Genomic DNA, 57,227 nt, shown 5'->3' on the forward strand with positions numbered 1-57,227 from the left:
CCTACGACCTGCCCATCGTGGGCTACGACAACAACACGGTGAACACCCTGCGCCTGTGGGACGCGGAGGCCGTACAGAGCTTCGACCTGGGCTCCTTCGACCGGGGGGACTACCAGAAAGCGGTGGAACAGCAGAACCTGGCGAAGACCATCGTGGAGGTGCTCTACCCCAACGACAACCACCACCAGGGGAAGGAGCTTAGGCTGAAGCAGCAGTACTTCTTCATCTCCGCCACGGTGCAGCAGGTGGTGGGAAAATTCAAGCGGAAATACGGGGACGTTTCCCGGCTCCACGAGAAGGTGGCCTTCCACATCAACGACACCCACCCGTCCCTGACCATCCCGGAACTGATGCGGGTGCTCCTGGACGAGGAGGGGATGGCCTGGGGGGAGGCCTGGGCCATCGTGACCCGGACCTGCGGCTACACCAACCACACCATCATGTCGGAGGCCCTGGAGAAGTGGCCCATCGACCTGTTCAGCCGGCTGCTCCCCAGGATCTACCAGATCATCGTGGAAATCAACCGCCGGTTCTGCGCGGACATCGCGGACCGGTTCGGCTGCGGGGACGAAAGGATCCACCGGATGGCCATCCTGGCGGACGGCCAGGTGAAGATGGCCTGGCTCTGCATCGCAGGAAGCCATTCGGTGAACGGGGTGGCCAGGCTCCATACGGACATCCTGGTCAACGAGGAGCTGAAGGACTTCCATGCGCTGTACCCCAAGAAGTTCAACAACAAGACCAACGGCATCACCCAGCGGCGCTTCCTGCTCCACGCAAATCCCCTGCTGGCGGACTGGGTCACCCGGAAGGTGGGGGGCGGCTGGATCACGGACCTCCCCCAAATCAAGGGGATCGCACCCCTGGCGGACGACCCGGGGGCACAGAAGGAATTCATGGAAATCAAGCAGGAAAACAAGGTGCGCCTGGCCCGGTACATCAAGGAGCACAACGGGATCGACGTGGACCCCCGGTCCATCTTCGACGTCCAGGTGAAACGCCTCCACGAGTACAAGCGCCAGCTGATGGACGTGCTCCATGTGATGCACCTCTACAACGAGCTCAAGGAGAATCCGGACCTGGACAGGGTCCCCAGGACCTTCATCTTCGGAGCAAAGGCGGCTCCCGGATACCGGAGGGCCAAGCTGGTCATCAAGCTGATCAACAACGTGGCCCAGGTGGTCAACAACGACCCGGACATCGGGGGCAAGCTGAAGGTGGTCTTCATCGAGAACTACCGGGTCTCCAACGCGGAGATCATCTTCGCCGCGGCGGACGTGAGCGAGCAGATTTCCACGGCCAGCAAGGAGGCTTCCGGAACGGGCAACATGAAGTTCATGCTGAACGGGGCCGTCACCATCGGCACCCTGGATGGTGCCAACATCGAAATTGCAGAGGAGGTGGGCAGCGAGAACTGCTTCATCTTCGGCATGACGGCGCCGGAAGTCCTCCGGCTCCAGAGGGAGAGGAGCTACAACCCCTGGGACATCCACAACAGCAACCCGGCCGTCCGGAAGGTGGCCACACAGCTCATCGACGGGACCTTCGCCCCCGGGAATCCGGAGCTGTTCAGGGAGATCTACGATTCCCTCCTGAACGGCGGCGGAGAGCCGGCGGACCAGTATTTCATCCTGCAGGACTTCGACGCCTATGCCCAGGCCCACAGGGAAGTGGACCTGGCCTACAGGGACCGGGCGAGGTGGGCCAGGATGGCCATGCTGAACACGGCTTCGGCGGGCAAGTTCTCCTCGGACAGGACCATCGAGGAGTACGCCCGGGAGATCTGGAGGCTGGAAAAGGTCCCTGTGGAGATGGAATAGCACAGGAACAGGAAAAAAAGACCAGGGTGCAGTTCGAACCGAACTGCACCCTGGTCTTTTGAATTTCACTCGTACTTCACCCAAACCGAACCTTGCTCCGCCGACTTCACGCAGTTGGCGATCCAACGGACGCCTTCCAATCCCCCGTCGATGGAAGGATAGACCAGGTCCTTGAGCAGCTCCTCGTCGCCCCGGTTCTTGGCGTCCATGGCGATGGCGAACTTCAGGTAGATGTTCGCCCAGGATTCGGACAGTCCCTCCACATGCAGCGCCCCCAAACGTTCGTCGTCCTTGGCGATGCCGTCCAGATAATCCGTTCCCCGGTACAGGATCTGCCCCGGTTGTCCCTGGACCTCATGGCGCAGTTCCGTGGGGTACGCGTCCCACCATTCAAGGCTTGCCTTGGTTCCCACGATGCGGATCCTCTGGCCGGTCATGCAGCCGGCGTTGACAGCCGAAACCCACATGGTGCCGACGGCCCCGTTTTCATAATGCATCATGACATGGGCATTGTCCTCCAGCGGCGCCCTGGTTCCCACGAAGCTTTGGCGGTCGCAGAGAAGCTCCTTGATCCGCATGTCCGGAAGGATGAGGTTCGACATGTAATAGGTATGGGTGGACAGATCCCCAAGGACGAAGGAGGGGCCGGCGACGGCCGGGTCCACCCGCCACTTCTGGGACTCGTTCGTCTTGTCGCCGGTCGGGTCGCAGCCATAGCCGTGGGTGTACTGCAAGTTGACGATGGTGACGTCGCCGATGGCCCCGGCGGCGACCATGGCCCGCATCTGCAGCAGCATGGACTGGCCGGAAAATCCATAGGTCACACCCAGGATCCTGCCCTTTTCCTCGGCCAGGGCCTTGATCTCCTCGGCCTCCTCGACCTTGAAGAACAGGGGTTTTTCACAGATAACATGCAGGCCGGCGTTCAGGGCGGCCTTGGTGATTTCATAATGGGTCCCGTTGGGGGTGGCGATGGTGACGGCCTCGACGCCGTCCGGGCGTTTCGCCTCTTCGGCGAACAGGCTCTTGTAGTCGGGATAGCACCTCTCGGCCGCCACCCCGATGTTCACGCCGAAATCCCGTCCGCGCGCAAAATCCATGTCGAACGCGCCGGCGACCAACTGGAATGCGGTGTTGTCCCGCAGGGCGCCCGTCCGATGCTTGTAACCCACCTGGCTTGTGCGTCCGCCTCCGACCATCGCCCAGCGCAGGGGCCTTTCGATTCTTCTTTCACCGTTGATCATGATGGAATCCTCCTTTGGATGTTGAAAATTGTCCTTTGTTGATTTATGATAATGTCACGACTGTCTTTCTGTAGTCATCATATCAAATGCGGTACAGAATGTCATTGCCATCAAATGACCAGAAATCATCAAAAATTGACTTACACAATCAAAGGAAGGTGATCCGTACGTGCAAGTGAAAGACCCGGGGGTCCTCCCCGATTCCCGCATCTATTTCTACGAGCCCACCGCCTTCGCCCGCGAGAACTGCTGCATGGTCCCCACGGCAGGCAGGTATCATTGCGACGAGGCCTACGCGCTGTCCCGGAGCGGCCTGGAAACCTTTCTGCTGCTCCTGGTGGACGAGGGTGAGCTTTCGGTCGGCTACCAGAACCGGGAACAGCTGGTGCGTGCCGACACCCTGGTCCTGATCGACGGCCGCAGGTTCCATGGATACCGCTCCATGGGCAAGGTGCGGTTCCGGTGGCTGCACTTCGACGGCGGCAACAGCCAGGCCTACCATGCCTTCCTGACCGAACGGTTCGGCCATGTCTATCCCGGATGCAGCCTGGTGGATGTGGACCGGTATGTGGAACAGGTGCTGTTCCAGATGGAGGGCCCGTCCCCCAACGAGCATCTGATTTCCGCGGCCATGCATGGAGTCTTGTCCGCCCTGACCAGTTTCCATGAGACGACCAAGAGTCCCACGGAGGTCGCCTGCAAGCAAGCCGCTTTTCACCTGGAGACCCATTACCGGGAGCAGGTCGACCTGAAAGGGTTGGCATCGGTGGTCTCCCTCAACCACCAGTACCTGCTCCGGCAGTTCAAAAGGCATTTCGGCACCACGCCCCACGATTACCTCAACCGCCTGCGGGTCAAGGCGGCCAAGCAGCTGCTGCTGCACACCTCCGACAGCGTGGAGTCCATCGCCTTCCAGTGCGGTTTCAGCAGCGCCTCCCATTTCATCCGGGTCTTCGGAACCATGACCTCCACCACGCCCCACCAGTTCCGCAAGATCAAATACTGACGGCGACGCCTGGGGAGGTGGTTCCAAAGGAAAAAGGAAAGGCCATGCGGTCGCATGGCCTTTCCTTGATTGCTTTCCTCCTGCAGGCGCCCGGCGCCCCTCACCAGGTCCAGTCGTCCCCCAGCCGGTGGAGGGTCCCCTGGAGGCTGGCCCCCCGCTGGCGCATCCGTTCATTGACGCCGGCCAGGGTGATGAGCAGGATGCCTGCTGTCAGCAGGTAGGTCCACCAGGCCAGGGACAGCCAGAAGGCCCGGGTGAGGTAGAGGGAGAGCCCCAGAAGGACGACCACGGCCAGGAGGAACCAGCGCTTCCGCTTCCGGTAGAAGGCGTAGAGCAGGAGCAGGAAGGCGCTGACCCCCACGATCAGTGCATCCGTGGGATGCAGGTAGGCAAAGGAGTCCCTGGCCAGCACCCCGTAGCTGTAGACGGCGGCGGCATAGGCCAGGAGGGAGGTGGTCCTTTCGGCGCCCTTCCAGAGGACCATCCGGTACAGGGCGGCCAGCAGGAGCAGGGGAAGCAGGTCCAGCTCGGTCCGCAGCAGCTCGGGGAAGACCAGGAAGGGCTGGTTCCACCAGGCACCCGCAAGGCTTGCGGCCACCAGGGAGAGGACCAGGTCGTCCGCCCTCCGGTGGGAAAGGCGACCCCGGAACCCGGCGAAATACAGGGCCAGGAAGAGCCAGCCCAGGAAGAGCCAACCCTTGCCCTCCAGGGTGAAGGTCAGGAGGGGGGAGAGCAACGAGGCCAAGGCGAACACGTCCGTGCGTCGGACCTTCCGGCCCTCGGCCATCCGGACCTCCCGGAAAGCGGGAAAGAGCAACCGTCCGGCGCCCGCCAGGAGGCCGTAGAGCAGGACCAGGAGGGTGAAGGCCTCTGCGGGCCTGTACATGCCCAGGTGCTCCAGGAACTTGAAGGCCAGGGGATAGAAGAGCAGCAGGGGCAGGAGGCTCCAGTTCCCGTGCCGGCTCCGGTGGAGGGAGGCGCAGCCCAGGCCCGCCAGGGCCGAAGTGAAGACCACGTAGCCCGCGACCGGAGGGGGGCCCTCCAGGTATCCAAGGACGGCCAGGAGGGCCAGCAGGTTCAGGGCCAGGATGTTCAGGTGGTCCAGGGGACGGTAGGAAAGGCGGAAACCCAGAACGAACAGGAGCATGGAGACGGTTCCGGTCCCCAGGAGCCGGTAGGACCAATGGACCTGGGGAAAAAGGTGTCCTGCGGTGAGGGCCAGGGAGAGGAGGAAAGCGCCTCCGGCCCCCAGGAACATGGCCTCCCGGGGGATGTGCAGGGATAGGCCTGTCCCCGGCTTCCCGTTCAGGAGCCACTGGACGGCCCAGTAGAGGCCGAAAAGCCAGAGGAAGCCGGGAGTGAAGGTATCTCCGTAGAAGGGGGTGTCCCCGGAGAAGGCCGGCAAGGCAAGCACCAGGTTCGCCAGGGCGAAGGGGGCCTCGTACCGCCTCCATGCCGGTTCCTTTAGGGACCGGGCCAGGCCCAGGATCCCCAGGGCCGCCACCAGGACGGCGAAGAGGAGGAGCAGGTGGGGCTCCAGGGAGGCCGGGACCAGCCTGCGAAGGGGGAGCAGGGGCAGGAACAGGACGAAGGGTAGGAGCGCCGCATAAGCCCGCTGCAGGTGCCGGTCCCCTTCCCTCCAGGAGAGGATCCCCAGGAAGAGGGTGAAGAGCAGGTTGGCGGCCAGGAGGTGCGTGTCCGCCATTTGGCCGGCCGGGGTGTTCCAGGTCCCCGCACCTCCCAGGAGAAGGAGGGAGAGGCCGGTCCCCAGGACGGTGTCGACCAGATGGAAGGTCCGCCCGAAGCGCTGGAAGGGGCCCAAGGGGAGCAGCAGGAGGAGGCTGTAGAGGACGAAGGCAAGCAGCACCGTCTCCGGCTGGGGGGTGGAGTGCCTGGCCAGGCTCAGGACCGCAAGGGAGGCGCATGCGCAGGCAAGCCAGGCCAGGAGCCGGACCGAAAAGCGCCGGGCGCCCCAGGCGGAGGCGGCCCCCAGCAGCAGGAAGCAGGCGGTCCCCAGGAGGAAACGGCCTTCCCCCTCCAGGGAGAGCCAGGGGCCGAAGAGCTGGAAATACCCTGCCGCCAGGATGGCGATGGGCAGGAAGAAGCTTCCCAGGGCGTGGAAGGCGATGGCTGTTGCCTTCAGTCCCAGCTTCTCCATGGCCACCAGGGAGGCGCCGAAGAAGACGAACACCAGCCCCAGGATGATGCCGGTCTTGCCCAGGCTGGACAGGCGGGTCCAGGTGGTCGTGGCGAAGATCAGGCCCGCAAGGACCACGAACAGGACCCCCAGGAGCAGAAGGATGTTGGCGTAGCTGACCGGCTGCCGAACCCTTGGGGCCGGCGCCTGAACCGGCGCGGCAGGTCCCGGCTGGAGAAGGTCCTGGTGCATCATCTCCTCCAGCTGCGTCGGACCGGCGGCTGCCGGTGGGGGGACGGCTGTCCCGGCGGCCCTCCACTCCTCGGCGTTCAGCCGGCCTTCGCCGTAGAGCCCCCAAAGGGTGCGGCGCAACCGGTCCGCCTCCGCCTCCAGCTCTCGGATGCGGCCGTTCAGTTTGGACAGGCGGACGATCAGGTAGATGGGCAGGAGCAGCCAGAGCAGGATGGGCAGGAGCATGGTAATCAGAAACAAGAACATGGGAATCACCTCCACCTCCATCTTAGCACCTTTTTCCCCGGTTTACATCCTTTTTTCCGGGGAGGGGCGTGGCCTGCCCCTTGCGGCGGCGCGGCCTAAGAAGCTATAATGGAGGGGAGGGCGAGTCCGACAGGAAGACGGGAGGCAAGGCATGAGACACAAGGGAATCATCACAACTTTGGTATGCGTACTGGTGGTCCTATCCGGGATTGCGGCGGCGGCGGGAATCTTTTCGGACGGGGGTCCGGGGACCTATCCCCACGAGACCATCCGGGGAGGGACGGTGGAAATCTACGGGAAGGGCGTCTACAGGCACATGCCTGCGGAAGTGGCGATCCAGGGGATCGCCCAGGATTGGGTGACCCTGCTGGTGGGGATCCCACTGCTGGTCCTGGGGTTGGGCTGGGCCTGGAAGGGCTCCCTGAAGGGCCGTCTGGTGCTGGCCGGGACCCTGGGCTACTTTCTGGTGACCTACCTTTTCTATCTGATGATGGCCATGTACAACGCGCTTTTCCTGGTGTATGTGGTCCTGCTGGGGGCCTCCTTTTTCGCCCTGGCCCTGGTCCTGCTTTCCTTCGACCTGGACCGGCTGGAGCTTGGGTTCGGGAGGAAGCCGCCGGTGGGGCTGGCGGGGGGCTTCCTGATCGTGAACAGCGTGAACATCGGCCTGCTGTGGCTGTCCGTGGTGGTGCCGCCCCTTCTGGACGGCAGCCTTTACCCGAAGGACCTGGGGCATTCCACCACCCTGGTGGTACAGGGGCTGGACCTGGCCCTGCTGCTTCCCCTGTCCTTCCTGGCGGGGGCGCTGCTGCTGGCCAGGAACCGGCTGGGCTTCCTGTTGGGGCCGGTATATCTGGTGTTCCTGTGCATCCTCATGGGGGCGCTGACGGCCAAGGTGGCGGCCATCGGCCTGGGGGGCGGGAACATCATCCCGGCGGTGTTCCTGATTCCGGGGACCCTGCTGGTGGGGGTGGCGGCCTGCGTCCGGCTGTTTGGAAGCCTGGAAGGATAGGGCCTTAGGGCACCAGACGCAGGAGGAGCTCCTCCTCCCGGGGCCCGAAGGGCCTGTCCCCGATGATGGTGTCCAGGAGGACCGCCAAGGTCCAGCGGGCCAAAGTGGGGGCATCCTCCGCCTGTCCGGGGGGGAGGATGTCCTTCAGGACCCGGGCCAGGGCGGCAGTGACGGCTTCCTTGATTTCGTCGAAGGCGCAGCCCTGGTCCCCCATCCGTTCCCGGAAGCCCAGGACCTCCCGGCCCAGGCCCTTCCGGTCCCACATGTCTTCCAGGAGGATCCGGGCGATGGACAGGATCCTCTTTCGGCCGTCTCCGTCCCGTTCAGCTTCCGTGCGGACCTTTTCGACGGTCCTGGCCCAGCTGGCCTTGAAGAGCTCCTGGAGCAGCAGGTCCCGGGAGGGGAAGTAGTTGTAGAGGGTGCCTACGGCCACCCCAAGGCGGGAGGCGATCCCCCGCATGGAGCAGGCCGCAAGGCCCTCCTCCCGGACCAGCGCCCCTGCCGTCTCCAATATTTCCTCCGGGCGGATGACTTTCCTACGCATGCCCCACCGCCTGTTCCATCGGCTTGTCCGTCCGGAATGGTCCGGGACGGCTGTCCATCTCCAGGGACAGCCTGTCCTTGGCCATATAAGGAAGGAAGAGGGAAAGGGTCAGGAGGAAGGTGAGGGTGTCCGCGATGGCCTGGGCCCCCAATATCCCGTCGGTCCCCAGGTGCAGGGGTGCCAGGAAGATGGCCGGGATGTAGAAGAGCCCCTGCCGGGCCACCGAGAGGAGGAGGGATTCCAGTCCCTTGCCCAAGGCCTGGTAGAAGATGCCGATGGTGTTGGTGACGGCCATGAGGACGATGGCGGCAGCCAGCATCCGCAGGCCCCGGACGCCATAGGCGGTCACCGCCTCCGAGGCCTTGAAGATGCCCAGGAACCATTCCCCGAAGAGGAACATCCCCAGACTGGAGATCCCGGCCACCCCGGCGCCGGCCAGCAGGGTGTAGCGCAGGGCCTCCAGGACCCGGGGCTTGTTGCCGGCGCCGAAATTGTAGCCCACCACCGGTTGGAAACCCTGGCCGATCCCCAGGATCACATACATGGGGAGCATCCCCGCCTTGGAGACGATGCCCACCGCCGCCAGCAGTTCGTTGCCGCCGTGGAGGACCGCGCCGTTGTTCAGGAAGCCGATGGAGACGCTGAAGAGCATCTGCCGGAGGAAGGTGGGGACGCCCACCTTCATGATTTCCCCGAAGAGCTCCCGGTTGGGGGCCCAATGCCGGAGGCCGATCCGGATGACGGAGCGGCCCTTCCGGTAATGGGACAACTGGATGAGGAAGGTCACCCCTTGGGAAAGGGTGGTGGCCAGGGCGGCGCCGCCGATGCCCCAGCCGAAGCCGAAGATGAACAAAGGGTCCAGGAACACGTTCAGGATGGAGCCGACCCCCATGCCCACCATGGCGAGCTTGGCGCTGCCTTCGGAGCGGAGCAGGTTGTTCAGGGTCATGTTGCCCATGGCGAAGGTGCTTCCCAGAAGGATATGGAAGCCGTAGGCCTTGGCCTCCTCCAGGACGGCGCCCCTAGCCCCGAAGAGTTCCAGGACACCCTCCATCCGCCAGAGGCAGAGGAGGGTGAAGAGGATGCCGAAGCCTACCGCGCTGAAGAGGGAGACCGAGGCGGCGGCGTCCGCCTTTTTCAGGTCGCTTTGGCCCAGGAGCCTGGAGAGGTAGCTTCCGCCTCCGATGCCGAAGGCCAGCCCGAAGGCGGAGGTGAGCATCATGAGGGGCATCACCACCTGGGTGGCGCTGGTGGCGTCCGTGCCCAGCCAGGCCACGAACATGGTGTCCACCACGTTGTAGATGGCCATGACGAGCATGCCCCCGATGGCGGGGAGGGACATCTGGTTGATCGCTTTGGATATGGGTGCGTCCTTGAGTAGGGAAAGGCGTTTGTCTGCCATGGTTGACCTCCTGGTTGCAAGTGGATGGTGCTGCGGGTGGATGTTGTCCGTCAATTATAGATGAACAGCGTTCATATTGTCAACGGGGGAAATGGGGGGCTTGGGGAAGAGGGCAATTTTTCCCAGGAAAAGGGCAATTTTGGAGGGTGGACAAGGGAGCGGAATTTCCTGTATAATGTATACAAAAAAGAAAGGCTGCGGGTTCCATGGCGTGGCTGGAAGGATGGAAAGCATGAAGGAGAGCATCAAAGATAGAAAGGGCAACCCCTGGGCCCGGATGGGCCTCTACCTGGCGGGGCTGACCCTGCTGGCCCTGGGGGTCGTGATGAACACGAAGACCAACCTGGGGGTGTCGGCCATCAATTCCGTGCCCTACGCCCTGTCCGTCCTGACAGGCAAGTCCCTGGGACTGACCACCATCTTCGTCTTCTCGGCCTATGTGGGGGTCCAGTTCCTGATCCGGAAGGAGGAAAAGGTCCCTTGGCTGCTGCTCCAGGTCCCCTTCACCCTTCTCTTCGGGCAAATCGTCAACCTGTTCAACGGACTGCTGCAGCTGGAGGCCCGGTCCCTGGGGGCGGGGCTGCTCCTGCTGGGGGTGGCCATCCCCGTTTCGGCTCTGGGGATCTACCTGACCATCCAGGCGGGGATCGTGCCCCTTTCCCCGGACAGCCTGACGGACATGCTGGCCAAGAGGCAGGGAAAGAGCTTCGGCTTCGTGAAGAACATCTTCGACATCCTGTCCATCCTGTTGGCGGTGGCCCTGTCCCTGGCCTTCGCCGGCGGGATCATCGGCATCGGCTGGGGCACCCTGGCTTCGGCGTTGCTGATCGGACGGGTGATCGTCCTCTTCGAGAAGGCCCTGCAGGGGCATGTGGCGAAGCTGCTCTACAGCTGAGCGGCGCCTTTTCCAGCCTGGGCATCAGGTTCCTGCAACAAAAAACAGACGGCACTGTGGTCCACAGTGCCGTCTGTTTTTTGTTGGGTTTCCTAGGGTGCCTATTCGTGCAACTGGTAGTCGAGCTTCATCAGGATGTCCTGGTCGTGGTCGCCGAAACCGCTGCCGAACAGGTTGATTCCGCCTTTGTGTTCTGCTTCCTCCTTGATGCCGATCCGCAGGGTGATCCCGGGCTGCTTCAGGTCAAGGGTGTCTATGGTCTGCTGGGACACCAGGACGTCGTCGATGAAGGTGCCTGCCTGGTTGATGCTGATGTTCAGCAGATGGCCGTATTGCGTGAAGAAGGTTTTGTTCCACAGGTAGGATTTCAGTTTGCCCTTCCTGTCACCGAAGTCGCCTGGGGAAGTCCAAGTGCCGACCTCCCTGTCGTTGATCCAAAAGGTGATGTCGGAAGGCCAGTCCATCTCGTAGTTCGGCGCCTCGGAGCAGATTTCCATGGAAAAGCCGATTCCGTGCAGCTCGATGTTCTGGAACCGGTAGGTGTTGTTGGGGAAGCGGTATTCGACATGGCCCGTGCGGAACCAAATGTGCCTGGCATCCGTATGCGCCGGTTCGAAAAAGGCGCTTGGAAGGTCCTCGGAGCCGATCGTTCCGGTGGAACCGATGAGGCCGCAGGTTGGTGTGGCGATGCAGTTGGAAAAATGCCCCACAGGCATGTTGACCTCGATGGTTTTCCTGGATGCGAACAAGGGATAGCGTGCATCCAGATTGATGAAGATGTCTGCGTAGTTCTTGGTGCATACCCGCTTGGTGCCTCTTGTGGCGGTATGGAGGTCCGTGATGATCAAGCCCGATTCCTCCAGGACCTTCACGTTTGCCGCTATGGTCGAGACGGAGGTGTTCAGGTTTTCCGCAATCTGGACAATGGACAGGTTCTTGTCGGAAATCTGCTGGAGGATCCTGATCCTCAATGGAGTTGAAAGGGCGTTGCAAAGCGCGGAAAGCTGGTCCACGTTTTCGAGGGTTAAATGCAGCATGGCATAGCTCCTTGTTGTTGGCCGATTGATTGAAGCATATTTATTGTTTTAGTATACACCAGATGGAATGAAAACGAAAGCCAGGAATTATGTTGCACAAACAATGAAATGAAACATAAAATATGCAACAAACTATTGACTTGCAGAGGAAAAAGTTGTATAATTTGGCTCATAAAGAGAGTTTGGTGCGCGCCCAAGTCTTCTTTGAAACCGTAATAATGTAATGAATGCCAGGAATTTTGCGGAAAAAGTTTCGAAAGGGGTGTTGCCGTGATGGAGTTGAAAATGGGCTGCAGGCGGCGAGATGGGAAACAGGTAAAGACAAAAACCAAGGTAAGGAGAAACGAGATGGCCAAGAGGAATTTAGCGGTATCGGGGATTGTGCTTTTATTGATGGTTTCGATTCTTTCCGTGGGTTGCGGCAAAACCCAAACGGACAACGGGTCTGGAAATGGAGGAACAGGGGGAGCTGCAACGGGAGAGTTGGTGTTTTGGGCGCCCTTCGGCGGCGGCGATTATGAATTCATGAAGCAGATCGTTGATGCGTACAATGCAACCGCTCCGGACTTCACCGTGGAGCTGGTGTCCAGGGAATGGGGGACCTACTACCAGGGTCTGAACAGCGCATTGATCGCTTCAAGCGGTCCGGATTTCTTCATCGCCCACCAATCCAAATTGGCGGAACTGATCCCTACGGAAAAGCTGCAGGATGTCAGGCAAATCGAATCGGATGTCGATTGGTCCACCTATATGGAAGCGCAGGTGGATGCCGTCACATTCGAGGGGGTCCAATATGCGGTGCCTCTGGATACGCATGCGATGGTCCTGTTCTACAACAAGGACATTCTGGAAAGAGCAGGCGTGTCGGAACAGGATTTGAGCGGCGTGAACGGTATTGAAGGCTGGAATGCCATCCTGGACAAGATTTCGAAGGTCGTGTCCGCCGATGAACACGTGTTGGACATCGCCAACTCCGGAGCCAATACGGTACAGCAATTCTGGGCCTGGTATGTGTTGAACGCACAGGCCGGCGGCAGCTATATCGAAGGCGACGAGGCGGTGCTGAACGGGGAAGCGGGCGTCCAAGCGATGGACATCATGAACGGCTGGGCCGCCGAAGGGTACCTTAAGAAAGGGATCGATGACGCCTCCAGCTACGACATCTTCAAATCCGGCAAGGCGGCATTGAATTTCACAGGGGTTTGGGCAACAGGAAATTATGAGACAAATCCGGACTTGAATTTCGGCGTCATGCCCATACCGGCCATTGCAGGGGAGCAGAAGACCTGGGGGGATTCGCACACGTTTGCGATACCGACCTATATCGACGGAAACCGGAAGGAAGCCGCCCTTGCCTTTGTGGATTGGGCCAACGAGAATGCCGTGACATGGGCCAAGGCGGGGCATGTTCCGGTGAAGAAGACGGTCCTTGCGTCCGAGGAATACCTGGCCATGCCTTACAGGTCCGACTACATGGAAGTCCTCAACCAGGTGGAATACTATCCTGTGACGGACATGCTGGGAGCGGCCAATGATTTGGCCATGATCAAGATCAACGAGTCGTTCTTGGGTAAATATGCTGCCAAGGAAGCTCTGGACAAGGCAAAAGAAGAGATCGACAATCTGCTCCGGTAGTTTTGGGAAATTGCTACGGTGACAGGACTCTTCGATTGCAGATGGGAGGCGGCTCGTTTGAGCGCAAAAAAAATAAAATCCAGTTATACCAGTTGGAAGACGGCGGGAATTTTCATGCTGCCGTTCATGTTGATGTATGGTTTGTTTACACTGTATCCATTGTTCAATGGGATTTTCATGAGCCTAAGGGGAGGCAGGCTTGGCCGGCCCCAGGAATTCGTGGGCTTGGCGAACTATGCGGCGCTGTTCAAGGACAGCTATTTCTATGAGGCATTCGGGAACACGTTCCTTTTCGTGTTCGTTTCGACCCCGATCATCGTCCTCTTGGGTTTGGTTTTCGCGCTGGTTTCCAATTCGAAACACAGGGGTGCAAAAGTCGTCAAGATTGCGGCGTTCCTTCCCTATATCCTTTCCATATCCGTAATCACCAGCATATGGGTTTACACGTTCAAGCCGTATATCGGATTCCTGAACAGCTATCTGATCAGATTGGGTGTGGTCGGGGATCAGGTGCTTTGGTTCGACCGTGCCCCCTTGGCCTGGGCCACCATCATCATCGCCACGACCTGGTGGACGGTGGGGTTCAACACCATCCTGTTCATCGCCGGACTGCAGGAGATACCGGATGAGCTGTATGAGGCATCCTCCATCGACGGCGCGACCAAATGGCAGCAGCTGAAATACATCACGCTGCCTTCCCTGAAGGGGGTGACGGTCATGATCGTACTGCTGCAGATCATCGCATCGTTCAAGATATTCGGGCAGCCTTTCCTGATGACAGGCGGGGGACCGGGGACGTCCACGCGCCCGCTGGTCCAATACATTTATGAAAAAGGGTTCAAGGATTGGAACGCAGGGTACGCGTCGGCGATGTCGTACATGCTGCTGCTGGTCATCATCGTAGTGGCGTTCGTCTACAACAAGGTGACGTCCAATGATGGAGGTGGAAAAGGTGCGTAAGATGAAGAACATCAAGCCTGGAACGGTTGTCATACCGGTATTGATCTGGATCATGATCGCCATCATGCTGATCCCCATGGTTTGGATGCTGCTGGTTTCCTTCAAGCCGTATGAATCCAACGTTACGGATTTCATGGTCATGCTCACAACGAAATTCACCATGGAAAATTTCCTGAAGATACTGGACACGTCCCGGATGGGGCGCTGGATCTTCAACAGCTTCCTCATCGCTGCGGTGCAGTCGCTGGTGGGCATCCTGTTGGCGTCGCTGGCGGCATTCGCGCTGTCGGTGATAGAGTTCAAGGGCAAAAAGGTCGTTTTCTTCATCATCCTCGCAGGGCTGATGGTCCCTGTGGAAGCGCTGATCATGCCGCTGTTTTCGCTGATCATCTCCTTGGATTGGATGAACACCTACGCCGGCCTCATCATGCCCGGATTGGCCATGCCCTTGGCGGTCATCATATTCAAACAGTTTTACGATGGGGTTCCGAGGGAATTGATCGAGGCGGCGAACATGGATGGAGCCCATATTTTCTGGGTGTGGAGAAAGATCTTCCTGCCCCTTTCCGGAAACACGACGGCGGCCCTTATGATCTTCCTTTTCATTCAATCCTGGAACAATTTCCTTTGGCCGATGCTTGTGGGAACGGACTCCTCCATGATGACGCTGACCGTAGCGCTGCCTGTTTTCCAGAGCACGTTTTCTACGGATGTCACCATGCCCATGACAGCAAATGTGATTGCCAGCGTTCCGGCATTGATCGTGTTCCTGGTGTTCCAGAAGCAGATCGTCAAGGGAATCGCCATGACGGGAATAAAATGATTGCTATGGAAGGGATTATCATATGAAAATCAATCGCGAGCGTTTAGAGCATCCGAATCCGCAGTTTGTGCGGAAGAAGTGGTGGGATTTGTGCGGAACATGGGATTTCGCATTCGACTTCGAGGAATGCGGGATCAAGGAGAGATGGTTTGACGGCAGGGAGTTTCCGGAGAAGATCCAAGTGCCATTCGTCTACCAAAGCAGCCTGTCGGGGGTTGCGGCGGAACAGGATTGTGAAGTGGTCTGGTACAAAAGGGAATTTGGAGCCGACAAGAAAGATGGAAAAAGGCTGCTGCTGCATTTTGAGGCCGTGGACTACTTGGCGACGGTCTGGATCAACGGAAATTTCGTGGGGAGACATGAGGGAGGCTTTGTGCCCTTCGTGCTGGACATCACAGAATTCGCGGCGACGGGTGAAAACACGGTCGTGGTGCGGGTGGAGGACAGGACCTCGTGCAGGCAGCCGTTGGGAAAACAATCCTGGAAAAGCGAAAACTTCCTGTGCTGGTACACAAGGACGACCGGCATCTGGAGGGACGTGTGGATGGAGGAAGTGCCGGAAACCTACATCGGTGAATTCTATGTGACACCCGACCTGGGCCATTCCTGCGTGGAGATCGAGGCCTACATCAGCGAAGCCGACAAGGAAGGCGAGCTGACGGTGGAGGTCCGCTTTGGGGAGGAGCTGGTCAACCGGGTGGTCCAAAAGGTGAAGGACGGCAAGTGCCGGATGGTCCTTGACGTGAGCTCGAACAACCCCGATTTCCGGGTTGAATGTTGGAGTCCGGAAACCCCCCATCTGTATGAACTGAAACTGAGGTACAAGGACCTTGAAAACGAAGACGAGGTGGAAAGCTATTTCGGCATGAGGAGGATCCATGCGGAAAATGGTGCAATCTATCTGAACAACAAGGAATTCTACCAGAAACTGGTTCTGAACCAAGGATACTATGGGGATGGATTGATGACGCCCCCTTCCGTGGACTGGCTGGTGGAGGATGTGGAGAAGATGAAAGCGTTCGGCTTCAATGGAGTCCGGATGCATCAAAAAATCGAAGACAACCGGTTCGCTTATCTATGCGACTGCTGCGGTCTTGTCATGTGGGCTGAAATGCCCAGCACCTACGCCTTCGACAGGCTGGCTGGGGAACGGGTCATGCATGAGGTCGGGAAACTGGTCAAGAAGCACTACAACAACCCCTCCGTCATCGTATGGACCCTGTTCAACGAATCCTGGGGTGTGAACGAAATCCTGGAGGACAAAAGGCAGCAGAATTTCGTGGATTCTCTCTTCCAGTTCGTGAAAAGCATGGACTCCACGAGGCTGGTCATCGGGAACGACGGATGGGAGCATGCCCGCACGGACATCCTCTCCATCCATGATTATTCCTATGATTCCCCCTACAACGAGCGGTATGGGAAGCTTGGGGGACATGCCAACGGCGTCCTGTCGAAGACAAGCCTGCGGAAAAATTATGCCGACGGATATGCCTACCAAGGGGAGCCGGTGATCATCAGCGAATGCGGAGGGATTGCGTTCGCTGGAGAGGTTGATGCCCTGGACAGCTGGGGGTATGGGGACCGTCCCAAGGATGCGGCGGAAGTCATCGCACGGTTCGAACGGGTCATCAAAGGAATCGCATCCTTCGAAAGCGTCTGCGGGTTCTGCTATACCCAATTGACGGATGTGGAGCAGGAAATAAACGGGCTGCTGGACCATGGGCACAACTACAAATTCGAGCCTGGAAAGATACGCGAAATCCTGGATTCCAGCAAGAAGGGCGGATTCAAATTCGCATGAGCCCTTGGGGATCCATCGGATGCGAGGAGAAGAGGAATGGGAATTGAACGGATGCCGTTTGGCAAGACAGCGGACGGGAAGGAAGTCAGCCGGTTCAAACTGACGAATGCGGCTGGAGCGTATGTCCAGATCATAAATTACGGAGGGATCATAACGGCCATCAACCTGCCGGACCGGGAAGGAAGGCTGGGGGATGTGGTCCTCGGATATGACAGTCTGGAGGAGTATGTCCAGGACAGAAACTATTTCGGCGCCATCATCGGCCGTACCGCCAACAGGACGGAAAACGCATGCTTCGAACTGGAAGGCGTGGAATACAAACTCGGAAAAAACGAGGGGAACAACCATCTTCACGGAGGTGTAGCCGGTTTCAACAAAGCGTTATGGGACGCCGAAATGGTCGGGTCAAAGGATGGGGAGAGCCTGCTGCTGTCCTACCTTGGCAAGGATGGAGAAGAGGGCTATCCCGGCAATCTCCAGGCAAGGGTGCGGTACACGTTCACGGACAAAAACGAGCTCGTGATGGAATACGGTGCCATAAGCGACAGGGACACGGTGGTCAACCTTACAAACCACTCCTACTTCAACCTTTCGGGACACCAATCGGGAAGTGTTTTGGGACACAAGCTCATGATCTGCGGCGACCGGTTCACCCCGATCGACAGCGCCCTCATCCCTTCCGGGGAAATCAGGAGCGTTGCAGGGACCCCCATGGACTTCATGGAATTGACGGCAATCGGCGCTAGGATCGGCTGGGACGACGGGCAGCTGCTCCATGCCGGGGGCTATGACCACAACTGGATATTGGGGAACGGCGGGAAGGTTCCAGAAAAAGCCGCGGAAGTCGTCGACGAGACCAGCGGACGGGTTCTGGAGGTGTTTACGACAAAACCTGGAATCCAGTTCTATTCCGGGAATTTTCTGGACAGCGTATTGGGGAAAGAGGGTGCCCTCTATGGAAAAAGAAGCGGCTTCTGTCTGGAAACCCAATATTTTCCGAATTCGATGAAGCACAAGCATTTCCCTTCGCCCGTACTGAAAGCGGGGGAGGAATACCGTTCCACCACAATCTACCGGTTCTCTGTGGTTGCATGAAAGCTGCAAGGAAGGTGCCAGGCACTGTGAACGGATGTTCACAGTGCCTGGCACCTTCCTTATGAACGGAACGCTTGTTCTGTCGTGTCCGTTGTGGTACAATGGAACGGAAGGTTGGGGATTTTTTTGACCGGACAGGAGGGGGAGGCAGTATGGGCGTCTGCACGAGGAAGTTTAGGACCAATCTGGGGAATGGCCTGAAAATGTTGCTGGAAGGTTCCGGGTCCTATGGCCTGGGTGCCAAAGAGGAGGCATACGTCGCCTTCCTGGAGGCCTATGCCTCCACCCGGGACAGCCTGGAGTATGTGGACGGCAAGGTCTACGCATCGCCGCCTCCCGGCCACATCCACCAGCGGGTGCTGATGCGGGTCATCCACAGGCTCTTGGACCGCTTCCGGGGAGAGGCATGCCAGGCATACGCAGCCCCCTACGACGTGTATTTCGAGGACCTTCCGGAGAAGGCCTGCGTCCGGCCCGACGCGTTCGTCATGTGCGACCCGTGGAACATCCGGGAAGGGAAGTACAGCGGCGTCCCCGCCCTGGTGGTGGAGGTAGCCACGACGGTGACCAGGACCAGGGACCTGCGGGTGAAGCTGGACCTGTACCGGAGGCAGGGGGTGGCGGAGTACCTGGTGGTGGATCCGGAAATGGAGACGGTGCACTACTGGCACTTCCGGGAGCGGGAGTTGGTGGGGCAGGCGCGGCTTGGGGCGGGGCAGACATTTTGTTCCCGGCGGTTCCCTGGGCTGGAGATTCCCCTGGAGGAACTGTTCCGATAGGGAAGGACGGTTGGGGAGACAAATTCCTGCGCCTTGTGGTATAATGGAGGTAGGGAAAAGACCAAGCCGCCCAGGAGGTGAAGGATATGGAAGCAGGAATCAGCATCGAGGAAATGATGGAAGACCTGACCGCATATTTTGAAGCTGCGGGCTACGAGGACTATTTCGAAAAGGAACTGCGGGACAAGTCCAAGGACGAAATCGTGGACCTGTACAGGAGGATCTTTCTGGAGGAAGAGCCGGACAGCGGCATCGAGCTGTAAAGGGAGGTGCCAGGCGCTGGGAACATCCGTTCCCGGCGCCTGGCACCTTTTGTTGCGCAAACACCAGACAAAAACTTGAAGGAGGTGGTAGCCATGATGAAATGCATCCTGGTGACCGGAGGGGCGGGGTTCATCGGGAGCCACTTCGTGGAATGGATGCTGGCGCGGGATTCCAAGGTCCGTGTGGTCAACCTGGACGCGCTGACCTACGCCGGCAGCCTGGGGAACCTGCAGGGCGTGCTGGGGCATCCCAGGCACATCTTCCTCAAGGGGGACATCCGGGACAAAGGGATGGTGGAAGAGGTCTTCAACCTCCACCAGGTGGACCAGGTGGTGAACCTGGCGGCCCAGTCCCATGTGGACAGGAGCATCCAGGACCCTTCGGAATTCGTGTCCACCAACGTGCTGGGAACCCAGGTCCTGCTGGATGCCGCCCTGAAGGCCTGGCGCCTGCCGGGGTCCGGGCCGGGGGACCGGAGCTTCCGGGAGGGGGTCCGGTTCCTCCAGGTCTCCACCGACGAGGTGTACGGGGCCATCCGGGAAGGCAGGTTCACAGAGGAGAGCCCCTTGGCCCCCAACAGCCCCTACGCGGCCTCCAAGGCCGGGGCGGACCTGCTGGTCCGGGCTTACAGCCAGACCTACGGGCTGCCGGTGAACGTCACCCGCTGCAGCAACAACTACGGCCCCCGGCAGCATCCGGAGAAGCTGATCCCCCGCATGGCGGAGCTGGCCCTGGCGGGCCGCCCCCTGCCGGTCTACGGGGACGGCCTCCAGGTCCGGGACTGGCTCCATGTCCGGGACCACTGCGCCGCCCTATCCCTGGTACTGGAGCGGGGAAATCCGGGGGAGGTCTACAACATCGGAGGGGACAACGAGCAGACCAACCTGGAGATCGTGGGAAGGATCCTCCGGATCCAGGGAAGGCCCAGGGACCTGGTCGTCCATGTGGAGGACAGGCTGGGGCACGACCGCCGCTACGCGGTGGACCACGGAAAGATCACAAGGGAGCTGGGGTGGAGGCCCACGGTGGAATTCACCCAGGGGTTGGAGGAAACGGTGCGGTAGAAGGTGCCAGACACTGTGAACGGATGTTCACAGTGCCTGGCACTTTTTTTCACCTCCCCTTGATACGGAGTTAACACGGGAATGGTAGAGTGGTGGTATCCCAAGGAAACAGAAGGAGGCTTCCCATGCGCATTGCAGTGATCACCGACACCTACCACCCGAATGTAAACGGGGTGGTGAAGACCCTGAAGAGGATGGAGGGGTATTTCGAAAGCCAGGGAATGGACTACAGGATCTTCCACCCGGGTCCCACAAGGGAGGAGACCGGCCGGTCCCAAGGGTTCTTCGCCTTCCGGTTGCCCCTGTATCCGGAAATCCAGTGCGCGGCGGTACCCTACCTGCTGTTCAGGAAGCTGGTGGACGGCTACCGGCCGGACGTGCTGCACATCGTCACGGAAGGGGTATTGGGGGGGCTGGCCCTGCGCTACGCCAGGGAGCGGAAGCTCCCCTACGTAGCCTCCTACACCACGGACTTCTCCAACTACCTGGAGTTCTACGGGCTCCAGATTTTCACGGAGCCGGTGAAGAAGCACCTGGAAGCCATCCACAAGGGCGCCTGGACCAACCTGGTCCCCTCCCGCCACTCCAGGTCCCAGCTGGAGGACATGGGCCTCACCAACCTGACCCTCTGGGGGAGGGGGATCGAGACGGACCTGTTCCGTCCGGAGCGAAGGGACCAAGCCTTCCGCAGGGAGTTCCTGGGGGAAGGGGAAGGGCTGCTGCTCTTCTATTGCGGCCGCCTGGCCCGGGAGAAGAAGTTGGACGTGCTGCTGGACATGATGGGGGAGCTTCAGGCCAAGGGCCTCCCCGTCCGGCTCCTGCTGGCGGGGGACGGCCCCTGCAGGGCGGAGCTGGAAAAGCGGAACGTCCCGGGGACCCATTTCCTGGGCTTCCTCCAGGGGGAGATGCTGGCCAGGGCCTACGCCTCCTCGGACCTGTTCGTGTTCGCCTCGGAGAACGAGACCTACGGGAACGTGATCCTGGAGGCCTTCGCCTCCGGGATGCCGGTGGTGGCAGCCTATGCGGGTGGCGTCCAGGAGAACCTGGTGGACGGAAGGAACGGAACCGCCATCCTGGAAAATACGGGTTCCTGCTTCGCCCGGGCGGTGGAGGGGCTACTGGAAGACGGGGACCGGCGCCGGAGGATGGGCCTCCAGGCCCGGGAGGACGTGCGGGACAGGAGCTGGGAGGCCCTGCTGGAGGAGCTTGCGGGAATCTACCGGGAAGCGGCGGGGTCCGGGGAATGGGAACAGGCTCCGGGAAGGATGGCCTGAGGCCATGGCGGGAAGCGGACGCTACATTCTAGCCCATCCCCGGCTGCCACTGGCCGGGCCCCGGCTGCTCCTGGACCGGGGGAAAAAGGGGAAGGGCCCCAAGGGTTCCCTCCGTTGGCTGGGGTTTCGGAGGAAGCTGCGCCTGCTGAAGGAGAAGGGGGAAAGCCTGACCTTCCTGCTCCAGGTGGACATCATCCCCATCGAGATGGTCCTCTTTTTTCCGGAGGAGGGCCGCTGCGAAGGGTTCTTCGACACGCCCCTGGGACACATCCCTTTCACCGGGAGACGGCGGGACAAGCGAAAGAGCCGGGAAAGGAGGCGTGGACATGGAGCCTAAAGACGCCTTGACCATGGAATTGGACCGGGAAAAGGGGTGTTTCACCTTCGCCTTGTTCGGGAAGGCTTTCCTGGGCAGCCGAATCACCGCCCGGATCGGCAAGAAGCGGGCCCGGCTGGTATCCGCCAGCCTGGGGGAGGGGGAGGACCTGTTCGGACCCTGCCGGATCTGGGAACTGGAGTACGTCAGCCCGGAAAAGGGGAAGCGGCGGATCGCCGCAAGGATCCGGCTCTACGGGGACTTTGCGGTGTTCGAGGCGGAGCACCTGTTCGAATCCAAAGGGAAGGAGGGGAAGGACCTGTTCGGCCGGCCCCATGTGGGTTTCCCCTGCTTCGAGGGGGAGGAGTGGGAGACGGGACTCTCCATGCTCAGCTTCAAGCGGCAGGCCCCCTTCAACCATCCCCTCCAGTGGCGGGGCCGGGCGGTGGACAGTCTCCGGGAGGGGAAGAACGTGCCTCTGGTGGCCGCAAGCGCCGCCTACGAGACGGCGGTCCTGTCCCCCTGCAGCCATCTCCTCCACGGGACCGTGGCCATCCGCCACCAGCCCCCCAGGATCAGCTGCGGCCTCCCCCGGGGGTTGGGGAGGGTGCCGGAGGGGACCGTGTCCCAGACCCTTCTTGTCTACGGGACGGGAGTGAACCGGACCCTGGACCGTTGGGGGCAGCTGCTGCAAAAGCGCTGGGGCACCCGGCCCGCCCCCAAGGACGGGGACCTGCTCCTGTCCCACCTGAGCTACTGGACCAACGCCGGTTCGGCCTACTGGTACAGGACCGCCGGGAAGGAGAGCTACGAAAAGACCCTGGAGAAGCTGAAGGCCCGGCACGATGGGATCGGCCTCCGGTTCGGGAGCTACCAGCTGGACTCCTGGTGGTACAAGCGGGAGGGGGAGGCGTACACCGCTGGAATCACCGAGTGGGAGCCCCGGAAGGAGACGGTCCGGGCCGCCTACAACAGCCTCCTGCCCTGGCGGGGCGGGAAGAAGGCGTTGGTCCTTTTTTCCCGGGACCGGCTTTCCCATGTCCAAGAGATCCTGAAGGCCCCCTTGGGCTGCCATTTCAAGCAGCTCTCCAACGCGTCGGTGTATGTGGAGGAGGCCCGGGAGGCCTTCCTCTGCGACGCCTTTGCGGTCCCCGCGGGGGAGGAGGAGGGGGTGGCGCTGTTCAAGCGGATCTTCACCCACCCCAAGTGGCGGCTGGCCTACGTGGTCCACGACTGGCTCCAGTGGATGCAGGACCACCATCCGGCCTTCAGGGACCTGGAGCTGGGACCGGCCTATTTCCGGGCCCTGGATCGGGCGGCCCGCCAGGTGCCTGTCCCGGAGAACCCCTCGGGGCATCTGGCTCTGCAACTCTGCATGACCCAACCCCAGACCACCCTCCAGAGCGTGGCCATGGAGAGCGTGAGCAGCATCCGGAGCACTGCCGACGCCGCCAGCTTCTTCGTGGAAGGGCCCAAGCGGTGGTGGTGGCACCTGTACTCCTCCCGTTTCATCCAGTCCCTGGGGAAGTACGCCTTCTACGACAACCGGCGGACCCGGAGGCTGTTGCGGACCCCTTTCTCCGCCGACCCCCAAATGGAGATGGTCTGGCTGGGTCTCTCCTGCGGGCCCATCGGCATCGGGGACGCCATCGGCCGGGAGAACCGGCTCCTGCTTAGGAAGGTGGCCCTGGAGGACGGGCGGATCCTGAAGCCGGACGTGCCGGCGGTGCCCCTGGACCGATGCTACCTCTACGACCCCCATGCCAGGGACGGCCGCCTGGGGGTTGCGGTGTACAGCCACAGCAGCCTTCCGGCCCTGCTGCGGGAGGGGGCGGGGACCTACCGGCTCCACTACCTGCTGACCTGGAACATGCATCCCGGCGGGAAAAGGGTCGCCATGCGGTTCAGCCTTTCGGAGGCGGGGGCGGATCCCAAGGGGCTGTATGCGGTGTACGGCCACAATACGGGGAAGATCCAGGTGCTTTCGGGAAACTGGCCCCTGGAGACGGAACTGGGCCCGGGGGCCTGGCTGTACCAGGTGGCGGCCCCCATGGAGGGGGGCGTGGCCTTCTTCGGGGACGTGTCCAAGCATGTGAGCGGCAGCCAGGACCTGGTCCACGGGGTGCGGATCCGGGAGGGGAAGGTGGAGGTCCAGGGGCGGCCCCCGAAAAACGGCCCTTCCTGCTGGATGTTCCATTGCGAGTGGATTGTGAAAAATGCCCTGCTGGACGGGGTGCCGGTACGGGTGTCCCGGAGCGGACCCAAGGTGTGGGTGGAGGCGGCGTTTTCCCCGGGCGAGGGGAAGGACAGCTACCGGTTGGAGCTTTTTCTGGAAAAAAGGAGGAACGGGGAATGAGGATTTCTGTCGCGGGTACAGGGTATGTGGGTTTGGTTGCGGGGGTGTGCTTCGCCGAGAGGGGGCACCAGGTGACCTGCGTGGACCAGGACCAGGCCAAGGTGGACATGCTGGAGGCCGGAAGGGCGCCCATCCACGAGGAGGGGCTGGAGGCGCTGATGCGGGCCAACCGGGAGGCTGGGAGGCTTTCCTACACCACGGACCATCGGGGGGCCTATGGGAATGCGGAGGCCATCTTCATCGGGGTGGGGACCCCGGAGCTGCCGGACGGTTCGGCGGACCTTTCCCACATCGCCCAGGTGGCCCGGCAGATCGCCGAGAGCATCCGGCAAGACTGCCTGGTGGTGGTGAAGTCCACGGTGCCCGTGGGGACCAACCACAAGGTGGAGCAGTTCATCCACGACTTCCTGCCCGCCCGGGCGGACGGGAGGAAGCTCCGGGTGGAGGTGGCCTCCAATCCCGAATTCCTGGCCCAAGGCACGGCGGTCCGGGACACCCTCCAGGCGGCCCGGGTGGTCATCGGGACGGATTCGGCCTGGGCGGAAGGGATCCTGCAGCGAATCTACGCCCCCTTCGGCCTGCCGGTGGTGTCCGTCAGCCGGAGGTCGGCGGAGATGGTCAAGTACGCGGCCAACAATTTCCTGGCCTTGAAGATTTCCTACATGAACGACATAGCCAACCTTTGCGAGCGGGTGGGGGCGGACATCCTGGAGGTGGCCGAGGGCATGCGCCATGACCGGCGGATCGGCGGGCATTTCCTGGGGGCGGGCATCGGCTACGGAGGGTCCTGTTTTCCCAAGGACACCAAGGCCCTGGAGCATCTGGGGCGGCAGCACAACTACCGGCTCAGGACCGTCCAGGCGGCCATCGACGTGAACGAGGACCAGAGGACCCTCCTCTTCCGGAAGGCCAGGAACCGGCTGATCAGCTTCAGGGGCCTGAAGGTGGCGGTGCTTGGGCTGACCTTCAAGCCGGGGACGGACGACCTGCGGGGGGCCCCGGCCCTTTCGAACATCCCCCTCCTGCTGGAGCAGGGGGCCTTGGTGACAGCCTACGACCCGGCGGGACAGGAGCGGTGCCGGGCGCTCCACCCCGAAGGGGAAGAAGGAGAGGGCGGCATCCGCTACGCCAACAGCGTCCGGGAGGCACTGGAAGGGGCCGGGGCCTGCTTCGTCTTCACGGAGTGGCCGGAAATCCTAAGCCTGTCCCCCCAGGACTTCAAGCAGCGGATGCGCACCCCCCTGGTCTACGACGGCCGGAACATCTACGACCGGTTGGCCATGCTGGAAGCGGGGGTGGAGTACCATGCGGTGGGGAGGCGGCCATGAACTTCTTCACCCACCTGCTGATCGCCAAGACCCTCTACCGGCAGCTTTCCCTTGAGCATTCCCTGCACCGGCGGGCCTTCAGCTTCGGGAACGTGAAGCCGGACCTGTCCTCCCGCTGCCTCCGGAATCCCCATACCCTTGAGAACCATCTGCTTCTGGTGCGCACGGAGTTCCGGCGGCTGCTGGGGGACATGCCGCCGGAGGAGCTGGCCCGGGGGCTGGGGGAAGTCTGCCACTACATCAGCGACTTTTTCTGCCGGAGCCACCTGGACAGGGAGAGTTACGAGGATTGGGGCAGGCATTTCTTCTACGAGCTCCGGCTGCACTGGAAGATGCTGGGGATGGCTGGGAAGCGCCTGGCCGGTCCCTTTGCCGACCCGCCTCTGGAGGACAAGGGGGCCGGCGGGGACCTGGAGGCGGTGGTCCTCTCCCTACGGAAGGGGTACCTGGCAAGCCCCCCCTCCATGGAAACGGACCTGGAATACGCCCTTGCCGCTGGGCTATGGGCGTGCCGCCGGATTCTGGAGTACGGGAACCTGCTGCAATTCGCTGATGACCCGGACCAGGTTGTGTGGTAAAATGGTCCTGATGGGGATGGCGGTGGTGCCAGGCACCACCGCCATCCCGAACGGAGAGGAGCGGCGGATGATGCGTAAATGGATGGGACTCACCGCGTTTGCGGTGTTTTTGTTGTGGGTGCAGGAAAACTGGAGGATCGTGGCGGAAGGGGCCGGGGCCGCGGCGGGCATCCTGTGGCCCTTCGTGCTGGGATTCGCCCTGGCCTTCGTGGTGAACATCCCCATGAAGTTCCTGGAGGGGAAGGTGCTGGTCCCCCGGGGGAGGTTCGGGGGGTTCGGCCCCAGGCTCCGCCGTGCCCTGGCCCTGCTGGGCAGCCTGGTGCTGATCCTGGCGGTCCTGCTGGCGGCCTCCCTGCTGGTTGTACCCGAAGTGGCGGCCACCATCCGGGAATTGGTGGAGCGGCTGCCCGGCTACGCCAGGGACCTGGGGGTGATGCTGGAGGAAAGGCTGGCCGCCTATCCCCAGGTGCTGGATTGGGTTTCGGGTTTCGAAACAGACTGGGAGGGGATCCGGGACAGCCTGCTGGCCTTGCTTGGCAGCAGCGCCGGGAACTGGCTGGGGAGCACCTTCAGTTTCGCGTCGTCGGTGGTCAGCGGGATCGTCTCCTTCGTCCTGGCCTTTGTCTTCTCCATCTACCTGCTGCTCCAGAAGGAGACCCTCCAGGGCCAGCTGCACCGGCTGCTGCGGGCCTTCCTGCCGGACCGATGGGTGGGGCAGCTGGTCCGGGTGGCCGCCCTCACCGGCAGGACCTTCTCCGGATTCCTTTCCGGACAGGTGCTGGAGGCGGCCATCCTGGGGGTCATCTTCTTCCTGAGCATGTCCCTCTTCCGGTTCCCCTATCCCCTCACCATCAGCGTGCTGGTGGGGGTCATGGCCCTGGTCCCCATCCTGGGGGCCATCGTGGGTGGAGGCGTGGGGACCTTCCTGATCCTGCTGGTGGACCCAGGCAAGGCCCTCTGGTTCCTGGTCCTGTTCCTGGTGGTCCAGCAGCTGGAAAGCAATCTGATCTACCCCCAGGTGGTGGGGAAGGCCGCGGGGCTGCCCTCCATCTGGATCCTGGTGGCCGTTGCCGTGGGCGGGAGCCTGCTGGGGGTGGCGGGGATGCTCCTGTTCATCCCCCTGGCCTCCGTGTTCTACACTTTGCTCCGGGAACAGGTGCGCCATAGGCTTTCCTTGAAGGAGGGGGAATAGGATGCATGCGGGAAACGGATCCTCCGTCACCGGAGGGGTGCTGCTGATTCTCGGCCTTACCCTTGTGAACGCCTTCTTCGCAGGGGCTGAAATGGCGCTGGTGTCCTTGGACTGGAAGAGACTGGAGTCCCAGGGGGAGGCGGGGGACCGAAAGGCGAAGATGTTGCTGCGGCTGCTGGAGGAGCCCTCCCGGTTCCTGTCCACCATCCAGGTGGGCATCACCTTCGCGGGATTCTTCTCCTCGGCATCGGCCGCGGTGGGACTTTCGGTTAGGCTGGGGGCCTTCCTGGGGAATGCGGGGATCCCCTTCGGGGAGAGCCTGGCCTTCGTGGGCGTCACGGTGCTCCTGTCCTATTTCGTCCTGGTCTTCGGGGAACTGGTGCCCAAGCGGATCGCCCTGGGCAACGCGGAGAAGATCGCCCGTTTTGCCGCGGCGCCCCTGTTCCTGGTGGAAAAGGCCCTGAAGCCCTTCGTTGTCCTGCTGACGGTCTCCACCAACGGGGTGCTGCGCCTTTCGGGTGCGGAGACGGAAGGGATGGAGGAGAAGGTCACCCTGGAGGAGATCCGCTCCCTGGTGGAGGTGGGCCGGGAACAGGGGGTCATCAACCAGAAGGAACGGGACATGATCAACAGCGTCATCAGCTTCGACACCCGGACGGCCCAGGAGATCATGACCCCCCGGACGGAGGTGTTCCTGCTGGACCTGGAGGAGCCCCTCCAGGTCCAAGTCCAGCCCCTGCTGGAGCTGAAGCACTCCAGGGTCCCCGTGTACCGGAAGGATGTGGACAACATCCTGGGGGTCCTCTACATCAAGGATTTCCTGCTGGAGGCTTACCGGACGGGGTTCGACGGGGTGGATGTGGAAAAGATCATGCGGCCCGCCTTCTTCGTGCCGGAAAAGAAGAACATCCATCTGCTTTTTACGGAGCTGCAGGCCGCCCGACAGCATATGGCGGTGCTGATCGACGAGTACGGGGGATTCTCTGGGATCGTGACCATGGAGGACATCCTGGAGGAGATCGTGGGGGACATCGACGACGCCTATGACCACGAGGAGCCTGACATCCTGGACCAGGGGGGAGGCAGGTACCTGGCCAGGGGCTCCGTTTCCATCAAGGAGTTGAACGCCCGGCTGGGCTGCGGTCTGGTGGAGGGGAGCGGGGACTACGACACCCTGGGAGGCTTCCTGATCCACCGGCTGGGACGGATCCCCAGGCCCGGTGAAAAGGCGCTGGTCTTCCATGGGGACATCACCTTCCAGGTGGACAAGATGGTGGGCAAGCGGGTCCACCGGGTGGAAATACGGAAAGGGGGAAAGAAATGACTGGAGGCATTTGGAAAGACAGGCTGTTGGGGCCGGTGGCGGACGGAACCCTAGTGGTCGTCCATCTCCTGGTGGGTATGGGGGCCGCGGCAGGCGGCGTGGCCGCCATGACAAATCCGACGAATCCACTGGGGGTCCCTGTGGAGCTTCTGAAGGGAAGCCCCTTCCAGGACTTCTTCCTTCCTGGGATCTTCCTGTTCGTGATGCTGGGCATGGGGAATCTGGATGCCCTCTTCCTGGGCTTCCTGAAGCCGGCCTTCCGGGGCTATGCGGGCTTTCTCCTGGGAGGTTTGCTGGTGGTCTGGATCCTGATCCAGTGCTGGATGCTGCAGGCCGTAGCCTCCCTGCACGTACTCTTTTTCGTCATCGGGGTCCTCCAGGGACTGCTGGGGCTCTGGATCCTGGTCCGGGACCGGCGCTACCCCTTCCGGTGCCAGGCACTGTGAACGGCCGTTGGCAGTGCCTGGCACCGGAAGCGCCATTGGCGAGGATATTTGCATGAAATGTGCAGAATGCACATTGACGCAGAGGGAAATCATTGGTAAAATGGCATAAAAATGTTGTCAGACAACCCCTTGACGCTTTTCGAGAGGAGAACGCATGTCAATCACCAAAGATTTCCAGGAAATCGAGCTCCACAAGGAACACAAGCTGCTCATCCTGAGTGCATTCCCCACGGCATTCCTGCTGTTCGGCCTGCTGGGATCCCTGGCAGAGTACCGGGACGGGGACAGCCTGTTCATGGGCATGCTGCGGATCATCCTGTCCCCCACCACCCTGCTGACGGATTTCATGGCCGTGGGCGGCGTAAGCGCCGCCTTCTTCAACTCCGCCCTGATCGGATTCTTCAACCTGTACCTGCTGAAGCGCTTCAAGCTGGGCATCAACGGGCTGCTGATTGCGGCGCTGCTGACGGTCATGGGCTTTTCCTTCTTCGGGAAAAACGTGGTGAACATCCTGCCCCTCTACGTGGGCGGATGGCTCTACGCCCGCTACCAGAGGATCCCCATGAAAAACGTGATCCTGGTGATCATGTTCTCCACGGCCCTGGCGCCGGTGGTGAGCCTTGTGACCTACGGGGGCTACTTCCAGAACGGATGGAACCTGGTGGCGGGACTGGGGGTCGGGACAGGCCTGGGCTTTGTCATCGTGCCCCTTTCCTCCCACATGCTCCGCTTCCATGACGGATTCAACCTCTACAACATAGGTTTCACCGCCGGGGTCCTGGGGACGGTGTTCACCAGCATCCTGCGCCGCTTCGACCACGACGTCCTGCCGGTGAACATCCTGTACGAGACGCACAACAAGGGGGTGGCCCTGCTCCTGGGAGGGCTGTTCCTGTACCTGATGCTGGTGGGCTTCGGAATCTGCCGGAAGACCCTGGGCCATTACCGGGAGCTCCTGAAGCACCGGGGGAAGACCATCACGGACTTCACGGCCATCGAGGGCTACGGGATGACCTTCTTCAACATGGGTCTCCTGGGGATCATGAGCCTTGTGCTGGTCCTGGCCCTGGACGGGGTGGTGAACGGCCCTGTCATCGCCGGCATCCTGACCATCGTGGGCTTCGGCGCCTTCGGGAAGCACCCCTGGAACTGCGCCCCCATCGTTGTGGGCGTCATGCTGGGGGGGCTGCTCTACGGACACGACTTCTCCAGCACCACCTTCCTGATCACCGTCCTGTTCTCCACAACCATCGCGCCTCTGGCGGGCGGCTACGGGGTGCTGGTGGGGATGCTGGCGGGGATGCTGCACCTGACCATGGTGGGGAACGTGGGCGCCCTCCACGGAGGGATCAACCTCTACAACAACGGCTTCTCGGGGGGCATCGTGGCCGGCGTCATGGTGCCTGTCCTGGACGCACTGAGAAGAAGGAATGAATGAGATGAGACATGAGATAAAGAAGATATCCAGAATCGTGGACGAGCTGACCACCCTATTCCTGCGGAAGGACACCCGGGAGGTGGACTTCAAGATCCTGCTGGAGGACGACCGGGCCATCATCCGCATCGTGGACTACGGCACCAATTTCGACGACGACTTCATCGAAAAATTCCGCAAGACCCTGAACAAGCAGCGGCAGGCGGAAATCGAGGAGTACTACTGGCAACTGGCGGGGGAGATCGACCAGGGCGACGAGCTGATCCTGATCAGCGCCATGATCGACGAGGCCAAGGTGGAAAAAAGGGACGGAAACCTTTACATCGAGCTGATCCGGCTCATGTGAGGGAATCCGATGGAAAAAGGGGAAGGCGACCGGAAGGTCGCCTTTTTTTGGCGAAAAATCCGCATTTGTGGTACAATGGAAGGGAAAACAGGATATTGACAATACAATTGACGTCGTTCTTGATACGACGGGAAGGGGTGGTTGCCATGCCGGTTCGAAGCGGTTGGCGTCGCAGGATTGCAGTGTTTCTATGTTTGCTCTTGTTCACCATGGGTTGGGGCGGGCTGGCCGCCGCCACCGAAACGGAGACCGGACGCTTCGTGCATACCCTGGAGGTGGATGGGATGATCACCGCCGGGACCAGGGACCGGATCGCCCGGGGCATCGCCGAGGCGGAAGCTTCCGGTGCTTCCGCCCTGGTGCTGCTCCTGGACACGCCGGGGGGGCTGGTGGACGCCACCCTGGAGATCCTGCAGGACATGCTCAACGCCCCGGTGCCTGTGGTGGCTTACGTGTCCCCCCGGGGGGCCATCGCCGCGTCCGCCGGAACCTTCCTGATGCTGGGGTCCCATGTGGCGGCCATGGCGCCGGGAACCACCTGCGGGGCGGCCATGCCGGTGGGGTATTCCCCGGAGGACGGCACCACCGAGGCGGCGGACCAGAAGACCATCAACTTCCTGGCCGGACACATCCGGAGCGTGGCCCGGGAGCGGGGGCGGCCGGAGGAACTGGCGGAGCGGTTCGTCACGGAGAACCTGACCCTGGAGGCCGACACGGCCCTGGAGGAAGGGGTGGTCGACCTGATCGCCCCGGACCTTCCCGCCCTGCTGGAGGCGCTCCACGGCCGGGAAGTGGAGCTGGCGGTGGGGACGGTGGCGCTGGACACCGCGGGAGCGGAAGCGGTGCTGCTGGAACCCAGCCTGACGGAAAAGATCACCAGCCTGGTGGGGGACCCCCAGGTGGCCTTCATCCTGTTGCTGGTGGGGGTGTACGGTCTGATCATCGGCTTCAACACCCCGGGGACCTTTTTTCCGGAGGTCCTGGGCGCGGTGAGCCTGGTGCTGGCCCTCTACGGACTGGGGCTGTTTGCGGTGAACCTGTTCGCGGGCATCCTGATCGTGCTGGGGGTGCTCCTGCTGGTGGCCGAAGCGTTCACCCCGACCTACGGGGTGCTGGGAGTGGGAGGTGTGGTATCCATGGTGCTGGGAATCATTTTTCTGCCGGTGGAACCGCTGGTGCCGTTGGCCTGGCTGGCCAGGTTCCGGTTCATGGCGGTGGGCATCGGCCTTGCCTTCGGGGTCTTCCTGCTGGTGGCCCTGAACGGGATCCTGAAGCTGCGCAGGAGAAGGGTGCTGCAGGGGGCCGACGAGTTCAACGGAATGACCGCCCTGGTGGTGGAGGCGCTGGCCCCCCAGGGGCAGGTGCGGATCCAAGGGGAAATCTGGAACGCGGTGTGCCTGGACCGGAGCCCGGTGGCCCCGGGGGAGAAGGTCCGGGTGTCGGGCCGGCGGGGGATGCTGCTGGAAGTGGAAGCGGAATCGGAATCCGGACAGGAATAAGGAGGGAATGCGGATGTTTTTCTTGAATGAGTATTTTTTGACGGTTTCTGGAATCGTGTTCGTGCTGCTGGCCCTGCTGAGCATGGCCATCAAGATCGTGCTGGAGTACGAGCGGGGAGTCCTGTTCCGCCTGGGCCGGCTGGTGGGCATCCGGGGGCCGGGGCTGGTGCTGATCATCCCCTTCATCGACCGGATGGAGCGGGTGTCCCTTAGGACCATCGTCTTCGACGTGCCGCCCCAGGAGGTCATCACCAAGGACAACGTGACCTGCCGGGTGAACGCGGTGCTCTATTACAGGGCGGTCTCCCCGGACAAGGTGATCGTGAACGTGGAGAAGTACCACGAGGCCACCCAGCAGTATGCCCAGACCACCCTGCGGAGCGTGGTGGGGCAGGCGGACCTGGACGAGCTTCTTTCCCAGCGGGAGAAGCTGAACAAGGTGATCCAGCAGATCGTGGACGAGGCCACGGACCCCTGGGGCATCAAGGTCACGGCGGTGGAGATCAAGGACGTGATCCTGCCCACGGAAATGCAGCGGGCCATCGCCCGGCAGGCGGAGGCGGAGCGGAACCGGAGGGCCGTGGTCATCCAGGCGGAAGGGGAGGCCCAGGCAGCGGTGAAGCTGGCGGAGGCCACCGAAATCCTGATGGTCCAGGAAGGGGCCATGACCCTCCGGATGCTCCGCTCCCTGACGGAAATCGCGGACGCCAAGTCCACCACCATCCTATTCCCCATGCCCATGGAGCTCCGGTCCCTGCTGGGGAGCGGCAGCTTCCTGAAGCCGGAGGGCGGAGGAAGGGAGAAGGAGCAGGCATAAGGGGCTGTTCCAGCAGCCATGAGGCAACGAATGCAAGACGAGACGCAAAGTACGGAGGTATGGCGATGGGAAAGTTCTTTAGGCGGCTGACGGCCGCCCTGTTGCTGGTGGGGATGGTTTTCCTGGGGTTGGCCTGGGGCACGGAAACGGTGTGTGGGGCCCAGGCAGGTCCTTCCTCCTGGGCCACGGTGGAAGTGGAAAGGGCACGGGAGCTGGGGCTGCTTCCGGCGGAGCTGCTGGATGACTACACAAAGCCCGTCACCCGGCGGGAGTTCAGCACCCTGGTGGTGCGCCTGGCCCGTGTCTGGGGGGAGGAAGGGAAGACCACGCCCCTGGAGGAGCGGGGGCTGCATCCGGAGCACTACCGCTTCACGGACACCGGCAATCCGGACGTGCTCCTCTGCGCCGCCCTGGGGATCGTGGAAGGCATCGGGGGCGGCCTGTTCGCCCCCGATGCCCCCATCAAGCGGCAGGAGGCCGCCAAGATGCTTTGGGCGGCCGCGGATGCGCTGACCCTGGTGACCGTGGACGAGTACCAGACCAGCACCGCTTTCCGTGGCTATGCCGCAAGCGAGATGCCCCATGTGTTTGAAGACGGCGTGGAAATCCGGTCCTGGGCCAGGTCCAAGGCCTATTGGACCTACCGCTGGGGAATCATGACCGGGGTGGGCGGGAACCGGTTCGACCCGGAAGGCACCTATACCCGGGAGCAGTCCATGGTGACCATGTTGCGCCTGTACCACCTGAACGGGAGGGCCCAGGAGGTCAGGACGGTGCCCCCTCCGGAACATTACCCCTTGGGAGCCTATGAATACGGGAATGTGGAGGGCTGGATGGACAGCAACCTGGAACGGCATCCGGTTTCCCTGTTGGGAACGGTCTACCCAACCGATGCCCCCTACGGAATCGTGGTGGATAGCATAGGGGTGGGGAGCACCACCATGCGCCTGGTGGACAGGGCCGGGAACACCCTTTTGACGGACCTCTACGGGTCCGGAGGTTCCTTCCGAAACATCCGACTCCACGGGGAGCTGGTCCAGGTGGACTTGCGGTCCCCCTACGGCAGCGTGGTACAGGCCGTGGTGGACATGGCCAGCGGAAGGATCCGCACCAACACCACCCTGGAGGGGGTGGCCGGGAGTCTGAAGGAGCCCCCGGCCTGCCGGATCGTGTGGAAAAACGGGACTTACACCCTCCAGGACAGCAATGGGCGGACCCTTTCCAAGTCCTACCAAGAAGCCCTGATGCATGTGGGCGGGGATCTGTATGCGGGCTGGGTGGAGAACGGCCGTTACGAGTTCCTGCGCTGCGACGGGACGGGCGCGGCTAGGGTCCTGCGGACGGAAACCGCCTACCAGGGCCTCCACGTCCACAGCAGGGAGGGGGGCGGGCTCTACGCCCTGCAGACGGGCCCCGTTTCCATGGTGGTGTTCGATGCCTGGGGGGATACCGTGGGGAACATCAGCTTCCAGGAGCCGGTCTATCTCCAAGGGTTCCTGAACGGCATCCTGGTGGTGGATACCCAGGCCAGGCTGGAGCGGCGGTATCATCTGCCCGCCGGCAAGCAGCTGCCGTTCTAAGGGGCCCGTCGGATGTCCGTTTGTGACTGTACGGAAGGAGGGGTTCCATGCGTTATCTGATTTTCAGCCTACTGTTTGCGATAGTCCATACGGTCGCCTACATGGCGGCCGGAATGGCGACCCTTGCCATCAGCAAGGGAATCTACGAGGGAAGGGGCAGGGTGATGGACTACCTTTTTGTTACTATGAAATAACCATTTCCAATTACACCCTCCTGTCCCTGTGTGCGGTGGTGATGCACTGGGGCGCCATCATCGTTCCCACGGGGTATTCGGATTCCTCCATGTTCAAGGCTGGAAAAGGCTGAAATTTGGTCAAAATTGCCATTTGAAGGGGGGTAATCCTCATGGTATAATAATCCCATTGCTGTTTGGGAGGTACGACCATGAAAATCGATGGAAATGAGCTGGCCATCCGCCAGATGGAATTGGAAAGGGAAGGCAAAAGGAAGGAGTCCTTCGAGATGAAGATGGAATTCCTACGCCAGGTACGGGAGGCAGGGGACCATTGCAACTGTCCCGAGAGCTGCCCCCACCACGGGAACTGCTTCGAGTGCGTCACCATCCACCGAGGGCACCGGGACCACCTGCCCTACTGCATGTGGGACATGCTGAACGAGCGGCTCCACGGGCGTTCCCTCCTGACGGAAGGGACCCTTTCCGCCTACGGGAAGGACAAGGAGACGGCCAATGCCGGATGTCCGGGGGGATGTTGCGAATAGCCCTCTGCGGACCGGAACCTAGATTGAATTTTATTATGCGAGGAGAAAAGGAACATGGCGAACAAAGGAACCATCTGCACAACCAACAACGTGGAGTACATCGACCTTCGGAGGGCCCAGATCAAGGGAGCCCGGAGCCTGGAGGAGCTGAAAGCCGCCACCGGGGCCTGCGGCGAATGTGAAGGGTGCAGGGAGAACCTGGAGCACATCAGGGACGTGCTCTGCGGCTGCAAGGAAGTGACCATGGAGGCTGCGGCCCAAGCCGTACGCAACGGAGCGGATACGGTGGAGAAGGTGGTGGAAGCCACCGGCGCCGGTTCCGACTGCGCCCGGTGCAAGGCGCTCATCGCAAACGTCGTGGAGATGGGGAGATAAAAAAGGAATGGCCCTTGTTGGGGGCCATTCCTTTTTCATGTCTTGCGGATGCTGCCCCATAGCCAGCGGACAAGGCGGAAGAGCAGGATCAGGGTCAAGGTGAGCAGGGTCCCGGCAAGCGCCCCAAAACCGTCGATGACCACATCCCCCAGGGAGGAGATCCGGTCAACGAAGCTCTGGTTGTACTCGTCCAGGACCGCCACCGTCACCGGAAGGGTGCAACCCAGAAGGAAGGCGACCAGCAGCTTCCTGGTGTAGAGGTAGCCGAAGGAGCAGGAGAGGATCCCGAGGATGAAATAGATGCCGAAATGGGCGCTCTTGCGCAGGGCCGATGTGGTGGAGTGGGCCTCCTCCAGGAACCAGAGGGTCCGTAGCCGTCCCTCCAAAAGGAGGTACAGGGGAGAGTCGGTGATGTCGAAGAAGGCGTCCAGCCGCCGGAACAGGCGCAGGGCAAGGGTGGACTGGGCGTAGGAGGCCTGGGGGGGCTGGGAGGAAAAATAGAAGATGACCGCCGCCCAAGCCAGGGTCAGCAGAAGCAGCAACACGGCGATGTTGGACCTTTTCATGGGTGTAACCATCCTTTTTCTAGACTGAACCATATTATCCCGGTTTTAGGCCGGTTTGTCAAGACGGGACGACGATGTTTACGGACGTTCCCGGACGTTCCCAGGGTAAACGTTTCCATAGAAAAAGACGGAAAAATGAATAATTATCTTGCCAAATATGCAATTCTGGGTTACAATAATTTTGAGAAAAATATAACGAGAGTTGCGAAAGGGGAATGCGCCATGGGATATCTGGTATTTATTTTTGCATTAGGAATGCTGGCTGCAGAAGCTTATATTGGTAAAAACAACGAAAAAGAGCAGGAACTGGGAGAAGAACAGTTCAGCTGAACGAAAAAATACTGTTAAAATATTAACTATAACATGCCCAAAACCTATCCAAAAGTTTTCAAAAAAGGAACAGGAGATGCCCATCTTGTTCCTTTTTTGATGCCAAAACATTTGCAACCTGCAAGATTTTGGTGCCAGGCACCGTGAACAAAGTGTGAACATGACAAAAACCACAAGAGTGTGCCGGCAGCATGCCAATTCATCTTCCCAAACTGCTATGCTGGTAAAAACAGACAAAGGAGGGATTTTCCTATGGGAAGAATGCGAAGGGTATGGTATCCTGGAGCCATGTACCATATCATCACCAGGGGGAACCACCTGGGATTCTTTCCAAACAACAGAAGAGAGCGATACAGAAAGTTCGTGGAAGGGGGAGAATGAATGGCTGCAACAGAAGCGGTGCCAGGCACTGTGGACACATGTCCACAGTGCCTGGCACCAAAGGCACAAAAAACCATCGCCGTGCTGGGTGCGGGAGCCATGGGGAGCCTGTTCGGCGCCCTGTTGTCTTCGGCAGGGAACAAGGTGCACCTTATTGGAAGGAACCGGGAGCATCTGGACAAGATCCGCAAGGAAGGGCTTTTGGTCGAGAGGGAAGGGGAGTGCCGGTTGTACAGAAACCTGCAGGTGTCCCTGCCGGGAGATCCTTTGGGACCGGCGGACCTGGTGCTGGTGCTGGTGAAGGCGGGGGACACACAGGGAGCGGTACTTGAAAACCGTGGGATTTTCGGGAAGGGGACCGTGGTCCTGACCCTGCAGAACGGTCTGGGGAACATGGAGGACCTGGCGGCCTTCCTGCCCCCTTCCCGGATCCTAGCAGGCACCACCGCCCAGGGGGCCCGGCTGGCGGAGCCCGGCCGCATCCTGCATGGAGGGGATGGGACCACCTGGATCGGCCGCATGGAGCAGTCGGAGGACGTCCTCCTTCGGGACACCGCGGCCCTCCTGGAGGAGGCGGGCATCCAGACCCGAACCACCGGGGACGTGGCGGCCCTCCTCTGGGACAAGCTGCTGGTGAACGTGGGGATCAACGGGCTTACAGCCCTGACCCGCAGGACCAACGGCCAGCTGCTGGAGCATCCGGACACCGCAGACCTCCTGGAGCATCTGGTCCGGGAAGGGGAGGCGGTGGCCCGGGCCAAGGGCATCACCCTGCTCCATCCGGACCCGGTGGCCTACGCCAGGGAAGTCTGCCGAAAGACGGCCCACAACCGCTCCTCCATGCTCCAGGATGTGGAGCGGGGGAGGACGACCGAAATCGACCGGATGAACGGGGCCGTCGTCCGGGAAGGGGAGATCCTGGGTATCCCCACCCCGGCGAACCGGACCATCACCCAGCTGGTGCGCGGTGTGATGCCATGATTCCATGACGCCGGACGCCTTCCAGTAAGGTCTTTTCAGACGGGAGATTTAGGAGTATGATGGAAGAAAGAAGCGCAAAGAACAAAGGAGTGTGATTTGTCGTGAAAAGACCGGCAAGACTGGTGGTGGTCACCGGATGCGATACAGGAATCGGGAAGGAGCTGGTGAAGGTGCTCCTGCGGAAGGGGTGCGTCGTGGCGGCTTCCTATCTGGAAACCAATCCCTTCCCCAAAGACCCCCGGATCCACGTGCGGAAGATGGACCTGCGCAAGCCCGCCGAAGTGGAGGAGTTCTGCCGGTTCGCCAAAGACCTCTGCAACCGGCGGGGCGTCCGGCTGAAGGCGGTGGTGGCCAATGCGGGGGTGGCCCTGGGAGGACCGGTGGAGGACCTGCCCATGGACATCTACAGGGAATCCTTTGAAATCAACTTCTTCGGGACGGTGGCGGTCGTCCAGGCCATGATCCCCCAGCTGGAAAGGGACAAGGGCAGGATCCTTGTCGTGGGCTCCCTGGCGGGCAGGATCGCCATGCCTTTTCTGTCCCCCTATGCAGCTTCCAAACACGCTTTGGAAGGTTTCTGCGACTCCCTCCGCAGGGAGATGAAGCCCTGGGGTGTGGAGACCATCCTGGTGGAGCCGGCGGCCGTGGCCACCCCCATCTGGAACAAGGCCAAGCGCCAGGACACCTCCTTCGTGCAGGAGAAGTACAAGAAGAGCCTCCAGCGTTTCAAGGAGACCTTCGTCGAGGGAGGCAACGCGGGGATGGACCCGGCCGCCGCAGCCGCCAGGATCGGGGAGCTGCTCTGGGTGAAGAAGCCCAGGGACAGGTACATTGTGGCCAAGGACAAGGCCCGGTCCCGGTTGCTGCTCCTGGTCTCCCGGTCCCTGCTGGACAAGGGGATCGTCAAAAAGTACATGGAATTCTAGGAGTAAGGAAAGGAGGGTGGCGCCAGTGGCCAAGGTATCCGCAGTGGAATGCAATTCCTATGAGCTGGGGGAGGTGTACCTTTCCCTGAAGGAGGCCCTGAAGGAAATCGGTTTCCAGGTGCCCCGGGGAAAAACGGTTTTCCTCAAGCCGAACATCATGTCCCAGAACAGGCCCGAACAGCACACCGTCACCCATTTTGCCGTGGTGGACGGGCTTTGCAGGCTGCTGAAGGAGCACGAATGCAGCATCCTTATCGGGGATTCCATCGCCTTCTACCAGGACGGGCTCACAAGGCGCGCCTTCGAGACCACGGGCATCAACCGGGTTGCCGAGAAATACGGCGCCAGGCTGGTGGCCTTCGAGGAGGAGGAGCTGGTGCCGGTACCCGTCTGCGGAACCGGCCCCCCAACCTTGTATCTCCCCAAGGTCCTTCTGGAGGCGGACCTGGTGGTGGATGTCTGCAAGCTGAAGACCCACAGCGGCATGCGCCTGTCCGGAGCGGTCAAGAATCTGCTGGGCTGCCTGCCGGGAGGCTACAAGCAGCTGGTGCACATCTGGACAGAGAATGATTTCGCCCTTTCCGACGTGTTGCTGGACGTTCTCGTGGCGGTCAAACCCGCCCTTTCGGTCATGGACGCCATCTACGCCCTGGACGGAGGGCCTTCCGCCCTAGGCAGGCCACTGAAGGCATCCCGGATCCTGGCTTCCACCAGCGCTCCTGCGCTGGATGCGGTGGCCTGCAGGATCATGGGCTACGATCCCGACGACATTTCCTACCTGGTCCGGGCCAGGGAGCGGGGGCTCCTGGATTCCTCGGAAGCGATCGCGGTGGAAGGGGATGTGCCCCTCCTGCTTTTCAGACGGCTTGTCAAAGGTCCCCTGCCCCTCCGGAAGAAAAAGGACAGCATCCTGGTGACCCAGACCTATGTCACCCCAGTGGTGGTGCAAAGCAAATGCACCCGCTGCGGGGACTGCATCCGGGCCTGTCCGGTGGATGCCATCCGAAAGGAGGGGGAACGGGTCCTGGTGGACCCTGACCGCTGCATCCGCTGCTACCGCTGCCTCCATGTCTGCCCCCAGGGGGCCGTGGAGGCCCGGGGGACCCCGGTGCACTGGCTCCTGCGTTTCCTCCGGTGGGTGGCGGGGATTTGAGTGGAACAGAAACAGGCGTCGGAAACGAAGCCGGAACCGAACCATAACCGGTCCTTAACCGGCCTTTAACTTCGAGCACACCCTGGCCTAACGGGGGTGTGCTATTTTTCTAGGTGTAGACAGAATCCACAGCACCAAAGGAACGAAGGAGAAGAGAGTACTATGGTTATGAACCGGAAGAGAACGATTTCCCTGGCCCTTTCCCTGACACTGCTTGCATCCACAGCCATGGGCGCCGCCCAGGACGTCTTTGCCGCAGCCCCTGCGGGAGAGACCGACTACCACATCCTAAACCCCTACGCCAGCGTGGACTGGGACAGCTTTGGACAGTACAAGACGGAATTCCATTCCCACACCATCGAAAGCGACGGAAACGCAACCCCCCAGGCCATGATCGAGGAGTACTACAGCAAGGGCTATGACGTGCTGGCCGTGACGGACCACAACTTCACCAACACCACCTGGGACAGGACGGACAGGCCGGAGAACAGGCCCTACCTGACCACCGGGCGTCTGGCGGAAATCACCGCCGGCGTCGACAGGGACGGCAGGGGCATGGTGGCCATCCCTTACAGCAACGAGCAGTCCCGCCACGACCATCTGAACACCTTCTGGGCCGACTTCAACAACGCCCCCGGAGACACCCTGGAGCAGAGCGTGGCTACGGCGGAGGCCTTGGGCGGCCTCTCCCATATCAACCATCCGGGACGGTACACGGGTGCGAGGAGCGCCTCCTTCGAGCAAGGGGAAATCATCTCCAAGAATCCGGCGGTGGTCGCCAAGTACACCGACCTGTTCTTCAAGTACAACTCCCTGGTGGGCATGGAGATCATAAACAAGAAGGACGGGGACTCCGTCAGCGACAGGATCCTTTGGGACAGCATCCTGCAGGTGACCATGCCGGAGCGCAGGAACGTCTGGGGCTTCTCCAATGACGACGCCCACAGCACGGCGGCCGTGGGATACAGCTTCAACATGCTGCTGATGCCGGAGAACAGCGAGGAAAACGTACGCGCCGCCATGGAAAACGGAACCTTCTACGCGGTTGCGAAGGTGGCCAAGAGGGAGCTGGGGATCGGCTTCGTGGCCCAAGGGTCCGCGCCCGTCATCGAGGACATCCGGGTGGACCAGCAGGAGAACGCCATCACCATCCAGGGCGACAATTACCACACGATCCAGTGGATCGCCGACGGTGAAGTCATCGCCACGGGAGCGTCCATCGACCTGAACGACCATGAGGAGCATGTGAACAGCTACGTGAGGGCCCAGCTGGTCGGCGAGGGCGGCATCAGCTTCACCCAGCCCTTCGGCGTGAACACCCAAACCTTGGGAACCCTGCGGGAAACGGTGGAGAACATGGACGCCGTCGCCGGCATCAAGACCAGCCTTCTGGCCAAGATCGCAGCCATGGAGAACGGCCTGCTGCAGGGCAAGGAGAACCTGGTCCAGCTGGCCGGGGCGTTCTCCTCCCAGGTGCAGGCGCTGGACGGCAACAGGATTCCGACGGGAACGGCCGCCTTCCTGCTGGAAACGGTCGAAGGGATGCTGCTGAACCAATAGGTCATGGAAAGGTCGACAGGCCTGAAGAACGGACCTGAAGAACCGAAAAGCTTCAGCGGTCTCGGACGGATTGGAACGCGGGGACGGTTCTTCTGTACCATCAAAATGGTACAGAAGAACCGTCCCCGCGTTCCATTATCCCAGAATCCCGCCGATGGCGTCCAGTTCGGCTCCAGAGAGCAGGACATCCGCAGCCTTGGCGTTCTCGATCACCTGCTCCGGGGTCTTGGCCCCGGGGATTACCGCATCGATCCCCTCCTGGTGCAGCAGCCAGGCCAGGGCCAGGTTGGGAGGGATGGTGCCCTTCGTCCTGGCCATCTCCTTCAGCGCGTCGGCCTTGCGGAGGTTCTCCTGGAAGTTCTCCGGCTTGAACAGGGGGATGCCGTTTCGCCAGTCCTTGGGGTCCAGCTTGAAGTCCTTGCCGTACCGGCCTCCCAGGATGCCGTAGGCCAGAGGTCCGTAGGGAGCCACGGAAATCCCCTGCTCCACACAGAAGGGCAGCAGGTCCTTCTCGATTGCCCGGTCCAGCATGCTGTAGGGGAGCTGGGTCAGGTCGATGTCCCCGGCGCCCACGGCCTCCTTCAGCTGCTCCAGGGAGAAGTTGGAGACGCCGATGGCCCGGACCTTACCCTCCTCCTTCAGCCGCATGACCTCGCCCACCGCCTCGGCCACAGGGGTCTCGTTGTCCGGCCAGTGGATGTAGTAGATGTCCACATGGTCGGTCATGAGCCGCCGGAGGCTGTCCTCCAGGGCTTGCCGGAGGTAGGCGGGCCGGTTGTTCATCCGTGTGCTGCCATCCTCGAACCACTGGATGCCGCCCTTGGTGGCCACCACCGCTTCCGAACGGCGGCCCTTCAGCACCTGTCCCAGCAGTTCCTCGGAGCGTCCCAGCCCGTAGGCGTCCGCAGTGTCGAAGTAGTTGATCCCCAGCTCCAGGGCGGTCTTGGTCAGGCGGATCCCCGCATCCTCGCTGACATTGTTGTACAGGTTGTGGCCGCCCACGAAATTCGTCCCCAGGCCCACGACGGAAATGTCGATTCCGGCCTTCTTCAGTTCCACAAAGCGCATATTGATTCCTTCTTTCTACGGTCGGTAAAATGATGAAGTTCATCAAAGTCGCACAAAAAGGTGCTCTCATATGCACCATTATCCTTCAAAAAAAGGGAAAAGTCAATCCGGTTCCAGGAGGAATCCCTGGGGGAGGGACGCACGCAAGGGAAAGGGGGACTTGACATTTCCCTGCATTCCCCTATAATAGACATGGATACAATCATACCATTTTCGCTAGGGGAGCCACAAGGCTGAGAACAACCCTTTGAACCTGATCCGGGTCATGCCGGCGTAGGGAAGCGGTCTACTCTTGCCTTCCTATGGAACCCACAATAGGAGGTTTTTTTATGTACGATTTCATGCAGACATTCTTCACATCCCTCACGGGACAGATCGTCACGGCCCTGGCCGCGCTGCTGGGGCTTCTGGCCATCGCTGGTGTGACGCGCAAACAGGACAGGAACAGCGTGAAGGCCATGGTGGTATCGGCCATCTGCATCGCCCTGGCCATGGCCCTTTCCTATGTCCGTGTCTTTAGGATGCCCTTCGGGGGCTCGGTCACCCTGTTCAGCATGCTCTTCATCGTCCTGATCGGCTACTGGTACGGCACCGCCCAGGGGATCCTGGCCGGAGTCACCTATGGCCTGCTGCAGCTGATTGCGGACCCCTACGTGGTCCATCCCATCCAGCTGCTTCTGGACTACCCGCTGGCCTTCGGGATGCTGGGGCTCTCCGGCCTGGTGGGCAGACGCCCCGGCGGCCTGTACATGGGCGTCATTGTGGGAATGCTGGGAAGGTTCCTGATGCATGTGCTTTCGGGACTGGCCTTCTTCGCCATGTACACCCCGGAAGGGTGGAACCCGCTGGCGTATTCCGTGGTCTACAACATCTCCTACCTGGGTGTGGAAGGGATGTTCACCCTCCTGCTGCTGACGGTGCCCCAGCTCAAGGTTGCCATCAACCGGGTGCGGGTGGCCGCGTAAAAAGCGGGCTGATGACCATCCTGCATCCATAAGCCATCAGTGATGGCGAGAAACAAAAGAGGTGCCCTGCACCGTCTGCGGACGGTGCAGGGCACCTCTTTTCAGTTCTGTCACCTTCCCCAAGTGACAACCTTACAGGTCTTTTGCTTGAGATTGTGCACCCGCAGGCGTACAATTGACTTAAGCGCAAGAAACGGATGCGCAGGAGAAAAATGCAATCCCAGGATCCGGAGCCTGGAGCACGCACCGCAGAGAGATCCATAAGGAGGAATAGCGTATGTCAACAACTGTCCTGGAAAACAAGGGAGTGGCAAGGACGGAAACGCAGCAAGGCGTCCAGAAGTTCGGACGGTTCCTGAGCGGCATGGTGATGCCCAATATCGGGGCCTTCATCGCCTGGGGGCTGATCACGGCCTTCTTCATACCCACGGGATGGACACCCAACGAGAACCTGGCCCAGCTGGTGGGCCCCATGATCGTCTACCTGCTTCCCCTGCTGATCGGCTACACTGGCGGCAAAAGCATCGCAGGTGTCCGTGGCGGCGTCATCGGAGCGGTGGCCACCATGGGCGTCATCGTAGGGGCGGACATCCCCATGATCCTGGGCTCCATGATCATGGGCCCCCTGGGAGGCTACATGATCAAGAAAGCCGACGAGGGAATGTCGGGCAAGGTGCCCGCAGGATTCGAAATGCTGGTCAACAACTTCTCGGCCGGCATCGTGGGTATGCTCCTGGCCGTGCTGGGATTCCTGGGCATCGGCCCGGTGGTCCTGATCCTGAACGACGCCCTCCGGGCGGGGGTGGAAGTGCTGGTCAACCAGGGACTCTTCCCCCTGACATCCGTCTTCATCGAGCCCGCAAAGATCCTTTTCCTCAACAACGCGATCAACCACGGCGTCCTGGGCCCCATGGGGATCCAGCAGGCCACGGAAACCGGCCAATCCATCTTCTTCCTGTTGGAAACGAACCCCGGTCCCGGAATGGGGATCCTGCTGGCCTACTGGGTGTTCAGCAAGGGAATGGTTAGACAGTCCGCCCCCGGTGCGGTGATCATCCACTTCCTGGGGGGCATCCATGAAATATACTTCCCCTATGTATTGATGAAGCCCGTCCTGTTGCTGGCCGTCATCGCCGGAGGCGCCAGCGGCGTATTCACCTTCAACCTCCTGAACGCAGGACTGGTGGCCACCCCCTCTCCCGGCAGCTTCGTGGCCCTGATGGCAATGACCCCCAGAGGCGGCTTCGTCCCGGTCGTCCTCGGAGTCCTGGTCTCCACCGCGGTCAGCTTCCTGGTGGCATCCGTCTTCGTCAAGGGATCCGCCGAAAAGGACGGCATGGAGGAACTGGAACAGGCAAAAGGTGCAATGAAGGAACTGAAGGGCAAGAAGCAGGAGCAGGCGACACCCGCCCCCTCCGAAACGGCAAAAGCGCTCAAGGTCCAGTCCATCATCTTCGCCTGCGACGCGGGGATGGGGTCCAGCGCCATGGGCGCCACAACCCTCAGGAACAAGCTGAAGCGGGAGGGGCTTCCCATCAGCGTGGTGCACAAGGCCGTCGACGAGATCCCTGCGGACGCCCAGCTGGTGGTGACCCACGAAAGTCTGACGGCCCGGGCCAGAGGCAAGGTGCCGGACGCGGAACACATCTCCATCACCAACTTCATGGACGCTAAGCAGTACGACAGCCTGATCGAGCGGCTCAAGAAATAGGGTAGGCATCTTCGGAAGGAGGTGGGGCAATGAAGATCAGCGCAAGGACCAAGCAAATCATCCAGTGCCTTCTGGGAAGCGGGGACGCGTTCGTGACCGTGCAATGGATTGGTGACCGGATGGGCATCAGCGCCCGCACCGTCCTCAGGGAACTGCCGACGGCGGAAAAATGGCTCTCCCAAAACGGCTTCCTTCTGGAGGTGAAGAAGGGGTCCGGCGTGCAGCTGGTCCTGACGTTGGAGCAGAAGGAGCGGCTGCGCTCCCTGCTCCAACTGGAGAAGGTGGACAAGGAGTACACCCCCGAGCAGAGGAAAACCATCATCCTCGGGGAACTGATGCTGAAGCAGAAAATCACCAAGCTCTACTATTTCGCCAGCCTGCTGGGTGTGACCGAAGGGACCCTCAGCCACGACCTGAACGAGGTGGAAAGCTGGCTGGCCCGGTTCGACATCCGGCTGGAACGCAAGCCGGGGCTGGGAATCTACATCACGGGGGAGGAAAAGGACATCCGCAGGGCGGGCATCTCCCTCTTCTACGACAACATCGACCAGGCCCGCCTCCACAAGATGTTCCTGCAGAAGCTCCAGGAAGATTTGGCCGTGGAGTACGATGAGGATTCCATGGACGTGCAGATCCAGGAGCGGCTGCTCCATCTGATCGACGTGGAGCTGATCCCCCTGCTGGAAGAGGTGGTGCGGCAGATGGAGGCAAGGATCGGCTACAAGCTGGCCGACGACGCCTTCACCGCCCTGGTGGTGCATCTGGCCATCGCCATCCAGAGGATCAGGGGCGACGAGCAGATCACCATGGACCCCGCCATCCTGGAACAGCTGAAACAGTCCAGGGAATACGCCATCGCCAGGGAGCTGGTCGAACCCATCGCGGAGACGGTGGGGATCCGGATGCCGGAGGAAGAGGCGGGGTACATCGCCATGCACCTCCAAGGAGGCCGAAGCAGGGCCACCCAGTCGGACATCGCCGGCATCTCCATGACCCAGGACTTCCGGCTGATCCGGATCGGCAAGGAAATCATGCGGATCGCGGAAGAGGAGACAGGCCAGTATCTGGAGGAAAACGAACGGTTGCTGGTGGGACTGGTCCGGCATCTGGGTCCGGCCATCACAAGGATCCGGCACAACATGGAAATCCGGAATCCCCTGCAGAAGGACATCGAAACCCTGTACCCGAAACTCACCCGGATCGCCCAGAAATGCGCCCGGGCCATCGAGGTCCAGGAAAAGATCCAGATCCCTCCGGCGGAGGTTGCCTACATCGCCATGCACATCGGAGCCGCCCTGGAGCAGAACCGGAGGAAAAACCTCACGAAGTTTAGGGTGGCGGTGGCCTGCGCCAGCGGCATCGCCGTATCCAGGATGCTCTCCACCCGGATCGAGAAGGAGTTCGGGAACATCGATGTGGTGGACGTGATCTCCACGGTCAACATCGACAGGGACAGCCTCCATGAAAAAGGTGTGGACCTGATTGTTTCCACCCTGCCCATACCCGGAATGGACATCCCGGTGCTGGTGGTGGGCCCCTTCCTGGATGAGGAGGAGCAGAAGAAGCTCCAGGATTTCATCCGCTGCGGACTACCGTCCAGCATGGACGCGCCGGCCTACCGGGAGCAGGATGCCTACAGCACCCTCCGGCGCTTGGGACTTTACCACAAGAAGATCATGGGGCTGCTGGAGGGCTTCCGCCTCATGGAAGGTGTGGACGGCGGGGACATGGAAAGCGTCATCGCCCTGGCTGCGGAAACCTTCGCTGCAGAAGGAGAAGGGGGGGACAAGGTGGCCCGGCTCCGGGAGGACCTGCTGCAAAGGGAAGCCCAGGGGAGCACCATCCTGGAGAGCAAGGGCATCATGATCCTGCATTGCCGGTCCGAAGGAGTGGACCGGATCCGCTTCGCCGTGCTGCGGCTGGGACGGGAACGGGAGGTGGCCAACACCAAAGGGAAGACCGTGCCTGTAAGGACCATGGCGGTCCTGCTGGCTCCCCGAGACGAACCCAAACCGGGCTTGGAGATCCTAAGTGAAATCACCCGGGGCATCGTGGAGGAGGAGGAATTCTCCACGGGCATGCGGGAGGGAATGCAAGAAACACTGGAAAACCATTTGAGCAGGCTGCTGCTCGGATTCTACCGACAAAAAATGGAGATGAAATGATGAAGACGACGATACAAAAAACCGGAAGGCTGCTCAGCGGCATGGTGATGCCCAACATCGCGGCGTTCATCGCCTGGGGATTCCTGACCGCATTCTTCATACCCACCGGATGGTGGCCCAACGAGAACCTGGCAAAAATGGTGGGCCCCATCATCACCTACCTGCTGCCCCTGCTGATCGGCTTCAAGGGCGGAGAAATCGTGGGCGGAAACAGGGGTGGCGTGCTGGGCGCCGTGGCCACCACCGGCGTGATCGTCGGCGGCAGCATCCCCATGCTGATGGGCGCCATGATCGTGGGACCCATTGCAGGCCTGGCGATCAAGAAGACGGACGCTTTCTTCGTGGGGAAAGTGCCCGCGGGATTCGAAATGCTGGTGAACAACTTCAGCGCCGGAATCCTGGGCATGCTCCTGGCCATCGGCGGCTTCCTGGGCGTGGGTCCGGTGGTGGAAAGCCTGAACGCCCTCCTGGCGGGCGGACTGGAAAGGATCGTTGCCGCCAACCTGCTTCCCCTGGCTTCGGTGATCATCGAGCCGGCCAAGGTGCTGTTCCTGAACAACGCCATCAACCACGGCATCCTGGGCCCCCTGGGGATCCAAGGGGTGCAGGAGACGGGAAAATCCATCTTCTTCCTGCTGGAAACAAACCCGGGTCCCGGCCTGGGCGTGCTGCTGGCCTACTGGATGTTCGCCAAAGGCTCCATCCGGCAGTCGGCTCCCGGCGCCATCATCATCCATTTTCTCGGAGGCATCCATGAGATCTATTTCCCCTACATCCTGATGAAGCCCAAACTGCTCCTGGCGGTCATCGCAGGCGGCGCCACCGGCGTCTTCACCTTCTCGCTTTTCGGCGTCGGACTGGTGGCGACCCCCTCTCCTGGCAGCATCTTCGCACTGATGGCCATGGCCCCCCGGGGGAACCTGCTGGGCGTGATTCTGGGCGTGGCTTCGGCGACGGCGGTCTCCTTCCTGGTAGGCTCCGTCATCCTGAAAATGGACAAGACCCTGGTCTCGGAACAGGACCTGGACATGGCAAGACAGGAAATCAAGGACATGAAGCAAAGCGGAAGAGGCCCAGTGAAGAAGATCGTCTTCGCCTGCGATGCGGGCATGGGATCCAGCGCCATGGGCGCCAGCAAGCTGCGGAACAAGCTGAAGGCCAGGGGGCTGACGGTGGAAGTGGTGAACGAGGCCATCGAGAACATCCCCAAGGACGCCCAGGTGGTCATCGTGCACAAGAACCTGCTCCAGAGGGCGAAGGAATCCTCTCCCTTGGCGGAGCACATCCCCATCGAGGATTTCCTGAACGCCCCCGCCTACGACGCTCTGGTGGAGAGGCTTGCGGCGGCCAAGGAAGCGGCTCCCGCACAGGGGGCACCATCGGCCGAGCCCGTGGAAGCGGCACCGGCCAAGGCTGCTGAAGCCCCGGCCGAAGGGAAGGTGGAGGTCCTGCAGAAGAAGAACATCCTGCTGAACCTGCCTCCCATGGAGAAGGAGGAGGCCATCCGCATGGCGGGCCGCCTGCTGGTGGACAGCGGCTATGTGGAGGAATCCTACATCGACGCCATGCTCCAAAGGGAAGCCGACCTGACCACCTACATCGGCAACGGCGTGGCCATCCCCCACGGAGTGGGGGAGGCCAAGAAGAAGATTCTAAAGACTGGCATCTGCATCCTGCAGTTCCCGCAAGGGGTCAAGTTCGAGGACGACCTGGCCTATGTGGTCATCGGCATCGCCGGCATCGGCAACGAGCACATCAGCATCCTGGCCAACCTGGCAACAGTCATGGAAAAAATGGAAACCGTGGAAAAGGTGCGCACCACCGACAGCGTGGATTACATCCACGACCTGTTCACATCCAATAAATGAAGGAGATGAACCTATGATTACAGAAGCGGTACGATTGTACGGGGTCAATGACCTGCGTCTTGAGAAGTTCGAACTACCCTCCATCAAGGAGGACGAGATCCTGGCTAGGGTGGTGTCCGACAGCATCTGCATGTCCACCTACAAGGCAGTGATCCAGGGGAGCAAGCACAAGCGGGTCCCCGAGGACATCGCCACCAACCCCACCATCATGGGGCACGAGTTCTCCGGGGTGATCGTGGAGGTGGGGGCGAAATGGAGCCACCAGTTCCAGCCGGGCCAGAAGTTCGCCATCCAGCCGGCCCTGAACTACAAGGGCAGCCCTTACGCCCCGGGCTATTCCTTTCCCTATTTCGGGGGGGACGCCACCTACACCATCATCCCCAACGAGGTGATGGAGCTGGGATTCCTGCTGGACTATCAGGGGGAGAGCTTCTACGAGGCCTCCCTGTCGGAGCCCATGTCCTGCATCATCGGTGGCTTCCACTCCAACTACCATACGGAGACGGGGAAGTACGTCCACCACATGGGAATCGTGGAGGGAGGCAAGATGGCCCTGCTGGCCGGAGCCGGCCCCATGGGCCTGGGCGCCATCGACTACGCCCTGCACTGCGACAGGAAGCCCGGACTGCTGGTGGTGACGGACGTGGACGACAACCGGCTGGAAAGGGCCAGGAAGTTGTTTCTGGAAGAGGAGGCCCTGAAGGAAGGCGTCCGGCTGGTGTTCGTGAATCCGGCCACGGCGCCGGAAGGGCATCTCCTGGACCTGACGGAGGGCACCGGCTATGACGACATCTTCGTTTACGCTCCCGTCCGGGCCCTGGTGGAATCGGCGGACAGCCTGCTGGGCAAGGACGGCTGCCTCAACTTCTTCGCTGGTCCCACGGACACAGCCTTCAAGGCGGAGGTGAATTTCTACAACGTGCACTACACCCCCACCCATATCATGGGGTCCACTGGCGGGAACGACGACGACATGCGGGAGTCCCTGGAGATGTCCTCCAAGGGACTGATCAACCCGGCCGTCATGATCACCCATGTGGGCGGGCTGGACAGCTGCATCGACACCACCCTGCGGCTTCCCCAAATCCCCGGAGGGAAGAAGCTGATCTACAACAGCGTCCGGATGCCCCTGACGGACCTTGCAGAGTTGCAGGGCACGAAGCAGGAGGACCCGAAGCTGGAGGCGCTGGCCGAAATCCTCAGGAACAACCGGGGACTCTGGTGCGCCCAGGCGGAGAAGCACCTGCTGGAAAACTTCTAAAAACGAACAGGAAACCCCCGTGGCCCATGCGTCCCTACCAGACGCCGGGCTGTGGACAACCGCCGCGGCATGCGGCACGCCTTGTTGTCATTGGAGCCATCGCACCGGATGAATCGGTGCGAAGCTCCTTTTTTTCGTTTTTTCGCCGATGAAAGATGTCCGTGGTTGACAGGACCTCCAAAAGAAACTAAAGTAAAAGCAGAAACTACCGCACCTGCGCAGGCCGACGACCAAGACAAGGAGACGCCGATGGAAGACAACAAGAAAATGACCCTGCTCCTGGGGGCCTTCCTGGTTCTGAATCTGGTGGGCATCCTGGGCTACATGCATCTGCTGGATGTGGGTTTTGTGGATGCCTTCTACATGACGGTGAACACCATTTCCACTGTAGGGTTCAGCGAGGTGGGGGAGATGACTGTGGCGGCCAAACTCTTTTCTGTGTTCCTCATCTTTACGGGACTGGGTGTGGTCGGCTATGGGGTCACCGGGATGGTTTCCCTCTTTTTCGAAGGGAACATGAAGGATGCCTGGAGGAGGAAACGGATGGAAGCGAAAATCAAGGAGCTGAAGGACCACTACATCATCTGCGGTGCCGGAGAAATCGGCCAGATCGTAATCCGGCAGATGGAGAAGAGCGGAACCGATTTTGTGGTCATCGAGACGGACGACAAGCAGGTGGCAGAGCTGCGGAGGGATGGAGTCCTGACCATCCGGGGGGATGCCACCCACGAGGATGTTCTGGAGGAGGCAGGCATCCAGAAGGCCAAGGGGATCGTGAGCAGTCTTTCCAGCGATGCGGACAACGTGTTCGCCGTGCTGACGGCCCGGCAGATGAACCAGGGGATTTACATCGTCAGCAGGGCCATCGAGAAGAATTCCCATGAAAAGCTTAGAAAGGCGGGAGCGGACAAGACCGTCTCCCCCAATGAGATTGGAGGCCGAAGGATGGCCGCCTCCATCCTTCGCCCCAGCCTGATCTCCTTTTTGGATGTGATCACCCAGGCAGGGGATGTGACGCTGGACCTGGAAGAGGTGCTGATCCGCAAAGGTTCCGCCCTTGCGGGCGTGCGTCTGCGGGAAGCCAGGATTCCCGAGAGGACGGGTCTGGTCGTGTTGGCGATCAAGGGGGCCGGAAGCAGCAGGATGCGATTCAATCCCAACTCCGATGAAGTCCTGGGGGAAGGGGATACGATGATCGTCATGGGCACGGAGAAGCAGGTGCTGCAGCTGAAGGAAATGGCATCCTGAGGAACTTCCGCGGGGCACCCCCGGCTACGGTGGATCCGGGACGGATGCGGTACAATGGACGCAACAGACACACGAGCTGGAAAGGAGAGCTGCATGCAAGAAATGATCAAGAACATGGAGATGGCCCAAGCCATGGATTTCGATGCCCTGGCATCCCCCAAGGAGGGCCAGATCGACGCCCGGACCCTGGCCCGGAAAAAAGGGGTCGGAATGACGGCCCTTGCCTTCGGAAAAGGGGAGGGACTCCCGCCCCATGCGGCCCCAGGGGACGCCTTCGTCTACATCCACCGGGGAACCGCACTGGTGACCATAGGCGGAAAAACGGTGGAGGTCAAAGCCGGGCAGGTGGTGGCCATGCCGGCCAACGTCACCCATGAGGTGATGGCCAAGGAGGACATGTCCATGCTGCTGGTCGTCGTGAAGACTTGTGGTAATAAGTCAATATGAAGTTTTATAATTATTTTACGTATTTTCTTAAAGAAGGCAACACTTAACAATCCCAATTGGATTAGTTGTTTGAAAGGATATGCGCATCGATCATTTCGTCGATACTATACACTCCTTTCCGGTGCATAGAGTTGGTGGTTGCGTAGTAGCACATCCACCATGCGCACTAATTTTCTTGCTGTAAGAACGAGGGCTCGCTTGTGTTGATGCTTTGGAACTTCATGATGTTTTTTGAGATAGTATTCTCGATAAACAGGTTCGTTTCGCATTACAGACCCGGCAGCTTCGACCAAGTAATAACGAACTCAAACTTCGCAGTTGAGTTTTCCTTGTGAACCTTGAAAATTCAATACCTGGCAATGGAGCCGATATACCCCAAAAGCATTCAGGCACAGCGCTTCAACCCCAGTTGCAGTGGCTGGGGAAGGTTCATGAAAAAGGCATCCAGGAACTCGTTCAGTTGCCGTTCGGTCAGTGACAGTTTGTCTTCTATCGTTGAAAGGAATGCCTGCATCAACATCAGCATGGCCTCCTGCAGGGTGATGTCTTCCATTTCATCGGTTACGCTGTAGAACAGCTCTCCAAAACTCCGCTGGTCGGTTTCCTTCCGGTTTTCCACTGCCAGCAGGATATATCGAGAAAACACAATGGAGACATGTGCCGAAACAGCGTCATAGGACAGGCTGCGGCAGTCCTTGGCCAGTCTGAGATAGGATTTGCAGACCTTGAAGAAGACCTCAATGTTCCAGCGTTTTCCGTACAGCCGGATGATTTCCTCTTCGTTGATTGTGATATCCGTGGAAATCAGCGCCAGCCAGTCCTTTCGCTTGTTGCGGTTTCGGACACAGACAAGCCGCGCCGGGATGCTCTTGCCGTCCTTTTCGATGAGGATTTCCAGCAAAAGCAGATATTTGCTTCGTCCCCTGCGTTTCTTTGAGGACTGGTAGATTTTGGTCAACGGTTGCCTGACGCCATTGTATGTGTAGTATGTTTTGGCCGACTTCTTGGCCATCGCAATCACGTCAAGCTGGCGACTTTTGACCTCGAGGATAGTGGACGGGCTGCAGAACCATGTGTCGAAAAGGACATGGGAAGCCTGCAGGCCTCCCTGCCTTGCCTGGTCCAAAAGGTCCATCATCACCTTTGTGGCCTTGGTTTGGGCCAAGGCCTTTCGCTTGAAGCCGAGCGTGCGCTTGTCGATTCCAGCCTGCATTCCCTGGTAAAGGTTCGACGTCTTCTCGGAGGCGAGAAGGGCGCTGTTTACAGGGAGGAACGTGTTCCCGTCCGACCATCCCAAGGTCAGGAGCCTAAAGCCTCTCTTGTAGGTGTGGGACACGTGGTCATAGACTTTCGACAGGAGTCTTTCCGAAGGCCTCGGTATGTTTCCCGGTCAGGAAGTTCATGTACATGGAACGGTTGGTGAATACAACTCCCAACAAGTGCAGGAACAGGGAGACGGCAGGATACCCTTTGGCCTTGTAGGCGTTGCAGGATTTCAGAATCCCGGCCAACCGGTATGTCTTGGAAAATCTCTCAATCACCGAAGAAATGTCCTTATCACTCAGGAAGTTTTGTGTTATACTTTTTGTCATAGCATGAGCCTCCGTTTGATGGATTGTTTTTCGTGATTCAATTATATCAAACACGGTGGTTTCATGCTATTTTATTGCCAGTTTTATTGAATTTTCAAGGTTCATACGGACTTTTAATCTGCGAAGTTTGAGTTTATTATACGAGGAGGATTAGGGATGCGCTTTCTTAGAAACATACAGCCGTTCGTACCCGTGGCCATGACAGGCATGGTGCGGCACAGCGGTCCCCAGATTGCCAGCAAGGCCTTGGTCAACGACCGCCAGAAGGAAATCCGCTTCTTCTCTTATGCCAAGGGGGAGGACATCGACAAGGAGGACCCCCATGAGAAGTTCCGTGCAATTTGGACGGGGATTCGTGAACAGGCCGAATATTAAAGGAAAATCAAGAAAATGTTGGAATACGGCTTCCTAAAATGAAAAGTTTGTGTTATAATAGCCGCAGGGAATAGATTCATAGAATACAAATAGATAAACAAGTGCACGCATCCGTAGTTCCGCTCAAGGCATGGCGGAGCGTGTTCCATAATCCCATCTATTTGGCAAACCCTGCGAAAGCAGGGGACGCAAAGCTATGAGTCTAAGGCTGAACAGGCTATGATCGTCAAGCTGCAACGTTGGAAACGACTTTGCGGCTTGATTTATTTTCGGGGGCAGTGGCAGCCGGCACCCGATGAACAGCCTTGTTCACGGATTTCCTCCACAGACATCCGCAGCGACAAGAAGACACCGCACCATGGGACGGAAACTGAGGCAGACAAGAAGACAGGACCGATCACGGGAATGAAGACATGCAAGCAGGCGGAAAAGACGACCGAAGTGGAGACATCCAGGCGACGGAACCGATGGCACATCGGGTGATGGGACGGACGAGGGGACATTAGAAGGAATAAATAGGAAGAGACAATGGTACCGTGGAATGGCCGCCGGCTCCCCAAGAGGCAGGCGGCCGTTTCCTGTCCAAGGATTGAACGGAAAAAAACAAAAAAACAAGAAATTTACCGACGACTTGAGCCAAATCAAGAAAATATAAGAATACAGCTGACAAGGACCTGGAATATATGTTATAATGTGGCCATGGAATAGAAACAAAAAGAACAAACAATTTCATGGGCAAACCCAGCGAAAGTTGGGGACGCAAAGCTATGAGTCTAAGGCTGGCAAAGCTATGATCGTCAAGCTGCAACGTTGGGAACAACCTTGCAGCTTGATTTTTTTGTTGGGAAGGAAAGCGTGTCCGGATCCGATCGGACCCGGAGGTGCCCTCCCGACAAGAACGCATGCACAGCATGCGTGTTCATTGGCCGGGCGGGCATTTGCAGCAAGTCGACTCGCAAACGGACAACAACTGTACATAAGGAGGCGAGAAGTATGAAGAAGAATTTGAGAAAAGTGCTTTCATTGCTGTTGGCAGTGACGTTGATGGTGGCCGCCAGTGTGGTTGCCATGCCGGAAGTGCAGGCGCTCTCCACGTACACGTCGGATTCCACCATCCTGGAATGGAGCGGTACATCGACGAACAAGCATTCCACAGCCGGGGTGGCTTGGGTCAAAGGAGACAAGCTCTATCTGGCTGTGGTCACAACGGTCCACAACATAAACAGGGTAAGGAATGCGGATGGAAGCGAAGTTGGCGCATCCGTTGAGTATGCGACCACAAGCGAGTCCGCACTGAAGGTCAACGGAGTCACGGTCATGACCATCGACAGGGAAGACGCCCACAAGGATGCGGCTTTTGCGGTGCTGGCACTGGACTATGAAGACATCCTGTTCCCGATTTCCTTCGACATCCTGGTTGGTGGAGGAGCCCAGGGGGCGGGTGGGCACAACATATACGGCGTAACCATCGATGGAATCCACATCGTGCAATATTTGGCCGATGCGGGAGGGGCGATCCAAGGGAACCCTGTCCAATACATCTGGCCGGGACACGACACCACACCGGTCACGGCGGTTGCGGATCCGGGATATTTCTTCCAATACTGGTCCCCGGACGACAATCCGGATGCAACCCGGTCGGAAAGCAATGTTGCGGCAAACGCGACCTATACGGCCCGTTTTGGAAGCACCCCGCCTCCGACGACGTATCCGCTGACCTATGAAGCCAACGGCGGCACAGGGACCATGACGGATCCGGCCAGCCCTTATGGAGAAGGAACGGACGCCACGGTTCTTGAGAATGCCTTCACGGCGCCCGAAGGATATGAATTCACAGGTTGGACGGACAGCCTGGTGGAAGGAGCTTCCTATCAACCGGGAGACACCATCACCATGAACGGCCCCGTCACCCTCTATGCCCTTTGGGATGAAGTGGAGGACAACGGTGGGGATCCGCCTCCGACGACGTATCCGCTGACCTATGAAGCCAACGGCGGCACAGGGACCATGACGGATCCGGCCAGCCCTTACGGAGAAGGAATGGACGCCACGGTTCTTGAGAATGCCTTCACGGCGCCCGAAGGATATGAATTCACAGGTTGGACGGACAGCCTGGTGGAAGGGGCTTCCTATCAACCGGGAGACACCATCACCATGAACGGCCCCGTCACCCTCTATGCCCTTTGGGGTGAAGTGGAGGACAACGGTGGGGATCCGGAGCTGGCGACGTTCACCCTTGCCTATGACGCAAACGGAGGCACTGGAACCATGACGGATCCGGCCAGCCCCTATGGGGAAGAAGGATCGGCAATCGTGCTGGCCAACACCTTCGCCAGAAGCGGCTACAGCTTTGTTGGATGGAACACGGCGGCCAATGGAAGTGGCGTCTCCTTCAACCCAGGCGACAGCATTTCCATGACGGCGGATATCGTGCTGTATGCCCAATGGTCTGCGGACAGGACCGGAAGCTCCACCAGCAAGATCACAACACCATCGACGGAACCGGAGGTCGAACTTCCGGAAACGACTATTCCCGAGTCTCCGGTGGCAGTAGAGGAACCGGCACCGGAACCTGAGCCTGAAACGGAAGAGACGGTCATTGAAGAGCAACCACTGCCGGAGGCGGTGGAGGAACCGGAACTGGAGCTGACAGTGGCTCTGGAACAGGAAGAACTTCCCCAAGCGGGGGGGACTCCCGTCGGTTTGTTCCTGGGGCTGGGTACAGCATTCCTGGGCAGCGGTCTTGTGCTCCGCAGAAAAAGACATTGACGCAACTTTTGTTGTCCTCCCATAATCCAGTGGAACAGCCGCCAAGCCGGAAACGGTCTGGCGGCTGTTTACGGGTTGTTTGGAATTGGAAGAAACGCTTTTCATCAACTGCTCCCTATGGTATAATATGGTTCAATTGAACACCCGGCAAACCCGGTGAAAGCCGGGGACGCAAAGCTGTGAGTCTAAGGCCTTTCGGGCTATGATCGTCAAGCCGCACATGATTATTGCATGGCGGCTTGGCTTTTTTTTCGCCCA

The 57,227-nt window shown here is 60.4% G+C and carries 53 protein-coding genes, 1 pseudogene and 4 riboswitches; of the genes and pseudogenes, 44 read left to right on the plus strand and 10 right to left on the minus strand.

The window, feature by feature from the left end:
- A partial coding sequence (locus GXN74_RS04200) for a glycogen/starch/alpha-glucan phosphorylase (protein WP_162369678.1) occupies positions 1-1,820 on the plus strand: 1,820 nt, incomplete at its 5' end.
- A gap of 65 nt (positions 1,821-1,885) precedes the next feature.
- On the opposite strand, the gene GXN74_RS04205 is transcribed toward GXN74_RS04200, so the two are convergent.
- Positions 1,886-3,064, minus strand: a complete 1,179-nt coding sequence (locus tag GXN74_RS04205) for a Gfo/Idh/MocA family protein (RefSeq protein WP_162369679.1) — start codon at positions 3,062-3,064, stop codon at positions 1,886-1,888.
- A gap of 169 nt (positions 3,065-3,233) precedes the next feature.
- On the opposite strand from GXN74_RS04205, the gene GXN74_RS04210 reads away from it, so the two are divergent.
- Positions 3,234-4,070, plus strand: coding sequence for a helix-turn-helix domain-containing protein (locus GXN74_RS04210; RefSeq protein ID WP_162369680.1), 837 nt, complete (start codon positions 3,234-3,236; stop codon positions 4,068-4,070).
- Positions 4,071-4,170: 100 nt separating this feature from the next.
- On the opposite strand, the gene GXN74_RS04215 is transcribed toward GXN74_RS04210, so the two are convergent.
- Complete coding sequence (locus tag GXN74_RS04215; protein ID WP_162369681.1) at positions 4,171-6,705, minus strand: hypothetical protein; 2,535 nt, start codon at positions 6,703-6,705, stop codon at positions 4,171-4,173.
- A 151-nt stretch (positions 6,706-6,856) separates the two neighbouring features.
- Between GXN74_RS04215 and GXN74_RS04220 the strand changes: the two genes are divergently transcribed.
- Entirely contained in the window at positions 6,857-7,717 is an 861-nt protein-coding gene (locus GXN74_RS04220) for a hypothetical protein (protein WP_162369682.1), read from the plus strand.
- A gap of 4 nt (positions 7,718-7,721) precedes the next feature.
- On the opposite strand, the gene GXN74_RS04225 is transcribed toward GXN74_RS04220, so the two are convergent.
- A complete protein-coding gene (locus GXN74_RS04225) occupies positions 7,722-8,261 on the minus strand; it encodes a TetR/AcrR family transcriptional regulator (protein WP_162369683.1) in 540 nt (179 codons plus the stop codon).
- Positions 8,254-9,663 carry an MATE family efflux transporter gene (locus tag GXN74_RS04230; RefSeq protein ID WP_162369684.1) on the minus strand — a complete coding sequence of 470 codons (1,410 nt, stop codon included), beginning with the start codon at positions 9,661-9,663 and terminating at the stop codon, positions 8,254-8,256. Before GXN74_RS04230 ends, GXN74_RS04225 begins: the two co-directional genes overlap by 8 nt.
- A gap of 232 nt (positions 9,664-9,895) precedes the next feature.
- Here GXN74_RS04230 and GXN74_RS04235 point away from each other — a divergent pair, with 232 nt between their 5' ends.
- On the plus strand, positions 9,896-10,558 hold the full coding sequence (locus tag GXN74_RS04235) for a DUF6198 family protein (protein WP_162369685.1): 663 nt from the start codon (positions 9,896-9,898) through the stop codon (positions 10,556-10,558).
- Between the two features lie 101 nt (positions 10,559-10,659).
- Here the strand turns inward: GXN74_RS04235 and GXN74_RS04240 are convergent, their stop codons facing one another.
- Positions 10,660-11,595: an ArsR/SmtB family transcription factor gene (locus GXN74_RS04240; protein ID WP_162369686.1), complete on the minus strand. Its 936-nt coding sequence runs from the start codon at positions 11,593-11,595 to the stop codon at positions 10,660-10,662.
- A gap of 348 nt (positions 11,596-11,943) precedes the next feature.
- On the opposite strand from GXN74_RS04240, the gene GXN74_RS04245 reads away from it, so the two are divergent.
- The 24 genes from GXN74_RS04245 to GXN74_RS04360 all read left to right on the plus strand — a co-directional run bounded on the left by GXN74_RS04245 (position 11,944) and on the right by GXN74_RS04360 (position 35,603).
- On the plus strand, positions 11,944-13,230 hold the full coding sequence (locus GXN74_RS04245; protein WP_162369687.1) for an extracellular solute-binding protein: 1,287 nt from the start codon (positions 11,944-11,946) through the stop codon (positions 13,228-13,230).
- Positions 13,231-13,407: 177 nt separating this feature from the next.
- Positions 13,408-14,190, plus strand: coding sequence for a carbohydrate ABC transporter permease (locus GXN74_RS04250; protein ID WP_212505700.1), 783 nt, complete (start codon positions 13,408-13,410; stop codon positions 14,188-14,190).
- 1 nt (position 14,191) lies between these two features.
- On the plus strand, positions 14,192-15,013 hold the full coding sequence (locus GXN74_RS04255) for a carbohydrate ABC transporter permease (protein ID WP_246208590.1): 822 nt from the start codon (positions 14,192-14,194) through the stop codon (positions 15,011-15,013).
- A gap of 22 nt (positions 15,014-15,035) precedes the next feature.
- Entirely contained in the window at positions 15,036-16,814 is a 1,779-nt protein-coding gene (locus tag GXN74_RS04260; protein WP_162369689.1) for a sugar-binding domain-containing protein, read from the plus strand.
- A 36-nt stretch (positions 16,815-16,850) separates the two neighbouring features.
- Positions 16,851-17,909, plus strand: a complete 1,059-nt coding sequence (locus GXN74_RS04265) for an aldose epimerase family protein (protein ID WP_212505701.1) — start codon at positions 16,851-16,853, stop codon at positions 17,907-17,909.
- 152 nt (positions 17,910-18,061) lie between these two features.
- Positions 18,062-18,688: a Uma2 family endonuclease gene (locus GXN74_RS04270; protein WP_162369690.1), complete on the plus strand. Its 627-nt coding sequence runs from the start codon at positions 18,062-18,064 to the stop codon at positions 18,686-18,688.
- An 86-nt stretch (positions 18,689-18,774) separates the two neighbouring features.
- Positions 18,775-18,951, plus strand: a complete 177-nt coding sequence (locus GXN74_RS04275) for a hypothetical protein (RefSeq protein ID WP_162369691.1) — start codon at positions 18,775-18,777, stop codon at positions 18,949-18,951.
- A gap of 93 nt (positions 18,952-19,044) precedes the next feature.
- Positions 19,045-20,016 (plus strand): dTDP-glucose 4,6-dehydratase, encoded by a 972-nt coding sequence (gene rfbB / locus GXN74_RS04280; RefSeq protein WP_246208584.1) that lies wholly within the window; start codon positions 19,045-19,047, stop codon positions 20,014-20,016.
- 125 nt (positions 20,017-20,141) lie between these two features.
- Entirely contained in the window at positions 20,142-21,290 is a 1,149-nt protein-coding gene (locus GXN74_RS04285) for a glycosyltransferase family 4 protein (protein WP_162369692.1), read from the plus strand.
- Between the two features lie 4 nt (positions 21,291-21,294).
- Complete coding sequence (locus GXN74_RS04290; RefSeq protein ID WP_162369693.1) at positions 21,295-21,627, plus strand: hypothetical protein; 333 nt, start codon at positions 21,295-21,297, stop codon at positions 21,625-21,627.
- A complete protein-coding gene (locus GXN74_RS14690; RefSeq protein ID WP_162369694.1) occupies positions 21,617-23,962 on the plus strand; it encodes a hypothetical protein in 2,346 nt (781 codons plus the stop codon). The genes GXN74_RS04290 and GXN74_RS14690 overlap by 11 nt, the downstream gene beginning before the upstream one ends.
- Positions 23,959-25,290 (plus strand): UDP-glucose dehydrogenase family protein, encoded by a 1,332-nt coding sequence (locus tag GXN74_RS04300; RefSeq protein WP_162369695.1) that lies wholly within the window; start codon positions 23,959-23,961, stop codon positions 25,288-25,290. The genes GXN74_RS14690 and GXN74_RS04300 overlap by 4 nt, the downstream gene beginning before the upstream one ends.
- A complete protein-coding gene (locus tag GXN74_RS04305) occupies positions 25,287-25,868 on the plus strand; it encodes a zinc dependent phospholipase C family protein (RefSeq protein WP_162369696.1) in 582 nt (193 codons plus the stop codon). Before GXN74_RS04300 ends, GXN74_RS04305 begins: the two co-directional genes overlap by 4 nt.
- Positions 25,780-27,060 carry an AI-2E family transporter gene (locus tag GXN74_RS04310; RefSeq protein ID WP_162369697.1) on the plus strand — a complete coding sequence of 427 codons (1,281 nt, stop codon included), beginning with the start codon at positions 25,780-25,782 and terminating at the stop codon, positions 27,058-27,060. Before GXN74_RS04305 ends, GXN74_RS04310 begins: the two co-directional genes overlap by 89 nt.
- Before the next feature lies 1 nt (position 27,061).
- Positions 27,062-28,384 (plus strand): hemolysin family protein, encoded by a 1,323-nt coding sequence (locus GXN74_RS04315; protein WP_162369698.1) that lies wholly within the window; start codon positions 27,062-27,064, stop codon positions 28,382-28,384.
- A complete protein-coding gene (locus tag GXN74_RS04320) occupies positions 28,381-28,830 on the plus strand; it encodes a hypothetical protein (RefSeq protein ID WP_162369699.1) in 450 nt (149 codons plus the stop codon). Before GXN74_RS04315 ends, GXN74_RS04320 begins: the two co-directional genes overlap by 4 nt.
- Before the next feature lie 154 nt (positions 28,831-28,984).
- Complete coding sequence (locus GXN74_RS04325) at positions 28,985-30,268, plus strand: DUF1576 domain-containing protein (RefSeq protein WP_162369700.1); 1,284 nt, start codon at positions 28,985-28,987, stop codon at positions 30,266-30,268.
- Between the two features lies 1 nt (position 30,269).
- Entirely contained in the window at positions 30,270-30,611 is a 342-nt protein-coding gene (locus GXN74_RS04330) for a hypothetical protein (protein ID WP_162369701.1), read from the plus strand.
- Between the two features lie 182 nt (positions 30,612-30,793).
- On the plus strand, positions 30,794-32,110 hold the full coding sequence (locus tag GXN74_RS04335) for an NfeD family protein (protein ID WP_162369702.1): 1,317 nt from the start codon (positions 30,794-30,796) through the stop codon (positions 32,108-32,110).
- Positions 32,111-32,123: 13 nt separating this feature from the next.
- Complete coding sequence (locus tag GXN74_RS04340; protein WP_162369703.1) at positions 32,124-32,927, plus strand: slipin family protein; 804 nt, start codon at positions 32,124-32,126, stop codon at positions 32,925-32,927.
- Between the two features lie 65 nt (positions 32,928-32,992).
- The gene (locus tag GXN74_RS04345; protein WP_162369704.1) at positions 32,993-34,507 is read left to right on the plus strand and encodes an S-layer homology domain-containing protein; all 1,515 of its coding nucleotides are present in this window, start codon (positions 32,993-32,995) and stop codon (positions 34,505-34,507) included.
- Positions 34,508-34,554: 47 nt separating this feature from the next.
- Positions 34,555-34,701, plus strand: coding sequence for a hypothetical protein (locus tag GXN74_RS04350; protein ID WP_162369705.1), 147 nt, complete (start codon positions 34,555-34,557; stop codon positions 34,699-34,701).
- A gap of 191 nt (positions 34,702-34,892) precedes the next feature.
- Positions 34,893-35,228, plus strand: coding sequence for an LPS biosynthesis protein (locus GXN74_RS04355; RefSeq protein WP_162369706.1), 336 nt, complete (start codon positions 34,893-34,895; stop codon positions 35,226-35,228).
- A gap of 54 nt (positions 35,229-35,282) precedes the next feature.
- The gene (locus GXN74_RS04360) at positions 35,283-35,603 is read left to right on the plus strand and encodes a (2Fe-2S)-binding protein (RefSeq protein ID WP_162369707.1); all 321 of its coding nucleotides are present in this window, start codon (positions 35,283-35,285) and stop codon (positions 35,601-35,603) included.
- A gap of 35 nt (positions 35,604-35,638) precedes the next feature.
- Here GXN74_RS04360 and GXN74_RS04365 read toward each other — a convergent pair whose 3' ends face one another.
- A complete protein-coding gene (locus GXN74_RS04365; protein WP_162369708.1) occupies positions 35,639-36,169 on the minus strand; it encodes a VanZ family protein in 531 nt (176 codons plus the stop codon).
- Positions 36,170-36,304: 135 nt separating this feature from the next.
- Between GXN74_RS04365 and GXN74_RS04370 the strand changes: the two genes are divergently transcribed.
- From GXN74_RS04370 to GXN74_RS04390, 6 genes are all read left to right on the plus strand, one after another.
- Positions 36,305-36,499 carry a hypothetical protein gene (locus GXN74_RS04370; RefSeq protein ID WP_162369709.1) on the plus strand — a complete coding sequence of 65 codons (195 nt, stop codon included), beginning with the start codon at positions 36,305-36,307 and terminating at the stop codon, positions 36,497-36,499.
- A 252-nt stretch (positions 36,500-36,751) separates the two neighbouring features.
- Positions 36,752-36,880, plus strand: coding sequence for a hypothetical protein (locus GXN74_RS14695; protein WP_281355205.1), 129 nt, complete (start codon positions 36,752-36,754; stop codon positions 36,878-36,880).
- A complete protein-coding gene (locus GXN74_RS04375) occupies positions 36,881-37,861 on the plus strand; it encodes a ketopantoate reductase family protein (protein ID WP_162369710.1) in 981 nt (326 codons plus the stop codon).
- A gap of 101 nt (positions 37,862-37,962) precedes the next feature.
- Positions 37,963-38,787: an SDR family NAD(P)-dependent oxidoreductase gene (locus GXN74_RS04380; protein ID WP_162369711.1), complete on the plus strand. Its 825-nt coding sequence runs from the start codon at positions 37,963-37,965 to the stop codon at positions 38,785-38,787.
- A gap of 25 nt (positions 38,788-38,812) precedes the next feature.
- The gene (locus GXN74_RS04385) at positions 38,813-39,940 is read left to right on the plus strand and encodes a DUF362 domain-containing protein (protein WP_162369712.1); all 1,128 of its coding nucleotides are present in this window, start codon (positions 38,813-38,815) and stop codon (positions 39,938-39,940) included.
- Between the two features lie 168 nt (positions 39,941-40,108).
- On the plus strand, positions 40,109-41,500 hold the full coding sequence (locus GXN74_RS04390; protein WP_162369713.1) for a CehA/McbA family metallohydrolase domain-containing protein: 1,392 nt from the start codon (positions 40,109-40,111) through the stop codon (positions 41,498-41,500).
- Positions 41,501-41,635: 135 nt separating this feature from the next.
- Here the strand turns inward: GXN74_RS04390 and GXN74_RS04395 are convergent, their stop codons facing one another.
- Positions 41,636-42,568, minus strand: coding sequence for an aldo/keto reductase (locus GXN74_RS04395; RefSeq protein ID WP_162369714.1), 933 nt, complete (start codon positions 42,566-42,568; stop codon positions 41,636-41,638).
- Positions 42,569-42,776: 208 nt separating this feature from the next.
- Positions 42,777-42,865, plus strand: a riboswitch (TPP riboswitch).
- A gap of 32 nt (positions 42,866-42,897) precedes the next feature.
- Here GXN74_RS04395 and thiT point away from each other — a divergent pair.
- From thiT to GXN74_RS04430, 7 genes are all read left to right on the plus strand, one after another.
- Positions 42,898-43,533 carry an energy-coupled thiamine transporter ThiT gene (thiT, locus tag GXN74_RS04400; RefSeq protein WP_246208585.1) on the plus strand — a complete coding sequence of 212 codons (636 nt, stop codon included), beginning with the start codon at positions 42,898-42,900 and terminating at the stop codon, positions 43,531-43,533.
- A gap of 277 nt (positions 43,534-43,810) precedes the next feature.
- A complete protein-coding gene (locus GXN74_RS04405) occupies positions 43,811-45,244 on the plus strand; it encodes a PTS mannitol transporter subunit IIBC (protein ID WP_162369715.1) in 1,434 nt (477 codons plus the stop codon).
- A gap of 29 nt (positions 45,245-45,273) precedes the next feature.
- Entirely contained in the window at positions 45,274-47,409 is a 2,136-nt protein-coding gene (locus GXN74_RS04410; RefSeq protein ID WP_162369716.1) for a BglG family transcription antiterminator, read from the plus strand.
- Entirely contained in the window at positions 47,409-49,277 is a 1,869-nt protein-coding gene (locus GXN74_RS04415; RefSeq protein WP_212505702.1) for a PTS mannitol transporter subunit IICBA, read from the plus strand. The genes GXN74_RS04410 and GXN74_RS04415 overlap by 1 nt, the downstream gene beginning before the upstream one ends.
- Positions 49,278-49,290: 13 nt before the next feature.
- Positions 49,291-50,538, plus strand: a complete 1,248-nt coding sequence (locus GXN74_RS04420) for a zinc-binding dehydrogenase (protein ID WP_162369718.1) — start codon at positions 49,291-49,293, stop codon at positions 50,536-50,538.
- A 249-nt stretch (positions 50,539-50,787) separates the two neighbouring features.
- The gene (locus GXN74_RS04425) at positions 50,788-51,786 is read left to right on the plus strand and encodes a potassium channel family protein (protein WP_162369719.1); all 999 of its coding nucleotides are present in this window, start codon (positions 50,788-50,790) and stop codon (positions 51,784-51,786) included.
- Positions 51,787-51,879: 93 nt separating this feature from the next.
- A complete protein-coding gene (locus GXN74_RS04430; protein WP_162369720.1) occupies positions 51,880-52,233 on the plus strand; it encodes a cupin domain-containing protein in 354 nt (117 codons plus the stop codon).
- Between the two features lie 104 nt (positions 52,234-52,337).
- On the opposite strand, the pseudogene GXN74_RS04435 reads toward GXN74_RS04430, so the two are convergent.
- The 3 genes and pseudogenes from GXN74_RS04435 to GXN74_RS14420 form a co-directional block, all read right to left on the minus strand.
- Positions 52,338-52,538, minus strand: a pseudogene (locus GXN74_RS04435) (IS110 family transposase); the annotation flags it as partial.
- An 80-nt stretch (positions 52,539-52,618) separates the two neighbouring features.
- Positions 52,619-53,569 carry an IS4 family transposase gene (locus GXN74_RS04440; protein WP_343032789.1) on the minus strand — a complete coding sequence of 317 codons (951 nt, stop codon included), beginning with the start codon at positions 53,567-53,569 and terminating at the stop codon, positions 52,619-52,621.
- Positions 53,570-53,573: 4 nt separating this feature from the next.
- Positions 53,574-53,774 carry a thioredoxin domain-containing protein gene (locus tag GXN74_RS14420; RefSeq protein ID WP_246208586.1) on the minus strand — a complete coding sequence of 67 codons (201 nt, stop codon included), beginning with the start codon at positions 53,772-53,774 and terminating at the stop codon, positions 53,574-53,576.
- A 207-nt stretch (positions 53,775-53,981) separates the two neighbouring features.
- Between GXN74_RS14420 and GXN74_RS04445 the strand changes: the two genes are divergently transcribed.
- From GXN74_RS04445 to GXN74_RS04455, 3 genes are all read left to right on the plus strand, one after another.
- Positions 53,982-54,200, plus strand: coding sequence for a hypothetical protein (locus tag GXN74_RS04445; RefSeq protein ID WP_162369721.1), 219 nt, complete (start codon positions 53,982-53,984; stop codon positions 54,198-54,200).
- A gap of 153 nt (positions 54,201-54,353) precedes the next feature.
- A riboswitch (cyclic di-GMP riboswitch) is annotated at positions 54,354-54,439 on the plus strand.
- Positions 54,420-54,683, plus strand: a complete 264-nt coding sequence (locus tag GXN74_RS04450; protein WP_162369722.1) for a hypothetical protein — start codon at positions 54,420-54,422, stop codon at positions 54,681-54,683. It overlaps the preceding riboswitch by 20 nt.
- 241 nt (positions 54,684-54,924) lie before the next feature.
- Positions 54,925-55,010: riboswitch (cyclic di-GMP riboswitch) on the plus strand.
- 183 nt (positions 55,011-55,193) lie between these two features.
- Positions 55,194-56,969: an InlB B-repeat-containing protein gene (locus GXN74_RS04455; RefSeq protein ID WP_162369723.1), complete on the plus strand. Its 1,776-nt coding sequence runs from the start codon at positions 55,194-55,196 to the stop codon at positions 56,967-56,969.
- Between the two features lie 136 nt (positions 56,970-57,105).
- A riboswitch (cyclic di-GMP riboswitch) is annotated at positions 57,106-57,191 on the plus strand.
- Positions 57,192-57,227 lie beyond the last annotated feature (36 nt).

It is taken from the genome of Anaerotalea alkaliphila, from assembly GCF_010179735.1.
Classification (GTDB): domain Bacteria; phylum Bacillota; class Clostridia; order Lachnospirales; family Vallitaleaceae; genus Anaerotalea; species Anaerotalea alkaliphila.

Excerpts from the sequence above, each read along its gene's own strand:
- GXN74_RS04205 (WP_162369679.1), bottom strand. The coding sequence starts at position 3,064 with ATGATCAACGGTGAAAGAAGAATCGAAAGGCCCCTGCGCTGGGCGATG.
- GXN74_RS04215 (WP_162369681.1), bottom strand. The coding sequence starts at position 6,705 with ATGTTCTTGTTTCTGATTACCATGCTCCTGCCCATCCTGCTCTGGCTG.
- GXN74_RS04220 (WP_162369682.1), top strand. The coding sequence starts at position 6,857 with ATGAGACACAAGGGAATCATCACAACTTTGGTATGCGTACTGGTGGTC.
- GXN74_RS04225 (WP_162369683.1), bottom strand. The coding sequence starts at position 8,261 with ATGCGTAGGAAAGTCATCCGCCCGGAGGAAATATTGGAGACGGCAGGG.
- GXN74_RS04230 (WP_162369684.1), bottom strand. The coding sequence starts at position 9,663 with ATGGCAGACAAACGCCTTTCCCTACTCAAGGACGCACCCATATCCAAA.
- GXN74_RS04235 (WP_162369685.1), top strand. The coding sequence starts at position 9,896 with ATGAAGGAGAGCATCAAAGATAGAAAGGGCAACCCCTGGGCCCGGATG.
- GXN74_RS04240 (WP_162369686.1), bottom strand. The coding sequence starts at position 11,595 with ATGCTGCATTTAACCCTCGAAAACGTGGACCAGCTTTCCGCGCTTTGC.
- GXN74_RS04245 (WP_162369687.1), top strand. The coding sequence starts at position 11,944 with ATGGCCAAGAGGAATTTAGCGGTATCGGGGATTGTGCTTTTATTGATG.
- GXN74_RS04250 (WP_212505700.1), top strand. The coding sequence starts at position 13,408 with ATGAGCCTAAGGGGAGGCAGGCTTGGCCGGCCCCAGGAATTCGTGGGC.
- GXN74_RS04255 (WP_246208590.1), top strand. The coding sequence starts at position 14,192 with ATGAAGAACATCAAGCCTGGAACGGTTGTCATACCGGTATTGATCTGG.
- GXN74_RS04260 (WP_162369689.1), top strand. The coding sequence starts at position 15,036 with ATGAAAATCAATCGCGAGCGTTTAGAGCATCCGAATCCGCAGTTTGTG.
- GXN74_RS04265 (WP_212505701.1), top strand. The coding sequence starts at position 16,851 with ATGGGAATTGAACGGATGCCGTTTGGCAAGACAGCGGACGGGAAGGAA.
- GXN74_RS04270 (WP_162369690.1), top strand. The coding sequence starts at position 18,062 with ATGGGCGTCTGCACGAGGAAGTTTAGGACCAATCTGGGGAATGGCCTG.
- GXN74_RS04275 (WP_162369691.1), top strand. The coding sequence starts at position 18,775 with ATGGAAGCAGGAATCAGCATCGAGGAAATGATGGAAGACCTGACCGCA.
- rfbB (WP_246208584.1), top strand. The coding sequence starts at position 19,045 with ATGATGAAATGCATCCTGGTGACCGGAGGGGCGGGGTTCATCGGGAGC.
- GXN74_RS04285 (WP_162369692.1), top strand. The coding sequence starts at position 20,142 with ATGCGCATTGCAGTGATCACCGACACCTACCACCCGAATGTAAACGGG.
- GXN74_RS04290 (WP_162369693.1), top strand. The coding sequence starts at position 21,295 with ATGGCGGGAAGCGGACGCTACATTCTAGCCCATCCCCGGCTGCCACTG.
- GXN74_RS14690 (WP_162369694.1), top strand. The coding sequence starts at position 21,617 with ATGGAGCCTAAAGACGCCTTGACCATGGAATTGGACCGGGAAAAGGGG.
- GXN74_RS04300 (WP_162369695.1), top strand. The coding sequence starts at position 23,959 with ATGAGGATTTCTGTCGCGGGTACAGGGTATGTGGGTTTGGTTGCGGGG.
- GXN74_RS04305 (WP_162369696.1), top strand. The coding sequence starts at position 25,287 with ATGAACTTCTTCACCCACCTGCTGATCGCCAAGACCCTCTACCGGCAG.
- GXN74_RS04315 (WP_162369698.1), top strand. The coding sequence starts at position 27,062 with ATGCATGCGGGAAACGGATCCTCCGTCACCGGAGGGGTGCTGCTGATT.
- GXN74_RS04320 (WP_162369699.1), top strand. The coding sequence starts at position 28,381 with ATGACTGGAGGCATTTGGAAAGACAGGCTGTTGGGGCCGGTGGCGGAC.
- GXN74_RS04325 (WP_162369700.1), top strand. The coding sequence starts at position 28,985 with ATGTCAATCACCAAAGATTTCCAGGAAATCGAGCTCCACAAGGAACAC.
- GXN74_RS04330 (WP_162369701.1), top strand. The coding sequence starts at position 30,270 with ATGAGACATGAGATAAAGAAGATATCCAGAATCGTGGACGAGCTGACC.
- GXN74_RS04340 (WP_162369703.1), top strand. The coding sequence starts at position 32,124 with ATGTTTTTCTTGAATGAGTATTTTTTGACGGTTTCTGGAATCGTGTTC.
- GXN74_RS04345 (WP_162369704.1), top strand. The coding sequence starts at position 32,993 with ATGGGAAAGTTCTTTAGGCGGCTGACGGCCGCCCTGTTGCTGGTGGGG.
- GXN74_RS04350 (WP_162369705.1), top strand. The coding sequence starts at position 34,555 with ATGCGTTATCTGATTTTCAGCCTACTGTTTGCGATAGTCCATACGGTC.
- GXN74_RS04355 (WP_162369706.1), top strand. The coding sequence starts at position 34,893 with ATGAAAATCGATGGAAATGAGCTGGCCATCCGCCAGATGGAATTGGAA.
- GXN74_RS04360 (WP_162369707.1), top strand. The coding sequence starts at position 35,283 with ATGGCGAACAAAGGAACCATCTGCACAACCAACAACGTGGAGTACATC.
- GXN74_RS04365 (WP_162369708.1), bottom strand. The coding sequence starts at position 36,169 with ATGAAAAGGTCCAACATCGCCGTGTTGCTGCTTCTGCTGACCCTGGCT.
- GXN74_RS04370 (WP_162369709.1), top strand. The coding sequence starts at position 36,305 with ATGAATAATTATCTTGCCAAATATGCAATTCTGGGTTACAATAATTTT.
- GXN74_RS14695 (WP_281355205.1), top strand. The coding sequence starts at position 36,752 with ATGGGAAGAATGCGAAGGGTATGGTATCCTGGAGCCATGTACCATATC.
- GXN74_RS04375 (WP_162369710.1), top strand. The coding sequence starts at position 36,881 with ATGGCTGCAACAGAAGCGGTGCCAGGCACTGTGGACACATGTCCACAG.
- GXN74_RS04390 (WP_162369713.1), top strand. The coding sequence starts at position 40,109 with ATGAACCGGAAGAGAACGATTTCCCTGGCCCTTTCCCTGACACTGCTT.
- GXN74_RS04395 (WP_162369714.1), bottom strand. The coding sequence starts at position 42,568 with ATGCGCTTTGTGGAACTGAAGAAGGCCGGAATCGACATTTCCGTCGTG.
- thiT (WP_246208585.1), top strand. The coding sequence starts at position 42,898 with ATGTACGATTTCATGCAGACATTCTTCACATCCCTCACGGGACAGATC.
- GXN74_RS04405 (WP_162369715.1), top strand. The coding sequence starts at position 43,811 with ATGTCAACAACTGTCCTGGAAAACAAGGGAGTGGCAAGGACGGAAACG.
- GXN74_RS04410 (WP_162369716.1), top strand. The coding sequence starts at position 45,274 with ATGAAGATCAGCGCAAGGACCAAGCAAATCATCCAGTGCCTTCTGGGA.
- GXN74_RS04415 (WP_212505702.1), top strand. The coding sequence starts at position 47,409 with ATGAAGACGACGATACAAAAAACCGGAAGGCTGCTCAGCGGCATGGTG.
- GXN74_RS04420 (WP_162369718.1), top strand. The coding sequence starts at position 49,291 with ATGATTACAGAAGCGGTACGATTGTACGGGGTCAATGACCTGCGTCTT.
- GXN74_RS04425 (WP_162369719.1), top strand. The coding sequence starts at position 50,788 with ATGGAAGACAACAAGAAAATGACCCTGCTCCTGGGGGCCTTCCTGGTT.
- GXN74_RS04430 (WP_162369720.1), top strand. The coding sequence starts at position 51,880 with ATGCAAGAAATGATCAAGAACATGGAGATGGCCCAAGCCATGGATTTC.
- GXN74_RS04445 (WP_162369721.1), top strand. The coding sequence starts at position 53,982 with ATGCGCTTTCTTAGAAACATACAGCCGTTCGTACCCGTGGCCATGACA.
- GXN74_RS04450 (WP_162369722.1), top strand. The coding sequence starts at position 54,420 with ATGATCGTCAAGCTGCAACGTTGGAAACGACTTTGCGGCTTGATTTAT.
- GXN74_RS04455 (WP_162369723.1), top strand. The coding sequence starts at position 55,194 with ATGAAGAAGAATTTGAGAAAAGTGCTTTCATTGCTGTTGGCAGTGACG.